The following is a 57671-nucleotide window of genomic DNA, read 5'->3' as shown; positions in this document are numbered from 1 at the left end:
CCAAAACAACTTTCCGGCTGTTCCGCGTCTGATATCCGATCTGAAGATCTTTCAACGTTACGGCATGGCCTGAATGCCTTTTATTATTTATGGCTTCAGTTGACATGAACGAGCCTCTTATTGTATAAAATTACCCAGATAATAATTGGGATACCCAGTAATGCAGTGACGCTATTAACCGGAAGAATGACACCTGAACCCGGAAGCTGTGATATCAGGTCGGCAACAAGCATCAATAGGGCACCAAGCATCAAGGATGCTGGTATCAGAATAAAATGGTTGGCGGTTGAAAAGATGAGCCTTGCCAGGTGTGGTACAGCTATTCCAATAAAAGCCAATGGTCCGCAAAAAGCAGTTATGCTTCCGGATAAAATGCTGGTTGACAGAAAAATCAATGTACGGGCAACCTTAACGTTGATTCCCATGGATGTCGAATACCGTTCGCCAAGCATAATGGCATTCATCATTTTTAACGTGAAAAGCGTAAACAGGAATCCTATCAACAGGCTGGCAGCAAGTACTTTAATTTGAGTTGCCGTTAAATTGCCCAGGTTACCCATTGACCATATCACAAATGATTTTAAAACTGATTGCTGGCTGAAATACTGCATAAGATTCACTATGGCAGAAGTAGCACTTCCGAAAAGTATACCAAGAATAAGGATTGTCATAATGTCTCCTACCCTAACCGAAACGATCATAATGAGAGTAAGAACGATACCCGCACCAATCCATGCTGCAATAATCTGCATCCAGCTCCCTGCATAACCCAGGTGTCTTGAAACGAAAAAATTCCCGAATCCCATCACCACAATGGCAACACCCAGGCTTGCACCTGAAGTAACTCCTAATACATCCGGTCCGGCAAGGGGGTTTCTGAAAACTGTCTGCATTTGCAAACCGCTTACTGCAAGAGCCGCCCCGGCTAATACAGCAACAATGGTTTTCGGAATCCTGAATTCAAAAAGAATCGAGCTCCATACGCGGTTTTCCGGTGAAGATCCTGACAATATTCCTAAGATATCCCTGGCCGGAATGTGAACCGTTCCGCTCATAATATCAAGCATGCCAAAGAATAACAGAACCAATCCGAGGATTAAAAACAGGAATGCCGTTCTTTTATCAAATCCGGACTTTTTCGGATGTTCAAAATCCATTGCAGAGTTTTATTGAAGCTTCCTGTAATATTTCAGGTTATGCGAAGGTAATAAATGCGGATGCAAAATATAAATAAGATCAGAAAGTATTATGTCGGGTTCAGTTACGCCCGATTCATAAAATCCATTTCCTCCGGAAGCGCTCATGTACCGGTCATTATTGAAAACTTTCCCACTGGTTAGGGCCGGAAGTAGTTTAAACCGTTCATCCACCGAAATCACATCAATTATTGAACGTGCCTCACCGGGATTAATCCAGTACTCGGCAGTCAGCGCATTTTCATATATTTTTTCAAGCGCCACCGGCACACTCTCGTTGTAATTCAGGTTTCCCCAAATATACTGTCCGCCTGCATCGCTTATAAGTCGTGCTATATAGCTTTTAGATCCCGAAACGTACCAGCTTCCCCTCCATGGCAATCCAAGAAGTACGGATGGTTTTTGCCCTTCTTTAGAAGCCAGCTCTTTAAACTGGTTATAATTGGCAGTCACTGAATCAAAACGTTCGCTTACCGTTTTACCCATGCCGTAACAGGCTCCGAATACTTTCACCCATTCCATTTTTCCCAATGGGTCCTGCTCAAGGTATTCACCAATCAGAATCACAGGGATACCCAATTCATTCAGCTTTCGTACTGTATTTGTAACAGAAACATTCACACCGTAAGCAAATACAACATCGGGTCTGAGGCGCAGGATCAGTTCATAATTCAGATTTTCATCGTAACCGACATCAAAAATCCTGTTTTCAGCAATACCGTCTCTGACCGAATCATTAACAACATAATCCTTACCTGATATACCAATGATTGAACTGGCTTTATGAAAAAACTGAATAAAGCCAATATGAGTGGTTGAAAGGCAAATAATCCTTGTTACAGGCGTTTTAACTATTGTAAAGTTTTCACTTTTTATTTCTGATTTCTGAACCCTGTTTGACAGCAGGTAACGGTATTCGACCCCGGTTGAATGTTGCCATGGATTTCTCACAGTGAGCAGGATCCCGGTATCGACGTCAGTCATTTCAAAACCACCGGCGTAATGCACCGCAAGAAGCTGGGGAGAATCAGACTGCTTAAGGTTATCGGGACTTTGTACGGGAGGCCTGCAGGAACCCAATAAAATTATCAAAACAATTAAAATACCAATCTGCCTCATTACATTTCTATTTCCTTAAAGCTTTCGCCCTGTCTTACCTTAGTTTGTGAAAGAAAATACTGTTGGGTAATCGGTTTTCCATTTACCGAGAACTGCTGATCCTGGTAGGAAGTATATTTAACCTGCCTGAATTCCTGTGCTTCGTTATCACGGATGACGATATACCTGAATATTATTTTATATTGTTGTTTATATTTTTCAAGCGTTATGCCTTCAGGATATTTGTTCTTCAATTCATTCAAATATAGCTGTCTTTCTGATTCGTTTTTAAAATTCAGTTCAGCTAATTGAGCACCCTGCCCCGTTTTTTGTGTGACGGCTGCTGCCTGTGTATTTGTTTTTGGTGGTGCCTGGCTCAGCATTTTATTGATCTCATCAATTCGGGCAATGCGCTGTTTAGCATAGGCACTTGAAGGATCAATAGCAAGTGCCTTCTGATAATTCTCCTTTGCCATGGCATAACGGGCGCCATCGAATGCCTGATCCGCTGTGCCGATGAGCGATTCAAAGGCAGCTTTCTTTGCTTCGGCAGCCTGTCTGATTTTCTCAGCTTCAGCCATGACATAATCCGTCTTCTTTATCTGGTCGAGTGCCAGGGCATCTCCCGGAATTTGTTTTAACGCTTCGGTATAAGAAGCTTTTGCAGTAACATAATCCTTTTTTGTAAAGGCATCATTACCGGTATTCATGGCTGCAGTATAGGCAGCAGTCCTTGCTTTGGCGTCAGCCTGCTCTTTTTGCCTCTGTGCAATCAGCTTTTCTATCTCGGCCAGTTTGGTCTTCGGCTGTGCAGCGTCAGGCTTAATTCCTGATGCACGGGTATATTCATTTTTGGCCTGATCATAGTCTTTGGCAAGGTAGAATTTATCTCCTGATGCCATGGCCAGGCTGAAAGCGTTTTCACGGGCTGCATTTTCAGCCATGATGCGGTTTTGTTCATCCACCGTTTTCTTTATCTCATCAAGCTTCTGTCGCGGGTAGCTTTCTGCAGGATATAAAGCAAGGGCCTGTTCATAAGTTGTTTTGGCTCCGTTCCAGTTTTTCTGGTTAAACAGCTGATCGGCAGCTTTAACAGTTTCATCGAATTTCTTCTTTTTGTTCTGCTCAGCCAACACCCTTTCCTGCTCCTGTTTAATCAGTGCCAGCGTTTCATTTAGCTTTTGCCGGGCATTATTATCAGCAGGTTTTAAGGCAAGAGCTTTCTGGAATGCTTCCTGAGCTGCAGGATAATTTTTTGCCAGAGTTGCAGCACTTCCCTGGCTCATAGCCTGTGTGAAATCCGATTCAAGTTTCTGTTGTTTAGATAATGCTTCGGCAGCAACAAGGTTATCAATTTCAGTGATTTTTTGATTTGCGTAGGCATCACCGGGCTTTATAGCAAGTGCAGCTGTATAACCTGACCTGGCGGCAGGATAATCTTTACTTCCAAAAAGTTTGTCAGCAGAGGATATCTTGTCATTATACTGTTGCGCCAACAGCTTATCCTGTTCCTCTTTCTTTTTCTGATCGGCAATCAGTCTGTCGATTTCAGCAGATTTTGCCGTAGCATATGCATCTCCCGGCTTCACAGCAAGTGCTTTCTGTATGAACTCTTTTGCCTGGGTATATGTCTTTTGCGTTATTGCAGTTTGAGCAGCACCTACGGCAGCCTTGTAACTATCCTCAACCGATTTCAGCCTGGCAGCATTCTCAGCAGCTATCGAGTTATCTATTGATGCTATTTTGCTTTGTGCATATGAATCTTCCGGTTTAAGGGCAAGGGCCTGCTGGTATGAATTCCTGGCATCCTCAAGTTTCTTTGATGCCATGTAACCATCTGCTGTAGCAATTACCTTAGCATACTGATCATTCAATTCCTTTTGTTTCTGGTAGGCAGCAGCAAGACGATCGGTTTCCGTTATTTTATCTTTGGCTGCCTGTTCGTCAGGTTTAATAGAAAGAGCCTTTTGATAAGCCGCTTTCGCTTCGGTAAACTGATTTTTGCTTAGGGCTACATTACCGGCTGCCATGGCTGTATTAAAACCATCGTTTTTTGTCTTCAAAAGTGCAGCCTGTTCGGCGGCAACTGAATTATCTACGGCAGTGATCCTTGACAATGCGGTTTTATCATCCGGTCTGATGGCAAGGGCTTTATTATATGATTCCCTTGCAGAATTCCAGTTTTTCTGCGCCATAAATGCGTCACCCGCCTGGATAGCGCTATTATACTGCTCTCCGGCGGCTTTGCGCTTACTGAATTCATCCGACAGCCAGTCTGTTTCAGCAAGTTTACTTTTTGCATCGGCATCATCCGGCTTTACTGCCAAGGCCTTCTGAAAGGCATCCTTTGCCATTGCGAACTGCTCTTTTGCAAGAGCATTATTACCGGATGTCATTGCATTATCATAGCTGTCATTTTTAACTTTATCTGCGGCAGCTTTTTCAGATGCAATGGCTGTGTTGGCCGACTTGATTCTTTGGGCAGGATAGGATTCGGAAGGTTTCATCTCACAGGCCTTTACATAAGCTGTTTTGGCTTCTTCAAATTTCTTTGCCTTAAAGAGTGCATCAGCCTGTTCAACCAGGCCAATATATTCTTTTTCAAAAGCTTCTTTTTTCTGGGCTTCTGCATTCCTGGCGGCTAATTCAGCAGCCTGCTTAGCCTGAATCGTTTCAATTTCCTGGACCCTGCTTTTCGGCAGAGCTTCAGAAGGCTTCACAGTGAGAGCTTCCTGGTAAAACTGTTTTGCAGCAGTATAATCTTTCTTTGTGTAGGCAACACTTGCCTTTGCCATTGCCTGGTTATATTTGTCATCTACAGATTGCTGTGCCTGCCTGGCAGCCTGCTGTTGAGCAAGGGTGTTCTGCAATTCCGCTGCTTTTTGCTTCGGATAGGTTTCCTGCGGGTTGAATGCACTGGCCTGGTTATATTTCTGAAGCGCATCAGCAAGTTTACCCTGTGACGCCAATGCATCGGCATCCGCAATCAGTTTCTTATAGGCTTCAGCAGAACCCTGTTGCCGGTTAATTACATTATTGATTTCACCTATTCGTTTCACCGGGTATTCTTCAGTGGGATAAATGCTCTGTGCTTCACGATATAAATTCAGGGCTTCTGTAAGGTTATTTGCCTTTGCAGCCTGGTCCGCTTTTTTAACCACATTTTCATATTCCGAAAGCTGGCACTGATCGGTTTTTACCATGAGGTCCTCAATTTTCGGCCGCATACTGTTTACATAATTTTTGTCCGAAATGAATTCACGTCTGCGTGAATCAAAGGCTACCTTATCCACCGGCTCTTTTAATATCGAATAGTCAATGCCCTTGCAGGGTTTAACGAGATTTACCGAAAATTCATTCATCCAGGTACCTTTTTCATCGTCAGGAAGCTGGGTATTAAAGCTGATTTTCTTGCCCACCAATCCGTCTTTCTCCACTTCAATCACGTATTGCTTATTCATTTCAAGGTCTAATGAAAAGCTTCCGTCAGAACCGCTTTGAATGGTTTTAATTTTATTGCTTCCTTCATACAGGTTAATATTGGCCCTTGAAAGCGGCTCCATCTGGTATTCTGAAATTCCCCGGACTACCAGTTTTCTTGGGGTTTCTGATTGTTGCTGAGCATGCAGATTCCCGATAAGGAAAATACCCAGCAGAATGATGATGTAATTTCTCAGCATAACAAGGCTATAAGTTCCTGTTTTTACTGAGTTTTAAGGGAAAAGTTACCTTTTTGTGTACTAAAAAGTTAACATAATTCCATAACTTATTTTACAATGCTGACTTTCAAAAAACTTGTTTTGTTCTCCTGCAGTATTTTCACTATGTACGCACCGTCCGATAACGGTTTCAATGAAACCGGAATAATATGCTGGTAGGCCTGGAATTCTTTTTCATAAACAAGCTGGCCCTGAAAATTGTATAAACTGATTGTTACAGGGGCTGTGGTGATATGACTAAACTGTATCCTGAGAAAAGAGGTGGCCGGATTCGGATACACAATAATATCCGGGTCCTGCAGGTTTTCAGCGGGAATAGCACCCGAATTGAAAACTACGGGAAAAATGGCAAAAGAAGAATTTACAGATGTATAACCGGTCATCGTCAACCAGGATATTCCATCATACACAAAAGCTGTATTTTGTCCGGATGGCCTGTCATTAACCATGTAAGTGGCAAAAGTGTCGGCAGGTTCATCGGGGAACAGTTCATACCCTGCAAAAAACGATTTACCCGCTGATACCACGGAATCAAATGAAATAAAATTTCTTCCTTCCCCCGAAAGGTCAGCCAGGAATACTGTCTGTTCATAAACCACATTTCCGGGTTTGTCACCTCCACTCCAAATTTTCACTTTAATATACCGGTCTTCAGCTGCAGCATAGCTTTTCGCAACATCCAATATAAGCCCGGAAATCATTTTACTTTCTGATTCGCTGAATTGCTCGGCGAATTGAGTAAGGTCGCGGCCGGAAGGAGCAGAAACAAGCGTTTCATCTTTACTGATGTGATTCAGTGTATCTCCGGTTGCCCAGAAGTCAGAATAGGGATCATACCCGTCAAGAATAGAAGGTTGTGTATTTTGTGGATCGAGCCAAACGGCAAGCTGGTTTTCAGGAGCCGGGTAATCAATCCAGTCATGACTGAACATTTCAAAATAATCTTCCACCGGGCTTTCACAGGTGGCTAGTCCCCCGGTAAGCGTTCCCCTGATCCGCCCCGACTGATCAAAGAAAGGAGCCCCGGATGACCCGGGCTCAGTGGTGCCTGATTCCCAATGCCTTATCATCCAGTGCTTGTCAGGATCATATTGTCCCCCGAAAGTTGACTTAACAAGAGGATTTTCCTCGGCAGACACCTTTTTTACATCGCCGAGCGGATGGTGAATCGTGATACCTGATTGAGGAATATTTCCAGTTTTGTCCCATCCGGCATAATAAGGATGAAACGACAAAGGAATGGGCTCCAGAAGTTCTACAAGTGCGAAATCAACCTTGCTGCTTCGGGCTCTTATTGTGGCTCCGGATATTGATTTCCCGGTATATCCGTCGGGACCATTGCAATACGGACTTTCATACTGAAAATAAAACACCGCAGTATTGGCATTTTCCTCCTTTGTAAGGCAATGCCCTGCGGTAAGAACATAATTGACGCCGTCCTGTCCTGTATTGTTTATAAGTACGCCTGTGCACCGTTCATGACCCTTATATACAATTCGAACAACCGAATTTTTTAATTTCTGAACCAGGGCGTTCGAAGTACAATTTATATCCACATTGCAAAGGCCGGCCCAACCGTACCAGCCATCTTTTTCGGTTGTGAGCGAATTACTTCTTTTGAAATCGCAGCCCATGCCTGAAATGCCAAATGATCCGTAATTTTTACACCACACGGGAACCTGCATTTCAACAACGATTACATCACCGGTTATCTCCGATGTGGCAAGCATATTAATCCGCTTGTTATTCAAATCGGTGTAGGCCCCGTGGATCTGTTCGCGGTTCCTGTCGCTCGTGAAAACCTTTACGCCTTTTTCAATCGTCCATGGCGTGAAGATCAGGTTCAATACCGCTGCACCCTCCACATGAAAGGCTATTCTCCAGATTTTCATGCCATCATTGAGAGTATCCCAAGTGCCGGAGTTTTCAGGTGAATAGTCTAGATCGATCAGCAAGCCTGAAGAAGCCATTTTTAGATAGGAAGTATCCCGGGATTGCATGGCTTCCTTAACAAGGGCTGTTGAAACAGGAATACTAATAACCTGTAATTCAGAAAGTTCACTGGAACTTGCCGGAATCGGACTTCCGGGCCTTGTTAATTGCGCCTTCAACCCACTCCCGATACAAAAAAGAATCAAAATCAATACTATTGTATGGCGGATTTTCAGGCAGTTAATCATTCGGTAAAGGTACCAAAAAAAAGACTATAGACTATAGACTATAGGCTATAGGTTATAATTTACCGCCTGCTGTCTACAGCCTACAGCCTACAGCCTGAATATGGCACTGCTCGGACCTATGCCTACAGAGACTTCTTTAATTATATTGCCTGTGGAATCAACTATTTTCATGGTTCCGCTTCCTGAAAATACGGATTCAAAAACGTATACATGCCCGTTTTCAGGATTAACATCGACACCATAAAAATTGCCTGTCAGGAAAGGAGCACCGGCAATCACCGGCGATGCCGGATTGAGTTTATAAATGCCGTCAGGACGTAAATAATACATACTGTTTCCGTCATCCGAAATGGCTAATTTGGCAGGTGTGGAAGAGTAATCGAGCGCCGTACCCACCTGTTGTTGCCACAATACATTCCCCGTAGAAGCGTCGATTTTCTGAAGAAACGATCCTGTTTCAATATCCGTGTAGTTAGTATATCCCTTGCAATATACCCAAATGTTCCCTTCATTGTCAAGGGCCATATCAACCGGGCATTTTTCGGTATAAAACGTATCGGTGATTGCGTCTGAGACGGGATCAACAACATAGACAGTAGAATCGGATGCCCAACCCCCGCTGTTTGCCACCAATACATCATTACCCGATTTTACCATAATTTCCGGCCCGTAGCCCACTTTAATGCTATCGGTTTCAGTTAAGGTTGACAGGTTGATCACATGTAGATATCCCTGCATTCTTCCGGCTGAAACATATCCTTTACCGGCATCTGCCTGGATAAAATACCTTGGATATTCGATTGGCAAAGGTTCTTTAATTACAGCAAAAGTTTTCAGGTTAACGATCTCAATCTTTGCCGAATTATTTACAACTAAAATGCCCAGGGTGTCATTCGCCACTGAAAAGGATTGCAGTATATCCCCAGCGGAACGCCCGTTGACCGCATCAAAAATGTAATTTTCAACTTCGCTGGTTTCATTCTTCATATGGCTTATTGAGCCATTGTTCGCATTATATGAACCTTCGTTAACAATAAAAATTCCTTTGGAATATCCCGTGTCGGTATTTGTTGGATCATCTTTTTCGCACGACACAAAAATACAGAACAATGGAAGCAACATTAAAATCAAGTATTTCATAAGACAGGTATTTATTTCGATTGATTGTGTGAAAAGCCTACCGAGGCGGTAATGTGATAGCTTCTGCCAGGCATCGGGTATGACCGGATTACTTCATACGATTGATCGAGTATATTCTCAACCCGGAAAAAAAGCGCTATAGGGATTTGATTGATCTGCTTTTCTATTCCTGTTGTCAGGTCAATAGTCCAATAAGAGGGCAATTGAACGGCACGATCAGCTGTTTCAACTGTTTCTCTTTTTCCTGTATAGGATGTAAATACACCGGCCATGATTCCTTTGCGATGAATCTCGGTGTTCATCCTGAACGTGTGTCGTGGCGTGTATATTAATTGTTTGCCCCTGTAAATTTCTTTATCGTCAAAAGTTCGTGCAATGACCGAATGGTGAAAATTATAATTTAAAGAACCATTGATAGAATAGTCACCGCTTGTTACTCCGAAATCAATCCAGCTTTCAATTCCACCGGCTTTGACTTTTTTATATTCAACCGGGGTTATTGAATCGCGCATGATCCACTGTATCCAGTTATCCACGGTTTGGTAATAACCTGTGATCCTGGCATTGATGAATGATGATCGAGATGCAGCCGTAGAGACGCGATTTATCGCGTCTGTCTGATGCATCGCGTCTCTGCAAGTATATTCAAAAGATATGTCAACTCCCCTTCCCTTTTCAGGGTTCAATTCGGGATTACCACCCGGACGCCAGTATTTTTCATTGAAACCCGGCCTTCTGAATTTGGTTGAATAAGCAGATCGTACATTGAAACGGTCACTTACCTGGTAACGAATTCCGGCAGAGAATTGGGGATCAGGATTTAAGCCTTCATAAAATGTTTTTCTAACAGCTGTGTTCAGAATGATCTTTTTCAAAATGTACTTCAACCCGCCGTAAAGGGCATATTCATTTTCTTTTACCAAACCGCCGTAATTATTTGAACGGCCGGCCAGGTAGTTATAGTTAATTCCACCTCCGGCCACCAGGTTGGATGTAATGAAAATCCTGTAATCCGCCTCACTGATGAACCGGCTTGTTGCGATTTTTGAGTCAAGGGTCCATGTTGAATCAGTTTCTGATTTATCCCTGTAGTTGAGAAAATCTGAAAGATAAGCGGTACGGATGGTTAAAGCTGACTTGTCCCATTTTTTGCTATAATTCACGAAGGTTCTGAAAACACTGTCCTTTTGATCAGCCTGACTTGATTTATAGGAACCCATAAGTGCCGGAAGTTGTAGCGATTTTAGCTGGTACCAGATTCCTGCTTCTATGGTTCCTGCCTTTTCAAGGTTAATCCATGCATTCTGGAGTAAACCGAACGACCTGTATGCATTATGGCTGTTAGTAATATACGGATCTTCAAAACGGTAATGGTCCCTGTATCTGAAATCATTTTTTGCCACGGCCTGCATGGCAGACAACTGATATTGGAGGTGTCGGTTGCCGGCCTTAAGAAAAAGATGATTTCCGAAAGAGCCGAAGCTGCCCGCATTGAAAATATACTGTGCGGATGCCCTGTTATTCCAATCGGGTTGATTATCCAGGTTCACTGTTCCTCCGAAAGTGCCACTTCCGAAAAGACTGCCCGATGCACCGTTAATCACATCAACGCTTTGAACAAATGCTGTGGGTATCAGCGAAAGATCCGCCTGACCTGTCGTGGGTGAATTAAGCGGAATTCCGTTCCACGTTACAAGGGTATGGTTGCTTCCTGTTCCCTGCATGGATATCGATGCAAGTGAACCTGCAGCACCGTAATTCCGGATATTCACCGAGCTTGTTTTCCCGAGCATTTCAGCAAGTCCCGTGTATTGTTCGGCAAGTGCCGGCTTTACAATCACATTTCTTATAATCTGATCATCGGTAAAAAACTTACGGTTGGATTCAACAATAACCGGGTTAACTTCCTTTACAGGCATATCCTGCGAAAGCAAAAATGAATGCAGTGAAACAAAACCGAAGAAAAAAAATAAAAAGCAATGAAGCCGTCCCATGATTATGTTGTTTATTCCCGAACAATACTGATCATGGCAGGTCTTCTGACTTTCTCTTTGCTGACGCCTTCCCATCCCTTTTTTGGAACAGTGGCAGGGTATTGTCAGCAATCACACAGAGATTACAGCAGCGGGAACTGTTCAGGATTCTCACCTGATTCCCTATTATCCAATCCCGGAATCCGGGATCGAAACCATAACCGTGAACAAAGATAGAAAAAATAAGACAGGAAAGGCCCGATAATTATAAACACTTGATAACTGACGGTATATTTGTACTTTTGATACCATTATCAACAAATAATACTCCATGAGGCACCGGTTATTTTTAACTCTCTCCGGACTTTTTTTTCTGATTCCATTAATCGGACAGCAAACGATGCTGTTTTCAGTCGATTACATGACCAACAACAATGTGGTTCAGAATATCAATTCAACGGTTAAACAGCCTGCATTGTCGCCTGCCGTGTCATTCATGAGCAGCTGGGGAATTGATGCAACCGCTATGAGCAGTTTTATTGCCAATTCAGATGATTCGCTGAAGAATTTTTCAACTGAAACCGATTTTGTACTGGGATACACATGGAAGATCTCAGAACATTTCAGTATTTATCCGTCTTACACCAGATTTGTTTTCAGCAGGAATTCAAATGCATTCAATACCATGTTCCGGCGCGACTGGCGTGTGGATGCGGATTATCATAATCGTATTGTAAGTGCAGGACTTACATCAGGATACCTGAGCGGTCAGCAGCATACGTTATATGCCATGGCAAGGAATTATTACATGATTACGCTGAACAAGTTTTTATTCAGGAATGCTGTATTATCGATAATGCCGGAGGCCGATCTCAATTTCGGTAACTATGAATACCTGAATCTTTATTATATTGAACAGTTAGAGAACTATTCCGGCTTTTATAATTACATGCTGGTTTATTCAAAGTCATTACGACGTTATGTAATCAGTGAAATGATCAGGCATCCCGGGAAAAACGGTAAGGAGATCATCAATGAATACCTTGAAAATAAAGCCCAGGATTCATTTAAGCTCACAGGGCTCTCACTCAGCCTGCCGGTAACCTATACAATCGGAAATTTCGGTATCAACGCAGGATTGTATATCATGTTGCCGATGAACCAGCCGGATTATTTATCCGGCGATCCGTTGGTTTATTTTGATGCGGGGGTGTCGTATTCGTTTGATTTCTGATGACAGATATGAGAGCGTTTCTATTTAACCGCAAAGAAATAGTTTGCTATAAGGAATATTGTTGTATTAGTGCTTCTAATGCCAGGCGAAGTCTCTGACTTCGTCTGAACGGTATCTGGTGATTCTTTTAAATATTTGATTAAGCTGTGATGCGTATAAGAGCTGCAAGACGAAGTCGGAGACTTCGCCTAGCATCTGACGAAGTCGGAGACTTCGCCTGGCATCCTTTCAAGGCTTCGCCGTTTGTGCGCTTCATAATTCTAACTTCTTCTTCAAACTTCAAACCTCAAACTTCTTTCAAACCTATTTACACAATTCCTTCGCATATTCCTTAGCCTGGTCGTCCCCTAATTCAGACGCTTTTTGCAGATCTTTACAGGCTTTGTCGTTCATTTCAAGTGAAAAATAGGCCAATGCCCTGTTGAAATAGAAATCAAAGGTTTCATCCTGTAACGAAATGGCCTTTGTGTAATCGCTTACGGCAGCGTCGAACATCCCGAGATTATAGTAAGTATTCGCCCTGTCGTAGTATCCGTCGGGATCGCTGGCGTTGAGTTCAAGACCTTTTGTGAAGTCATTCAGCGCCTGTTTGTATTCCCCTGTCTTATAATAGCAGTTTCCTCTTGTAAAAAAGGCATCCGCAGATTCCGGATCTTCTTTGATTAACCGGGTCAAATCGTCAATGGCAGAGGTAAATTTTCCCAGTTCATACCATGAATTGGCCCTGTTAAACAAAGCATCCTTATAGTCGGGTTTCAGTTTCAGCGCAGTTGAAAAATCCTCGGCTGCCTCGTTGTATTTCTCCAGCGCGAAATAGGAGTTCCCGCGAAAATAATAGGCATCAGCGTTTTTGCCGTCGAGTTCAATAGCTTTGGAGTAGTCCTTAATTGCTGCCTCAGGAGCACCTTTTTCATGTTTCTTTTTACCCGATTCAAGCAAATCATTCACAGCAGTCTGGGTTTTGCCGGTGATTGAAATCGTTAACAGAAAGCAGGTAAATGCCAGGTATTTTATCATATTCATTGTAGCGTTAAGTTAACGAAGCCTGTGCCTTCTTTGAACCATTCTCTGGTGCACATTCTGCTGACGCATCAATTGCTGCTGGATAATTAGCCTTCGCCGTTCCATGGCCATTTTGCGGTTCATCAAAGCCTGCCTGTTCCGGATCATAGCCTGTGAACGCAGAATGATAACCCTCTGATGATTGTTTCCTTTATTTACAATATTGTAATCCCGGCTGTTTGGCCTTAAAGTGAGGTTCTCGCGGGTGACAGTTTTTCCAACCGTCACATCCTGAGCTTTGGCCATAAACGGCAGACAGATCACAAATCCTATGAGTAATAACTTTTTCATTAAGATGATGTTTGTCTATTTAGACTTAAAAAGTGCTCCGGGGTTTAAACCAATTTGTAAAATAAATAATTTTGATCCGTACACATCAAATTGCTTAAATTACAGCGAAATTAATAAAAAATGACAGCAAGGGAAAGGATATTGCAGCTCAGGTCAGAAATTGACCATCACAATTATTTATACTATGTTTTAGCCCAACCTTCGATTGATGATGAAACTTATGATCGTCTATTAAAGGAATTGCAGGAACTTGAAAAACAAAATCCTGATCTTTACGACCCAAACTCGCCCACCCAGCGCGTGGGTAGTGATTCCGACAGTGAATTCAGGCAAATAGCGCATACCTGGCCCATGTTATCACTTGATAATACCTATTCACAGCAGGAAATTGAGGATTTCGACGAACGGGTCAGAAAAGACATTCCGGGTGCAGTGGAATATGTTTGCGAGTTAAAATATGACGGAGTATCCATTAATCTTCACTATGAAAAAGGCCGTCTTGTTTATGCAGTAACACGCGGGGACGGTGTTAAGGGAGATGATGTAACGGCCAATGTGAAAACCATCCGGAGCGTTCCTCTTACTCTCAAGAATACCGGTTATCCGGATGTATTTGATATACGTGGTGAAATCTATATGCCTCATGCGGGTTTTGAAAAGATGAACAGGGACAGGGCTGAAAACGGGGAAGCTTTATTTGCGAATCCCCGGAATGCCACTTCGGGTACTCTGAAGACAAAGAACTCTTCGATGGTGGCAAAACGGCCGCTGGATTGCTGGATTTACTATCTGCCCGGGATGGAGTCGGTTTACAAAACCCATTATGAAAGCATTACTGCAGCCAGAGAGTGGGGTTTCAAAGTTCCGACCTATATAACAAAATGCGATACACTCAACGGGGTATTTGATTTCATTAACTTGTGGGAAAACAAGAGGGATAGTCTTCCTTTTGATATTGACGGGATTGTTATCAAGGTAAATTCATACAGGCATCAGCAGATTCTTGGTTTTACGGCTAAATCGCCCCGTTGGGCGATAGCATATAAATACAAAGCGCGGGAAGCCATCACCAGCCTTCTTTCAATTGATTTCCAGGTAGGGAGAACCGGGGCGGTTACACCAGTTGCTAATCTTAAACCGGTGTTACTTGCCGGCACCACTGTAAAAAGGGCTTCTCTGCATAATGCTGACCAGATTGAATTATTGGATATCCGGATTGGAGATAAAGTGAAAATTGAAAAGGGCGGCGAGGTTATACCGAAGATTACAGGTGTTGTATTGGCTGAACGCTCTCCTGAACGTCAGAAAGTGGAGTTCATTACCCATTGCCCTGAATGCGGCACCGAACTGAAAAGGATACCCGGAGAAGCGCGCCATTTTTGTCCGAATGATACCGGCTGTCCTCCGCAGATAAAGGGACGCCTTGCCCATTTCGCCGGACGGCGGGCGATGGATATCGGCTGTGCCGAGGCCACTATAGAGCAATTGAATAATAAAGGTCTTTTAAACGATCCGTCTGATTTCTACCAGCTGACAGCGGAGAAGCTGCGTCAGCTTGACCGTTTCGGAAAGAAATCAGCCGAAAACCTAATTAAAAGTATTGAAGAATCGAAGCAGGTCCCGTTTGAACGGGTAATGTATGCCATAGGTATCCGCTACGTAGGTGAAACCGTCGCCAAAAAGCTTGCTTCGCATTTTAATTCCATGGACACCATTATGAATTCGGACGTTGATGCGTTGATCCAGGTAGGAGAAATTGGTGATGTCATTGCCGGAAGTGTGAAGGAGTATTTTTCGAACCGTTTGAACCGGGAAATGGTAGAACGGTTAAAAGCGGCGGGTGTTCAGATGACCGGAGTTCCGAAGAAAATTGAAAAAGCTTCCGAAAAATTATCCGGTAAGAATTTTGTGATATCCGGAGTTTTTCAGAATCATTCACGTGAGGAAATGCAGAAGTTGATTGAAGAAAACGGTGGCAAGCTGCTCTCATCAGTGAGTTCCAATACGCACTATGTTGTTGCAGGCGAAGGTATGGGACCAGCGAAGAAAGAAAAGGCGGTGAAACTGGGGGTGAAAATTATCTCGGAAGAAGAGATTGTGGCGATGATAAGGGAGTGATGCTGGATGCCCAGTTGTCCAACACCGAACAAGGAACACCGATTTACAATTTAAGAAGTTTTAAAACTAAAAAGCCCGGTCCGAAGACCAGGCTTTTTGTTTTTATGCTGTGACAAGCTTTACTGAAGCTGGAAAATAACCGGCATAACGAACTGTTGTTTTACAGCACGTCCGCCTTGTTTAGCAGGTCCCCATTTCGGTGACGATAAGATCACACGGATGGTTTCCTTATCAAGTGACGGGTCAACGCCACGGAGGATTTTCACATCAGTAACTTCACCACGTGAATTAACGGCAAACTGAACCGTAACCCTTCCGAAGATACCGTTTTCAACGGCAACCGGAGGATAAACGAGGTTTTTCTGAACCCAATCGCGGAAAGTTTCAAGGCTACCGCCCTGGAATGTAGCTTGTTCTTCAACAAATACAAAGGCGGGTTCGTCTTCAACAATCACCTGTTCTTCGGGTGCAGCAACCACTTCAATGGTTTCAGGAGGAGGCTCGTTACTAGTGCTCTCCTTGACGTCATCCACAATGGCAAGCTGTACATTCTCATCAGCCTCTTCCACAACAACGGGAGCGGTATACCTTACCTGCTGTTCCATTGCAGCGGGAGGAGGAGGAGGAGGAGGAGGAGGAGGTGCATCCTGGTCGGTTTTCACGTTCTGTAACTCAGCAACGGTTTCCTTTACCAGAACCACGTTCGTTTTGTCAGCATTCAGTGCCTTGATGAAAGGCACGGCTACCCCTGTTGCAACAGCAAAGAAGGCAATAAGGAAAGCTACTAGAAGATAGCGCGGAAATCTTTTCCGCAGAAAGTAGGATCCGTATTCCTTATTTCTGTTTTCAAATACAAGATCTGTAAGGGTAAGTGATCTGTTTTCTTTTTTATCAGCCATTTTCGATAAATTTTAATTATTTACCACTAGCACCACTACCCTGGGCTGCAAGATAGTCATTTACCATCTTCTTTTCCACATCGTTAATATCGATCAACGCGTAAAGTGCAATATTGGTTATTGACATTTCGTCGAGAATATCCACGATATTTTTATACTTCACATTTTCATGTGCTTTGATCAGAACAACCGGGCCGGCTTTATCCTGACGCATGAAGCGTTTCCGCTGTGCATCGACTGAATCTCTCGGCATTTCAATTTTTCCGGTTACCACATCTTCCTTCATCGTTTCGATTTTGGTAAACAAGTCTTTATTACGCTGTAATAAAATCCTGCGTATACCATCATCGCTGAAGTTAGTCTCGTGCAGACGTGGCAGAGGAGGTTTTGCAGGATTTGCAAGACCATTATACCACAGAACCTTGTCATCACCTATAAGAATGATATTCAAAGCCCTGCTGCTGTCAACCTCAGGTTTCTGCTCCGGTTTCTCATCTTTAGGTTTCTCCGGAAGCACAATTTCCATAACCTTTGCTTTGGCAAAAGCAGTGGTAAGCATAAAGAATGTAAGCAGCAGACAGGCCAGGTCAACCATCGGCGTCATGTCGATGTGCGTACTGTGCCTTTTCGCCCGGCGCTTACCTTTTTGTTTACCGCCTTCGTTTTGAATTATTTCAGCCATTTCTTAAAATCTCCTATTAAAGGTTATCCATTTTTACCTCAACATCTTCCAGACTGGTGGTCAGGTTGAATTTGTTGATATTATTATCCTGCAAAATGTCGATCACCTTTTTTATCGTTTCATAACTGGCTTCCCTGTCGCCCTTAAGTGCTACTTCCAGTTGACTGTTGTAGTTACGGGCAAACCTTATCCAGTACAGAAGCTGATTATCCGTTGAGTCCATGGGAACCGTTGTATTCATGGCGTCACGTTCCTCGGTGTTCTTGGCATTGATGTAATCTTTCATTTTAGCCATGGGAACAGCAAATGATGCCAGACCTTCGAACTTTTTCACTTCAGCTGGAGTGAATTTCATCTGGTACTGGTATGCCATTGCCTTGAGGATGTTGCCACGAAGGTGTTCCGAAGTGTCAATACCATTGTCCACATTAAAGAACACCTTGTTATCAGGTGATACCATAATGGTAATGATATGTTGCTCCGGAGTGGTTGTATTTGAAACTGAACTCGGCGTATCAATCTGTACAGCTTCCGGTTGACGGAAAGTCGCTGTCAAAATAAAAAAGATGAGAAGCAGGAAAAAGAGGTCTACCATCGGCGTCATATCGATGCGCGGTGGTTTTTTATGCATTTTTAATTTTCCCATTTTCTCAGAATTTAGAATTTACATCTTCACTATTCATCAACAACATTAAGCTTTCCTTAATGAAGAAGCAAATGTCTGTGTTAAGCTGAAACCAGCTTCGTCAATTTTAAAAGTCATGTTGTCAACCCTTGTCTGATAGTAGTTATAGAATATCAGTGAGAGGGTGGAACCGGTGATACCGAAAGCGGTATTAACAAGAGCTTCGGAAATACCTGTTGCAAGAGCCAGGGCGTCAGGAGCACCAGCAGTAGCAAGAGCACCGAATGCACGGATCATACCAAGTACTGTACCGATAAGACCGATAAGCACGGAGATCGAAGCAATGGTCGACAGGATAACCAGGTTCTGTGAAAGAACAGGTAATTCAAGAGCTGTAGCTTCTTCGAGTTCCTTCTGGAGTGCAAGAACTTTCTGGTCGTTCATCAGGGTCTTGTCAGCCTGAAGATCTCTGTACCTGTGGAGACCTGCTTTCAATACGTTTGCAAGCGAACCTCTCTGTTTGTCACAAAGTTTTGAAGCTTCTTCAATTTTGTCCTGATTCAGAAGATCACGAATCTGGCGAACGAAGTTGCTAAGGTTACCACGGCCTTTTGCTCTCCAAAGCATGATGTACCTTTCTACAACGAAAGTCAGAAGGATCAGGTTTACTGCCATAAGCAGCGGAACGATAAAACCACCCTTATACACAATACCGAGGTAGTTACCAGGCAGTGCGGCGCCTTCGGGGTTACCACCTTCAAAGTTAGCAGGATTACCCATTATTTTCGAATAAATAAGCCATCCGGCTACAACACACAGCACCATAACCACCAACACAAATGTGGATTTTAATGCTTCAGCTAAAGATTGTCCTTTCATGTTCAATTGTTATTTTAAGTGTATTAATAATTATAATGTTTTAATTATAGTGTTACAAAGAAAAGCAATTTTTTCATACAATTATCTTCAACAGTACAAATTACTTTTATGCATCAATGCTGAGCATTAATAACCTTGGTAAGTTCAGCAACGGCTTTCTGATAGTCCTTATTATTTGGATCAAGCTGAAGAAGTTGATTGTAAATATCCCTTGCATCAACATACTTCTTTTGCTTGAAATAAACAATAGTCTTACCTGAAAGCGCTTTTGTCTGCCATGCCTTATTATTAGGATCCAGGTTATACATTTTGTCATACCAGGAAATAGCATCAGTCCAATTTTCCTTCATTAAGTTATAAGAACCAAAATAATCGTATGCTTCCTGTAATGCATTTTTGTATTTATCGGTTTCATTTCCGATTTGATTTATTACCTGTTCAAATACTGGAGCTGCTAATCCCTGGGAAAGATCAGGATCCATTGATGAAGCTGTTCTTGCCAGCCATAGTCTTGCATCGATATTTGCCGGATCATTATTCACAATGTTTGTAAAGGCTTCCTGTGCTTTCGGAAAATCCTTCATGTTATAATAAGCACGGGCTATCATAATCTTATCCGGTTTATCTTCCCAGCCTTTTTCAGCTTTCATCTGAAAAACCCTGATTGCATCCTGATACCTCTTTGAATAATAATAATCGGTTGCAATTTCAGCCAGAAGACCTCTGTCGCCCTCATCCATTGAATAAGCCTTATTCAGGTTCTCAAATGCCTGGTTGAGCATCAACGAATCGCCTTTTGCCATTTTGTACAAAATTTTACCATAGTAGGCATAGTCACGAGCGATGATGTTTTCCTGCTTTGCATTTTTGAAGAAGATGTCCATGTACATTTTAGCTTTATCCAGGTCCTGCGGTTTCATATCGTAGGCACTGTATCCGGCAATGCGGTTCAGGTAATTCCTGGAGTTATCAACTTTCAGAACTTCCTCAACAACACCCAGTGCACCTGCATAATCCTTTGAACGGAAAAGCGAGTTACCGTAACGGATCTTTGCAGGAACGGTGTTACCCGACAACTGCATGTATTTATAATAATACGTTTTGGCAAGATCATGACGTCCGCCCATGGTCCACAACTCACCGAGGCTCCTGTAAACAGGGGCGAAAGTTGAGTCGATTTCCTTTGCTTCCTCAAAATAGGGACGGGCAGCCACGAGATTCGGTACCCTCATATAAATGTTCCCGATCTTAATCTTCGGAAGGGGTGACTTCGGATCTTTATTAAGAGCCTGGTTGTAATTAACCAGGGCGTTTGACGCATCATTCATCTTAATATAGACATCGCCGAGTGTCAGGTAAATATTAGGATCATTCGGATTTAACACCTTAGCTCTATCGCAAAAACTAATCGCTTTCTGGAAACGGTTAACTTTACCATACATCTGTGCGGCAGCAAGATTGGTGAGTATGGTAGCGAATTCAGGATAAACTTCCTTTTTCTTTAATCCTTTTACAGGAACGGCTGCTTCGGCCTTTTTGAAAAATTCATCTGCTTTTGTTGTGTCACTGCTCCGTAAAAGTGTAACAGCGCCCATACCAATTTGATTCAACACGTTGGCCGGAGCTTTTTGAATGCCGGCCTGAAACATGGATTCTGCTTTCCTGGCAAACTCATCCTTCGAATTGGAGAAGGTATCAGCCAGGTAATCTTTCAATAAAGCATCACCATAATAGTAATAGAGGTTTCCGTTGGAAGGGTCTGTCTTGATAAGCTCGTCCAACATCTTCTCCGCCTCTTCAAATTGCTGGCTGTTGATCAGGTTCAGGGCCGATTTGAGGTCCTGGGCCTGGCTCAGAGCGTTCAATGAGATAAGGCAACAAAGCAAAAAAGTTATCGGTTTCATTTTAAGTACAATTATATTTGTTATTCACTTCTTGTTTGAATCAAGCGTATAGGCATCGTTGCCGGAAGCATTCCCATTTTCAGTACGATCCGCTGACCTGAATCATAGGCAACAAATTTAATAAATCCTCTGCCAAGTCCTGTTGTTGTTTCACGGGTTACTGCATAAACCTCACGGATAAACGGATACGTTTTTTGTGCAATATAGGCAGGATGCGGAGTATAATAATCACTTCCTTCTGCCTCCTGTGTAACGGCAACCACTTTAATCCTGTTCAGAAAATTATGGGTAATCGAATCATCAGGATCACTGATCCAGTTGACACTGATAATGCCAATCGAATTCGGGTGATTTTCTACATAATCAATTACAGCAGGATTTGAATTTGCCGAATAACAATATTCAGGCAAAGCGGTGATACCAAATTTGTCCATGATATATCTCACATTAGAGGAACCCTGGTTGTCAAAAACAACTTCCATATTCCCCAGGCGAGAACGATTATCGATCTGCTTCCATGTTTTGGCTTTTCCTTCAAAGATGTCCTGGATGCTGCCATAACGAAGTTCAGTGTTCGGATTTTGCTTGTTCACAACAAAAGCCACAGCATCCCAGGCTATAGGTGTAGTCCTCGGGATGATCAGTTTCTCCTTAAGGAAAGCTTCCTCATTTGAAGTAAGTTTCCGGCTTGTAATCATTGTACGGATGGAATCCGCCATAAAGAGCTTGAGTATGCTGTCTTCAGAAGCATTAATGGGAGTGATTTCAGCGTATTTATAAAGGTTTTTGAACACCTCAATCTCTGCATCAATAAGCAGCTTATATCCTTCATCCACTCCTATTTTAATATCGCCCCGGGTTGGTGTTTCCTTATTGATTTGTTTATCACTGTACCCGGTGCAGGAAGCAGCAAGCATCAAAGATAAGCCTGCCAGCAAAACCGAATATTTAATATTAGTTTTCATCATCTGCTTCCTTTCGCTCTTTACTTCTCTGATAAATAATGACCGATCTGAATATTCCATACCCTATTACAGTCACTCCAAAAATCGTGCGAAACTCTTTCGGGACATTAACCATCTGGGGTGCGAATAAAATATAGAGACCGAAAGCGACGAATAACAGGGCTACTGCATAGCCTATTAGCGTCATAAAATCCGGTATTGAATCTCTGTTTAACATTCTGTCAATTGTTTGTGGTTTTCCGTACATGACGTGCCCCGCGTAAAGAGGCGTAAATATATAAAAAAGTTACAAAAAAAATGCCGAAGCGACAAATAACTCTATATTATAGTGTTATCTTACGACAAACGGGTATTACATCACGACGAATCATATTGCTTTGCTGTTTCCATATCACCTGTTTTATCAATAGATGATCATGAGAAACAATTTCCACAATATTACCAGAAAATATTATAAAAAAACTTCAAATACCTGTCACAGAAATACTAAAACGGTGCAATTGGTTCAAATCCGTCAGGCGATTTTTCTGTATCTCCACGTGGCAAGCGCTGTTAATGATACAGCCATAACGGACATGATGGCAAAATCAATCGACAGATCGGCGAATCCCGAACCCTTTAACAGGATCATCCTGTTAATGCGAATGAAATATGCCAGCGGATTTACAAGATTTACATTTTGTGCCCAATGGGGCATACTCTCGGCCGGCGTGAAGATACCGCTCAGCATAACAAATGTAACCATGACGAAGAAATTCAGAAACTGTGCCTGCTGCTGTGTTTGCGACAGAGTGGAAATGAAGAGCCCTATTCCCAGTACTGCAATCAGGTATAATGCGGCAAAGGCAAACAGTAACAATAAGCTGCCTTCCATGGGTATATTGAATAACAGTTTCCCGAGGGTCAAACCCAGGGCCAATTCAAACAAGGCTATGATCCAGAATGGAACGAGTTTCCCGATAATGAACTGGTATTTACGGATAGGCGTTACGTTAATCTGTTCAATTGTGCCGATTTCCTTTTCACGAACCAGGTTTAATGAAGTAAGAAACATTCCGATGATCGTCAGCAATAAGGCAAGGATGCCGGGAACCATATATAATTTGAAATTCAGCTGGCTGTTGTACCAGAACCTGTAATCGACATTAACCGATTTCAGTGGCATCTGTCTGATTGCATTTGGTCCCGCCGATGAAAGCTTTTCTGAGTAAAAAGAATTGATGATCTGTGCAGCATAACTGTTCATCAATCCGGCTGTCATGCCGTTAATAGCGTCCACCTGAACCTGTATGTCGCTCTTCCCCGATTTATAGAAGTCTTTTTCAAAATCACCGGGGATTACCATTATCATATCGGTATTGTTTTTCAGCATCTCTTCTTCGGCCTCTTTTTCAGAAAAACCGCGGGAGACAACGTTGAAAAACGGTGAATGGGTGAACTTTCGGATTAATTCGGCCGATAAAGACGATAAATCCTTGTCTACAAACAGGATGTCGATGTTCTTCATATCCATTGTTGCCGCATTGGCCAGGATAACAAGCTGGACAAAAGGCAGCGCAAATATCATCGGTATCATGGTCTTATTACGCATGACCTGGAGAAACTCCTTTTGAATGATAAACAGAATAGTTCTCATAGGATATCTATTGTAACCGGATCTTAAACCGGAATGAACTTACAAGTAAAAAAAACGAAGTCATGCCGATGAGGATCATTGTTTCAGACCATATTTCACCTATGCCGGTTCCCTTAAGCATCACATTTTTAATAATGGTAATGAAATATTTCGGCGGCATAATGCTGCAGAGCCATTGCAGAATCCGTGGCATATTCTCAACAGGAAAAATAAATCCTGATAAAAGCAGGGTTGGCAGCAAAAGTGCGAATGCGGCAATAAACATGGCCGTTACCTGGCTGTTGCTGATGGTTGAGATCATGATCCCAAGAGATAAGGCAAGGGTAATAAACAGTATGGTTTCGGCAAAAAGAAGCACAATGCTGCCGCGTATGGGCAGATGAAAAATGAAGTAACCCATCAGTATAATTACTGTGGCATTTATAAAAGACAATATAATATAAGGAGTGACTTTGCCGGCTATTATCTGAACAGGCTTCAGGGGTGAAACCAGCAATGCTTCCATGGTTCCCGTTTCCTTTTCACGGGTAATTGAAATAGAGGTCATCATGGCCGAAACGAGCATCAGTACAAGAGCCATTGTGCCCGGTACAAACATGAAGGCACTTTTCAGATCGGCATTGTACATCATTCTCACCGGCACATTGATTACCTGTGGCAAAGGAACATTCCGGTTGACTTCTTTTAAATAATCGGCAACGATCCCCTGGGTATACGAGACAATCATTCTTGCAGAGTTCGGGTCAGAGGCATCGGCAATTACCTGGAGCGCACTTTTGTTTTCGCGCTGCAGTTTGTCTGCAAATCCTTCTTCGAAAACAATAACTTCTCTTACTTTTCCGGATTTGAAAACCGATTCGATTTCGGTATCGGAATCCAGGTAACTGTATAACCTGAAAAATCCTGAAGACAGTATTTTCCCAGTAATATCAAATGTCACAGGATCCTTAGATTTATCGAGTATAGCGATATTCACATCCTGGATCTCATTGCGGATTACAAATCCGAAAATCAGGATCTGTGCGACAGGCAGGCCGAAAAGAACAACCAATGTCCGTACATCGCGAAAAATGTGAATGAATTCTTTTTTGACAAAACCGAGAAATTCTTTCATGCTAAAAATTATTAATCACTTCCTGGCAATTTTCAGAAATACTTCATCCATGCTAGCTGCCTGGTATTGCTTTTTGAGATTATCAGGCGTATCAAGTGCTTCAATTCTTCCTTCATTCATGATGGAAACCCTTTCACAATACTCCGCTTCATCCATATAATGGGTGGTTACAAAAATGGTTGTACCCTTTGCCGCACTGCGGTAAATATATTCCCAGAACTGCCTGCGGGTTATAGGATCCACGCCACCCGTTGGTTCATCCAGGAATACTATGGCCGGTTCATGAAATATGGCTACTGAAAAAGCTACCTTCTGCCGCCAGCCAAGCGGAATATCTTTTACAAGCAAATCGGCCGTGTTTGATAAATCCAGTTCCCCGATCAGTTCTTCGGTTTTCCTGCGGATTGCGGTAGATGACAATCCGTAAATCCCACCGTAAAACCTTATATTTTCCCTGATTGTAAGATCTTCATAAAGTGAAAATTTCTGACTCATGTAGCCGATATTCCGTTTGATCTTCTCACGCTCAGTGTAGGCATTGAACCCTGCCACCGAGATTTTTCCCGATGTAGGGTAAGATAATCCGCAAAGGATGCGTATGGCAGTTGTTTTACCGGCACCATTGGCTCCAAGGAAGCCAAATATTTCTCCCTGGTAAACATCAAATGTCAGGTTATCATTTGCCGTAAAATTTCCGAATTTCTTAACGAGATTAGAAACAGATATGATAGAATTTCCCTTGTTCATTTTGCAGAAGTATTATGACTTTCAACCGCTTCAATAAAGCAATCTTCAAAGTCGGGTTCAATACTGCATATTCTGGCCTCTGTATTCCTTGCTGAAAGCTCCTTTTCAAGCACAGTCACATCCGGGGAATCCAGGGCAACATGAATGGAATGACCGAACAGATAAGCTCTCTGAACATTCCGGATACTTCTGACCACTTCAAGTGTTTTCAAACGGTCAGCTGTATGAATTTCATAAAGAGGTGTACTGAAATCTGCCAAAATTGCGCCAGGTGTATTTTCTGTCATTACCATTCCATCCTGCATAAGGGCAACCCTGTCGCATCGTTCGGCCTCATCCATATAAGGTGTTGAAACAAGGATGGTCATGCCCGATTCTTTCAATTCATGAAGGGTTTCCCAGAATTCCTTACGAGAAACCGCATCAACCCCGGTAGTCGGTTCATCAAGTACCAACAGGGCAGGATTATGAATCAGTGCACAGCAAAGAGCGAGCTTCTGTTTCATGCCGCCGGAAAGATTTTGAGCCAACCGGTTTTTAAAAGGTTCAAGGAAAGAATATACAGGCTTAATAAGATGGTAATTGGCATCCACTGTAGTTCCGAAAATCGTGGCGTAAAAAGTAAGGTTTTCAGAAACAGTGAGATCAGGGTAAAGCGAAAACCGGCCTGGCATATAACCGGTAAATTTCCTTATGCCGGCATAACCTGTCACCGTGTCAAATCCTTTCACTGTGATTATACCTTTGTCGGGTATCAGCAAGGTGGTGATCATCCGGAATAAGGTGGTTTTGCCTGCACCGTCTGGACCAATCAACCCAAAAAGGGTGTTTGACCCGATAGATAAGGTGATGTCCTTAACCGCACCGGTTTCACCGTAGAATTTGCTGACGTTGGTTATTTCAATCATTGTTATTTCATTCAATGTTACATTTTGGAAACAGGGTTGCACCCTGTGCTGGGTTGTCGCGCCCTTTCAGGGCTCCCACTCTCCCACTCTCCCACTCTCCCAGTCTCCCACTCTCCCAGTCTCCCAGTCTCCCACTCTTTTCTCATCTCTCTCTTCTCTCCTCTAACTGCTCACCTCTCCTTACTCCTTCCTCCCTACTCCTTCCTCCCTACTTAAATCTGACCTCCCCGGGCATCCCGATCTTCAGCCTGCCATCATTGTTAACCCTCACTTTAACAGCATAAACCATATTTACTCTTTCCTGCTTTGTCTGTATAATTTTCGGAGTGAACTCAACTTGTGAAGCCACCCAGCTTACAATGCCCTTAATGGTTTGCATTTCACCGGATTCGGAATCAATAGTAACATTCACAGTATCGCCGATCGAAACAGATGAAAGTTGTGAACCGCTTATATATACCTTGAGTTCCATTTCATTCAGATTGGCCAGTTTGAAGAGGGCTTTACCGGGACTTACCAGTTCTCCTGCATCCGTGTATTTTTCAAGGATTGTTCCGTCTGCGGGACTTACAATCCTGCATTTGCTGATCTGGTTATCGACTTCCTGAAGCTGGGCTGAAAGAACCGATTGCTCGCCTGCAATGATGCTCTTTTGGCTTTTTAGGGCTTCGGTCTGCGAATCAAGAACCTTCACTTTTCCGTTGATATCATCAAGTTGCTGTTGTGTGGCAGCCTTATCATTATAAAGGTTGGTAATGCGGTTCACTTCTCTTACAAGGTTTGCCCGCTGCTCATCCTGCACCCTGAGTTGGGCATCCAGGTTTCTGATTCGTGCCAGAATTACTGAATGCTGAGCCATTAACTGGTTTTTCTTAATAGAAACATCGGTTGAATCAATCCTGCCCAGAAACTGTCCTTTATTCACTTTGTCTCCCTCATGGATTCCAAATTGAATCAATTCACCCTGCGATTCTGCTGAAACGATGACTTCATCGGTTTCGAAATTTCCATAGGCATCTGCGCTGTCTTTGTCACCTTTACAGGCATTAAATACAACAGTAATACCTGTAAGCAGCAGGATTTTAAATGAAGCGGACCGGAGAATGCTTTTCATAATCTTATTTATAAATGTTTTTAACTATAATTTTCCTTCGAGCAATGCGTAATTACAAGCCGACTGCATCCTGAGGATTTTGTGATTCTCGAACTGAAGCCTGGCCATTATCTCCGCATTCATATCGGTGAGATAATCTGTAGAAGTGATAATACCGTTATTCAGTTTGGAGAAACTTGAAACAGTGACTGACTTCCGTATACTCAGAATTTTTTCATCCGTAACAATCAGGGAATCATATTTTTCCATGTTCATCTTTTCCGTAAGCAATTGTATTGTAAGTTGATTGTTAAAATTATCCTTCTTTACATCTACAAGTTCTTTCTGTAATTCCAGCACTTTCTTTTGTCTTTTGCTGTCGCCGTAATTCAGGAAATTCCATTTCATTCCGGCACCCACAGAATAGAATGAGTGAAATTCGTTGCTTATCATGTTAAATCCCGGACGACCATAAGCAATCTGAGAAAAAGCAAAGAATTTGGGAAGGTCGCCTGCACCAATGAGTTTCTGGTTGACCGAAATCTTCTCTTTCTGGCTTTCGAAAAGGCCGAATTCTGGTCGTATTCCGGACTCATTTGGTGTTACCTGATCAGGTTGGGTAACGATTGCAGTTTCATTTATTGTGGAATCAATTAGCACTGACAGGATCCTAATGAGATTGCTCCGCATTAACCTGACTTCGGTGAGTTTTTGCTGCATAATATATACCTCTGCATCCATGGCCAGAAGATTATCAGATAATACTGCACCATTTCTGACGCCGGATTCCACCAATTTTCTTTTCGATTTTAATTCCTCCAGCGAAACGCCGAGAATTTCGCTGTTTTTCTGTGTAAGCAGCAATGAAAAATAGACCTGGTTTACCTGTTGACGGGCAGCAAGCAGATCAACCTCTGTCTGTTGAATACTTGTATTAAAATCAGCTTTTTCTGCCTGCTTAAGAGTGCGGTTAACGCCGCCGTCATAAATCTGCTGGCTGATGTCGGCCCAGACTTTGTATTGGTCCAGGGGAAGAGAAGGAACTGAAACAGGCACGGGCATTTTACTAAAGACATCAGAAAAATCAATAGTTTCGGAGTTATATAATGCCTGCGCATTGATACCGGCAGATGGAAACCAGTTGTTTGTAATATTTTTCAGCTTATCAGACAAAATCTGGGCAGAGATATTTTTCTGCCTGTAAGCAGGATTTTTAATGGAGGCGAGATTCAGGCAATTCTGAAGCTTAAGTGTATCGGATTGCTGTGCAGAAGATAATAAACAAAGAAGAATGCCGGTAAAAACAATGCTGAGCCTTTTCATGATCATATTTTTATTGCATTAATAATAAAATCGGCCACCACAACTTTTCGTTCTTCGAGAAATTGCTGGTAATCCTTTTCGTTATTATTGAAGAAAAGCCGTTGAGCCAATGGCCGGGCAACAACAGGGAATATACACAGAGAAATTATATTGACGATCAGGTGTCGTGGATCCATGGGACGGATCGTCCCTTTTCGGATTTCGTTTTCAAACTGCCGGATGAATATTTCAGGTTTTACACCGGCTTCAACCATATTCTGAAAAATATTGTCGGGATTACGATTGATCTCATGAATAACAAAAGCAGGAATGAATTTATTTTTCATGAGGAGGTCAATGTATTCGGCAGTCAGTTTCCTGATCTTTTCAAATACATCAATATCCGAATTCAGGATATCCGTTATTTGCGGCAATACGAATCTGAAGGCATATTTCAGGACCTTGCCGAAAAGTTTCTCCTTGGTCCTGTAATAATAATGGAGCAACGATTTATTGATTTTGGCCTCATCGGCTATCTGCTGCATACTGGTGCCATCAAGTCCGTTAAGCACAAACACCTTCTTTGCAGCCTCCAGTATCTTCTCCTCAGTTGATTCGGTTATCTCCGTATTCTTGACCATATAATTTAATTATTTGGTTTAACCAATTGGTCAAATTTAGATAAATTTTTCGATACTGCAAACTTTTATTCTCTTTTTTTAAACATCTCACCCTCGGAGGGTCCCTTTTCCTTCGGAAAGCTTGGAGTAGTCACATCATCCTAAGAATTTGACACCCTCGGAGGGACTATTTTCCTTCGGAAAGCTTGGAGTAGTCAAATCATCCTAAGAATTTGACACCCTCGAAGGGTCACTCTCGGAGGGTCCCTCCGAAGGGGCCCCACCCTTCGAAAGCCGGACAGTTTTTATTTGATAATATGCTGTTTTATTGCTTTAAGGAAGAAATCTTTTTTCGTTCTGGATATGGGTATAATTGAACCATCAACCATTTCGACATACCCTCCATCATTTTTGAGATATGATTTTATTAACTTCAGGTTAATCAGGTGGGAGTTATGTACCCTGAAGAAGGTTGAATTTTCAAGTAACAGCTGGTAATCATTCAAACATTTTGAAACGGTAAATTTCCTTTTTTGGGTCAGATAAAAATTGCAGTAGCTTCGGTCAGCCTCCATTCGTATTATATCATCAATTAAGATATATTCATATCCCTTTAATGTGGGGATTGACAATTTCTTATAACCCGCTGTAAGATTCTCCATAAGAACATGGATCATATTCACTTCCGTTCTAACGAATGATCTCGTGGCTTTATTAATAGCATCAATTAATTCAGATATATCAACCGGTTTCAGGATATAATCAATGGCGCTGTATCTGAATGCCCTGATGGCATGCTCATTATAGGCAGTGACAAAAATAACTTCAAATTGCCTGTCGGGTATACGATTCAGCAGCTCAAATCCATTACCGCCCGGCAGGTTAATATCAAGAAAAACTATGTTTGGCTTCTTAATAAATATTTCAGAAAGTCCATCCTCAATATTCATGGCGTAGCCAACTATCCTTGCATCCGGGCAGTATTTTGCAATGGCGCCGGATAAGAAATCAATGGTATCCTGTTCATCATCGATGAGTAAAGTATCAAACATAACAGGTTAATTAAAAATGGGCAGGATAATCTCAACCTTGGTTCCCGAAGGATGTTCATACCTGTCCTTCAGATCAATATATCTTATTCCCAGCTTATTTCCGTATAAAGATTTAAGCAGTTTCATCCGGGTCTGGGTAATTGAAGTTCCTAATGAGATATGATGCGATATAGAGTTATATTTCAATTGCCCTGCCCTGTCGCGGCCAATTCCATTGTCCTGAATAGTACAATAAATTGACCGGTCGATCAGGCTGAAATTCACATCAATTCTCCCCTTGCCTTCTTTATTCTGAATTCCATGCCAGATTGAATTTTCAACGAAAGGCTGAATCAGGAATGAAGGTATTTTAAACTGAATGGGATCGATCTTGCCGTCAATTTTAATCTGGTAATCGAATTTGTTCTTAAATCTTACTGATTCAAGGTTCAGGTATAGGTTTAGCATGTCAATCTCATCCTGGACCGAAAGATACTGTTTCTGGGAACTTTCAAGAATTTTCCGCATCAACTTTGAAAACTTTGAAAGATATTCAATTGACTTTGTTGCATCGTTGTGAAATATATAGGACTGAATTGATGTCAGGCAGTTAAATACAAAATGCGGATTCATTTGCTGATTCAGATTTTTCTGTTTCAACTCAATGATTTTATGTTTGGTGAGCAACCGCTGACGGCTAACAATAAGAAATGTTATTATAAAAATTAAAATAAAAAAACCACTGATAATCAGGAGAACGATTCTGGCTTTCGAAATTCGGATGCGCTGAATTTCATTTTCCGATTTCAGGAGACGGTTTTCCTTGTCTTTTTTGTCGGTTTCATAGGCTGTTTGTATTTCAGCAACGCGCTGCTGGAGTTTAACGTCCACGATCTTTTTTTCGAGCTCGTGAAAATGAATATAGTTTTCCAGGGCTTCATGATTCTTCCCCGCAGCCGAATCAAGTTTGAACTGGTATAAATAACATTCCTTCAAGGCTGTTAAATCATTCGACAGGCTGAATATCTCAAAACATTCTGTAAGTTCTTTTTGAGCGGCAGCATATTGTTTTGATTTAATCTTTATGCCGACAATTCTTAACAGGGTCATCGACTGAGCCAGAATATCATCCGACCTTTCAAGCATTACCATTCCTTCCTCAAGAGCAGACCTGGCTTTCTGAATGTCTTCGGTTTCAGCATAGATATCACCAAGGGTTTGATAATTTAAGCCAATGCCGTACTCGTTATCGATCTCTTTGTTAATGGCAATAGCTTTCTGACAATAGATGAGCGCCGTGTCATACACCTTAAGCTGGCTATAAGTAAGCGCAACACTGTTTAATACACAGGCCTGGTATGTTTTGTCGCCGCTTTTTTCGATATAATAAAGAGCCCTTTTGTAATTTGTCAATGCTTCATTATAGTTACCGACTTTCTGGTTGATCTGACCAATATTCGAATAAAAGTATGATTGTACCCAGTAGGCAGATTTATTTCCAAATTGCCTGATTACAGGCGGTAAGGTTTTATTCCGGTTCATGATTTCAAGCAATCTTGCACCTTCATGGGCATTCTGCAAAGAAAGATCAAGGCTGCCGGTAAGTAAATAAAGATAATTCAGGTTATTATAAACCCTGATTTGTTCAATGGTGTCCTTTCTTGACTGATCAAGCTGGAGCGCTTTCTTGTAATAATACAGTGCTTCATTGAGTTCACCATTTAATGTGCTTGCATTTCCATAAACCGTATAGTATTCCTGTAAATTGCTGCTGTCGCTGTTTTTTGATATCAGAATGAGCTTATGTAGTAAATTCTTGCTTAAAACCGGATCTATCCGTGAATAGTATTTGGCTGAATCGAATAATGTTTTTAACCGGGAAGAATCCTGCCAGATTTCAGGATCATCTTCCAGAATTTCAGTGCAGTTAATTCGCACATGAAATAATAGGAAAAGGGTAAGCAGAAACAGCAATCGTATTCCGGAGAATTTATACATCTGGTTTTATTCTGGTATTACATTTACCATCTCCATTATATGACCGTTTGTTAAGTGCTTACCCCATATCATGATTAATTATAAATTCGGATTGGTATCCGTTTCTTTTTTTGGCAGCGGAATGATAAGCCTGGTGGAATTCCAGGGTATATCTCCCACATTTTTCTTCCAGCGTTTGTAATCGGGTAACCGGTGTCCTTCAAATATTAATTCTTTATATCGTTCAAACCTTATATCTTCGAGATTAACAGGTTGGATTCCTGTGGTGTCAATGCCCGCACGATCCCTAATTATGGCGATATCCCGGGTAGGCGTATTACTGCCGATCAATGAGCCTCCGTTATCCAGCAGTTCCTGGTTTGCTTCGGCACGGGTCAGATACATCTCAGCCAGCCTGATAAAAGTAAGATTCGTATTATACCGGAGCCACTTGGCGCTGTAAATTCCACGGGCTCTTTGACCGAATCCCACATAAAACAAACTGTTAATATCGCCTGAACTAAATACATCGCTCTGAACCACTCCCCTGAGATCACCCGGAGCGTAGACCGAATTAATAAATGATTCGGATATCACCATTTCAGATCGGCCGACTTCTTCAGTACTTGCATAAAATGCAGTCATTCCGCCGTTGCTCTGACCTTCATTATCCAGTTCAGTTTGCTGCCACGACATTATATCCTCTTTTGTATTCGCTTTCTGGTTAAAAGCCTGAAGCGGAAATTCAATCAGGCTAAACAAACCTGATGATATGACGGTATCGGCCATTGCTGCAGCTTTGGCATAATCACCTGTTGTAAGGTAGAATCTTGAAAGCATGGCATACGCTGCGTAACGGCTTGCAAAGAAATTTTCTTCCTCGGGAAGCAGGTTAACGGCCTTCAGAAGATCCTGTTCTGCAAAATCGAAAATCTGTTGCACAGTAGACCGTGAGGGATAAGTCACCTGGCTGAACTTCGTTACTCCCTGTTCAATGAGGGGAACGGCAGGGTTTCCCATAGCACCATCACCGTAGGGAAGACTGAAGTAACGAACCAGGTCAAAATACATTATTGCCCTGAGAAATCTGGCATCGCCTTCCAGTTGCAGTTTTGTTTCCTGATCATCAACAATACTGAGGTTTTCAAGTATCAGATTGCATCCGTTTATAGTACGGTAAGCGTATCGCCAGGCATCTTCGCCCCAGGAAAAAGTATTTACAAGTGATTTATTGCTCAGGTCGTGAAGTTCTTCGAAAGTTCCCAGGAAAGTTATTTCACCGGTATCAGCAAGCATCTCCGCGAAATGATAATAATACTGTCCATATACATGCCGTGCGTTCGCGTAACAGCTGTTTTTAAGACTTACAAGACCTTCTGGGGTCGATAAAGCCTTATCCATATCATCGTAAGATGTAGGATCAATTTCAAGTTTTTCGGTGCAACTGATTACTAAAACCAGTAAAGCCAAAATATTTATAAGTCTTTTCATGATAATCCTGTTAAAATGTTACATTAATACCCGCTGTAATGCCTTTAGCCTGGGGTGTAGAATAATACTCAACACCCTGCTGAACATTGAGAGAGGTTTGACTTCTGCTGGTGCCAGTGCTCGTAACTTCAGGATCGAAACCATCATACCCGGTGATTGTAAGGAGATTAAGACCTGAGGCATAAACACGCAACTTCTGGATGGAAAGTTTGCTGCTTATTGAGGTGGGCAAAGTATAACCGAGAGTAATATCTTTCAGGCGGATGTAACTTCCTTCTTCAATAAATCTTGAAGACATCCTGTTTCCGTTGCTGTATCCTAATCTTGCCTGGGGTACATCGGTAATGTCTCCCGGCTTTTGCCATCTTTTTAACTGATCTTTTGTCTGGTTATCAAGCCAGTTTGCATTGTCTGACATATATATTCCATGAAAACGGTACAGGTCGACATCAAAAACATACTGAAAGAAAACATTCAGATCAAAGTTCTTAAAAGTGAAATTATTGGATATTCCACCGAAATACTTCGGATTCGGATTGCCGACATCACGAAATTCTGCCTGTGCATAATCATTTGTTTTCTCACCGTTACTTGTATAATATAATGCATCCCCGTTGTCAGGATCTACACCTGCGTATTTTGGCATATAAAAGAATCCCAATGGTTTTCCTTCTTCTACACGACTCTGGCTAAAATTCATAGCCTCAACCAGTTTTGTTACCTTGTTTTCATTATAAGTAAAATTTATACTGATACTCCAAACAAGTGATTTTGAAACAGGGGTAGCATTCAGTATTACTTCAAGACCACTGTTTTTCATCTCCCCGACGTTTTCAAGAATATCGTTGTAGCCACTTGACATGGGGATGGAACGATTTAGAAGCATATTGCTCGTTTTTTTAATATAATAGTCTATTTCACCTGAAAGGCGGTTATTGAAAAACCCGTAATCAACTCCAACGTCAAGTTGAGTGGTTTTTTCCCAGCGCAGTTTAGGGTTACCTATCTGGAAAGCATAAAACCCGGTCTTTCCTGCATAGGGCTTTGTGTTGACGAGGCTCATATAACCATAATCGGGAATGCCCGCATTTCCTGTTTCGCCATATGAAATCCTGGGTTTCAGGAACGACAGCCATTTTACACCGGCCAGGAAAGGTTCCTGGGTTACAATCCAGCCTGCACTTACTGAATAGAAATTCCCGAAACGGGCATCTTCCCCGAAACGGCTTGAACCATCTCGTCTGAAACTAAGTGACAGCAGGTACCTGTCGAAATACTTATAGTTGGCTCGTGAAAAATAAGAAAGAAAGGTGGTTCTTGAGTTTGCACTGCCAAAGTAGGTGTTTTCAGCTGCCGCATCCAGATCAAGAAAATCATCCCCGGGGTATGTTTTACCACCCATGGTTCCCCTTGTATATTTCTCATCCTGGTATGATATTCCTGCTACAACATTGAGATTATGTTTATCTGAGAACGTTTTATCCAGGGTAAGGTAATTATCTACCATCAGATTGAGGTTTTGCACTATCCTGAATGAACCATATCCCGCAGGTTGACCGTCATCCGTTTTCGGGCTCAATCTTTCTTCCTCACGCTGATTGAAATTGTCAACACCAAAAAGAGAGGTATAGGTGAGCAGTCCTGGCAAAATGTGCAGGTTCGCTGAAAAATTGCCAAGTGTCCGGTTGCTGTTGTTTGTACTTGTATTGTATCGTGCTGCAAGTAATCCGTTAAAATAAATGGTATTAGGATTTGGTTCACCGTTAGTAAGATATGGAGCTGATAAAGGAGATTGGGCAATCAGCTGCATGGGTGTTGAGTAGGCATTGTCATTGGAGACCCTTTCAAGAGCCGTTTGCGAATAACTCAGCTTTGCAGAGATATCGAGGTACTTGCTAATATTCTGATCAAAATTCAGCCTGGCATTCAACCGTCTGAAATCGTTTTTAATTAGAATACCTTGCTGATCGGAATACGAAACTCCGGCAAAAAAACTGCTTTTGTCATTACCACCCGTAACATTCAGGAAAACATCCTGCGATATGGCATGCTTTCGGAACATATAATCCTGCCAGTCGGTATTGGCTGTATCTTCCGGCTGATAAAAATAATCTCTCAGGAATTTTTCACCATCACCGGGCCCGTATGCCGGATCGCCCCAGAACTCAGCATTTTCGCAAGCTTCACTGAAAAGTTCAATGTATTCCTTTGAATTAAGCATGTCAATTCTGTGTGTCTCATGGTTTGAGGAAACCGAATAACCCAGGTTTACATTGGACTTTGAATTCTTTTTTCCTGACTTGGTGGAAATCAGAACAACACCGTTTGAAGCCCTTGAACCATAAATAGCCGAGGCAGAAGCATCTTTAAGTACTTCTATTGAAGCTATATCATTGGGATCGATTGAAACAAGCGGATTCAATGGCTGATTGGAGGGATCGCCGAAATCCTGTGTAGTGATGATCATACCATCCACAACATACAATGGCTGACTGGTGGCACTTATTGATGATGTGCCCCTTACACGGATATTGAATGCCTCACCCAGTTTTCCAGAAGAATTTGTCATTAAAACACCGGGAGTTTTGCCCTGTAAAGTTGATTCAAAAGTAGGGGTCGGAATTTTTTGCAGATCATTACTGCTGATCTTGTCAATTGAACCTGTAAGTTCAGTTTTGAGCGATTTTCCATAACCGGTCACTATGACTTCACCCACTTCCTTAACATCGGGTTCCAAAATAACATCTATCGTCCGTCTTCCTGAAACGGGGATTTCAGATTTCAGGAATCCGATATAACTGAATACCAGGATTGCATCACTGTTTGCATTAACAGTGTATTTTCCGTTATTGTCAGTGCTGACTCCGTTGTTTGTCCCTTTCACAAGGATATTCACCCCCGGAAGAGTAGTCCCATCTTCGGAACTTGTAACAGTTCCGCTTACGGCAAATTGCTGGGCAAATGCCAGCTGAAACTGTGCTATTGCCAACAACACAGTTATAGTAATTAATTTATTCATAAATATATAGGGTTAAAAATTGCCATTAAAACCAGTAAAAATGGCTTACCCGGAAAAAGCTTGCCGGTTGGATTTTATGTCAGATTGGACCTAACTAACCTATTATAAACCCAAAATTTCTTTGATCCGGCAGAACTTTTTCCTGATTGTGAGTAAATTAAATACTTTTTCATATTGAATTCAAGAGTGGTTTGCCCGTTTCAGGGTTTCACCTTTCCGTTAACATAAACTGATTTTCAATTGACTTTCCGAATCGTCAAATTATCTTAATGTTTCCTGCCAGTAAGGTTCGGTGTTTAATATTTTTAACTAAATTTTTAAAACAATTCTGCAGAATAACCGTAACTTAGAGCGCTGATCACAATCAAAAATTTATAATAATATGAAAGCTAATAGAGTTTTTTCAATACTGTTTGCACTAATTGTAATGACAGCGGTTTCATTAAAAGCACAGGATGCTGCTCCGGCTGCCACTTCAAGTATTTCATGGAAAAATACAACCATCGACCTTGGCAAAATTGAAAAGGGCAAACCGGTATCTGTTGTTTTTGAATTTACAAATCCCAGTATGGTTCCGCTGGTACTTAACTCGGTAAGGCCTACATGCGGATGCACCGTGGCCGATTATACAAAAGAACCGGTTGCTCCCGGCAAAGCCGGTAAGATTACTCTTACTTATAATGCCGCATCTGTTGGTCCTTTCACTAAAAGCACTGTTGTAAGTTCAAACAGCGCTGACGGAAATGCCACTCTTATAATTAAAGGTGAAGTAGTGGAGAAAAACTAACCCTTCGACAAGCTCAGGGACCGAATTTGATCACGGACCGAATTTGGTCATGGTGACAAAAGAACCCGGCAGATAAACTGCCGGGTTTTTTATTTTATCTTTGACAAATGACTTCAATAAAAAGCATAGCTGTATTTTGCGGTTCTTCAACCGGCCATGATCCGGTTCTTATCAAAGACTCCCTGGATCTGGCAGCAGCATTTTGCGCCCATGATATTACCCTTGTATACGGAGGCGGCAATGTCGGTTTAATGGGCGTTCTTGCAGATGAAATGCTCCGTCTCGGAGGAAGGGTGATTGGTGTAATTCCTGAAAGACTGGTTGAAATTGAAGTGGCTCATAAAGGTCTGACCCAACTGCATGTGGTTAAAGGAATGCATGAGCGAAAGGCACTCATGACAAGTCATTCCGATGCATTCATGGTGCTGCCCGGCGGTATAGGCACTATGGAAGAATTCTTCGAAATATATACCTGGCAACAGCTTGGCTATCATCAGAAGCCAATTGCCATTTCCAATATAAACGGTTTTTACGATATCCTGATCAGCTTCCTGAAGACACTTGCGAGCCGTGATTTTGTAAAGCCAAGTCAGATTGACAGGTTGATCATTGCTGGTGATTCGGTGCAGGTACTAAATGCCCTTCTCAATAAATAAAAATGCCGCAATGCTTTATTGCGGCATTCTCACTGTATCGTAAATATTAACAAAGACGCGATAAATTGCGTCTCTACCTTTTCACTACCCTTAATGCTGATTTACCCTGTAATGGATTTGAAATCAGTTTGCCCGACTGATCAAAATTCAACTGATGAAGCACATTGTCTGAAGGTAGACAAATCAATCCCGAAGGCTTAACCTTTCCTCCCGAATATACATTCAGGTCAATTTTAGTCCAATCCATATCCATTGTGGATTGTGCCAGTTGTATTGTCGGAATCACAGCACCGTCCCTGACGAGGATAACGGCCTGTATTTCACCTGCAGTTATAGTATGCCATCCGGCTGAATAAGATTTACCCGTCTGAAAATCTATCCAGTTGCCACCCGGCAGGTACACATCCCTTGAAGTGGTGCTTTCGAAAAGCGGGGCCACAAGTATGTCGGAACCAAACAGGTATTCGTTTTCTATCTGCCATGCACCCGGGTCATCGGGATACTCAACAAAGAGCGCACGAACCATCGGAAGTCCTTTCTCTGTGCAGTTCTTTGCCTGGGCATAGATATATGGCATCAGTTTGTACTTCATTTCATCCACAACACGGAAATAATCATTGAAATTCTGACCGTATTCCCAGGGTTCTTTCGGAGGAGTTCCATGGCAACGACTGTGTGAAGTCAGCATACCAAATGGCAGCCACCTGCGGTAAAGATCATCCGGAGTTCTTTCCTGGAATCCGCCGATATCATGGCTCCAAAAAGCAAATCCGCTCAGACCGAATGAAAGCCCACCGCGTAATTCAGATTCCATGGCATTATTTGTAACCTCTGCGTCGCCACCCCAGTGAAGCGGGTAACGCTGGCTCCCTGCCCATGCGCTGCGGGCCCAAATAATATTTTCACCGTTGATTTCCTTTGTAATTTCTGCCACTGTTTTATTATAACGGAGAGGATAAAGATTATGCTCGTAGAAGCCGGTTTTTCCTGAGGCATAAATACCTTTCTGCGGTGCGGCTTCACCAAAATCCACCTTAATCGCACCAACTCCCATCTTCAACAATCCTCCAATTTTCTCTTGGTACCATGAAACGGTGGCCGGGTTTGAAAAGTCGAGAATAGCATCCTCATAAGGCGGATTTCCCTTGTCGTTTTTCACATACAGACCTTTATCAATTATTTCACTGAAAAGGCTGTTTTTCGGAACAAAATACGGGATCTGCCATAGTGATACATGAAATCCCTGGTTCTTCAGATCAGATAACATCTTTCCGGCATCGGTAAACCTTGAAGGAGCAAATTTGTAGTCGCATTGCCAGTCGGTTTCAAACCATCCCGTATCAAAGTGGATAACATCCGAAGGTATCCTGTTTTGCCTCAGCATGGCTGCCACCCGCCGGCCGTCAGCCTCTGAAAAATAGGTTATGCGGCTCATCCACAGCCCGAATGACCATAAAGGCGGCATTGACGGTTTACCGGTCAGGTTTGTATATTCATCAAGTATATCTTTAGGATCGCCCAGGAATACAAAAAGGTCAAGCTGGTCGTCACCAATCATGAGCGAGTTCACATTGCCGAAATATTTGCCAAAATCACACGTAATGGGTGATGACGTATGCATGAACATACCATATCCCCTGCTGCTCATGAAAAAGGGAATAGGTTTGTACATGGCCTCGTTTTCCACCCCATTGGCATCGTCGGTCCAGAGCACCACTTTCTGTCCCCTCTTATCAAGCCGTGTGAATGATTCTCCGCATCCGAAGATCTTTTCATCAGGAGAAAGTAAAAATGCCGCATTTACACTCCTTGAGTAATCGCCCGCCCTGCGGACAAATGAAAACGGCAGCTCAGGAATATATGCTGACGCCGAAAGATCACTTATATGAACGGTTCTTGTAAGAAAGTAACCGTTTTTATCACGGAATTCTATCGTCCAGGGGTTACTGCGGATCAGAACAGTTCCGTATTCGCCCGAATACAGGTATCCGTCTTTGGTACGCGTATATTTCCAGCTTTTTGTATCTACATTCGCCTGGCCATTTACAAGCATCAATGAAGGCTCCTGCTTTTTTGCCTCAAAACCGGTGGACGCTTTAATACGGATTGTCTTGGGAGAAACAAATTCAATTGAAAAGGGCAAAGCCGGTGATGCTGCATATTCGTTAGTCGGGAATTCATTTGCATTTACTTTTTTCAGCACTCCCATCATATTGTTGAAAGCCAACCGGGTAGAGTTTTCATAGCGCTCATATACAACTGTTCCCGAACCCTTTTGGGGATCAAAATCGGTAAGACTGTCGGCAACATAATAGGTATTGGTAAAATCATAAAAATCGCCGCTTATGTCATACGGTTCATTTAGGATATATTGGGGATGGCCGGGTTGTACAGGTACCTGTGCCTGCATTACAGCGCCGGTTGCAAACAGGCTGCAGGCAATAAAAAATCTGGTTATTGACATAGAATAAAAGTTTAAAGTGAATATATCAGGATTTTAAAGTGATCTCAAAAACTACATCAGGCATCGAAGGAAGGCCTTCGGGTATTTGAATAATTGTTCCCAGTTTGGTCTCAATAAAACTTACCTTTTGCTGGTTGTGAAACAGTTTAACCGATTGAATTTTTCCAATTGAAGGAATGAGCAATGTATTACCTTCAGAATTCAGAAGGTGAACGAAAATACGGCCTTCTTTCTCTGTTGTAACACCCCATGTTTTTGGTGTAACCGGTCCCTGCCGGGTTCCGTAGATGGTTTCACCAAACTGGTTCATCCAGTTACCAATTTTTTTCAGAGTGTCAACGAATTCAGGCTGGATTTTTCCGTTAGGCATAGGACCAACATTCAGCAAAAAATTACTGTTATATCCTGCTGCGCGAACAAGATACTGAATCAATGCACGTGAAGATTTAAAATTCTTATCCTGCAGGTTAAAACCCCATGAATAGTTCATGGTTTCGCAGGTTTCAAGGGGTAACGAACCAACCTTTGATTCGCCGCTGAAACCGGTTGTATTAAATCCGGGAAGGTCTTTTTCGAACATCTGGAAATCTTCCCCGGGTTTCGGGGCCTGGTGATGGTTGCTGCCGATCATACATCCGGGCTGGAGCCGGTGTATGAGACTGTAAGTTTCATCGAGCTGCCAGTCGGCATCTTTTTTATCCCACCATCCGTCAAACCATATTCCGCCAATTTGTCCATAGTTTGTCAGTAATTCTGTCAATTGGGCATTCATGAACTTCAGGTAATTATTCCAGTTACCGGATTCGGGTCTTCCTGCTGTTGAGCCGGTGTTACCGCGCGGATAATAGTCGTTCTGGTACCAGTCGAGTTGCGAATGATAGAAAAAAAGACGGATACCCTGCTTCTGACATTCATCTGCCAGCATTTTCAGAACATCTTTTTTATAGGGCGTTCTGTCCATGATATCCCAATCGGTTTGCTTTGAATCAAACATGGCAAATCCATCATGGTGCTTGCTTGTGATTACTATATACTTCATTCCGGCCTGTCTGGCAAGGGCCACCCATTCAGCGGGGTTATAGTCGATCGGATTAAAAAAGGCCGGCAATTTTTCGTAAGTTTTTTTATCAATTTGTTGTGTATTCATTACCCATTCGCCATCGCCAAGAACCGAGTATACACCCCAGTGAATGAACATACCAAATTTGGCGTCCTGGAACCATTTGCGGTTTGCAAGATTCTCTTCAGCAGGCGTATAGCCAGTCTGTGCATAAAATGAGGATAATATCCCTGCAAATAAAAACACAAAAAGTATTCTTTTCATATTTAAAGATTTTTAATAGAATTTATATGTTGTTGGGATGGTGTTAGTTAAATATTGTTAAACACGATTCAGGCAGTAACAAATGTCATAATTTTGATGTGAATAAACGAAACAAAAGGTATATTTTTTGTTTCATTTGTGTCGAGTTGATATAAAAATAAAGATAAAGAATAAAACATTTTGAAAATGAAAAGCAAACAAGTATTACTGGTTTTAATTGCCGCAATTATCGGTGGTTTGGTTTCAGTGTTTGGTTACTCGGCCCTTATTGATAATAAGGAAAAAACGATTATCCAGGAGAGAGAGCCTGTGAGTATGGTAAGTTTAAAAGCCGGAATTGACAGTTCTACTGACTTTACTTTTGCCGCTGAGAAAACTGTAAATGCAGTTGTCAATGTCAAAACACAGTCCACTGTGGAATACCGGAACCCGATTTATGAATTTTTCTACGGTGATAAATACCCGGGTGAGCAGGAGCCCGTTACAGGTATCGGATCAGGCGTAATTATTACGGCTGACGGTTACATTGTTACGAATAACCATGTGATTGAAAACTCTGAAAAGGTTACAGTTACCCTGAATGACAAAAGAGAATTTGAAGCCAAGGTGGTGGGTACCGATCATTCAACCGACCTGGCTTTGCTGAAAATTGATACCGAAGGCCTGCCGTTTATTACCTTCGGGAATTCCGACAACCTGAGGATCGGTGAATGGGTTCTTGCCGTCGGAAACCCGTTTAACATTTCATCCACAGTCACTGCAGGTATTGTAAGTGCCAAGGGAAGGAGCATGCAAATCATTGAAGACAATTACAGGATAGAGTCATTTATTCAGACTGATGCGTCTGTCAACAGGGGAAACAGCGGAGGTGCACTTGTTAACCTGAAAGGTGAAATGGTGGGTATCAATACAGCCATTCTTTCTCCAACCGGTGGAAATGTGGGTATTTCGTTTGCTATTCCTTCCAGCATAGTGGAGAAGGTTGTAAAAGACCTGATTGAATTCGGAACCGTCCAGCGCGGGATCATGGGTGTACAAATCCAGGATATCAGCGCCGAACTGGCAAAGAAGGAGAATCTAAGTGAACTCAACGGTGTATATGTTTCCGACGTAAATGAGAACAGCGCTGCACAGGAAGCAGGAATTGAAGCTGGTGATGTGATTACCGAAATTGAAGGTATTAAAGTAAAAAGTCCTTCAGAACTACAGGAGCTTGTAAGCCGCCACAGGCCGGGAGACAAGATTTCGGTAACGGTAAAAAGAAAAGACAAAACGAAACAATTTGAAGTGAAATTGCGTAATCTTCAGGGTGACACAAGTGTCGTTAAAGCAGGCACGTTCGAAACCATACTTGGAGCAAAGGTTGTTAATCTCACTGACCAGGAAAAGCAGAAACTTGGCATCAAAAACGGTGTTAAAGTTACCGATCTTCAGGAGGGCAAACTGAAGCAGGAAGGTGTAAAACCAGGCTTTATCATCACGCAGGTTAACAACACGCCTATTCAGTCAGTTGCTGAATTGGAGAAACTTGTAAATAATTTAAAAGGTGGTGTATACATAGAAGGGGTATATCCAAACGGTATGGTGGCGTATTACGCATTTGGACTGTGATAGCTTAGGAATAAATATTATTATAAAGGCTTGCAGTTCGCAAGCCTTTTTTTTTGAAAAATTTTTTTGATATTTTAAAAACCATTGAAATTGATAATAAATAACATAAATTCGCACAAATTTTCTAGGGAATGAGACAACTAAAAATTACAAAATCAATTACCAACAGGGAAAGTGCTTCTCTCGATAAATACTTACAGGAAATCGGCAAAGAAGAGCTTATCACAGTTGAAGAGGAAGTGGAGTTGGCGCAACGGATAAAGAAAGGAGATAAAAGTGCTCTCGAAAAACTCACCAGGGCAAATCTCCGGTTCGTTGTTTCTGTGGCTAAGCAATACCAGAATCAGGGTTTAAGTTTACCTGACCTGATCAATGAAGGAAATTTAGGACTTATTAAAGCTGCAGAAAAATTTGATGAGACAAGAGGTTTTAAATTCATCTCTTATGCAGTATGGTGGATCAGGCAATCAATCCTTCAGGCTCTCGCTGAACAATCAAGGATTGTGAGATTACCCCTGAACCAGGTCGGCTCTCTTAATAAAATTAACAAGGCATTTTCGAAATTCGAGCAGGAATATGAAAGGACTCCTACCCCCGAAGAACTTGCTGATGCACTTGAATTACCTAAGGAAAAAGTTTCTGATACACTTAAGGTTTCAGGCCGTCATGTATCAGTTGACGCTCCCTTTGCTGAAGGTGAAGACAACAGCCTTCTTGATATACTTATCAATCACGATTCACCAAAAGCCGACAAGAAGCTTATCAGTGAATCGCTCATGAAAGAAATTAACCGTGCCCTTGCCACTCTTACTGAAAGAGAAAGAGATATTATCAAATTCTTCTTTGGTATCGGTGTTCAGGAAATGACCCTCGAGGAAATCGGCGAAAAATTTGATCTCACCCGCGAAAGGGTTCGTCAGATCAAGGAAAAAGCCATCCGCAGGTTACGGCATACATCACGAAGCAAATTATTGAAATCCTACTTAGGATAACAAAAAACCCCGCAAACAGCGGGGTTTTTTGTTGCAATTTCCCTTTTCTTATTTCTCCTCTTTCTCAAGTTCCTCCTTAATGAGAGCCAGGGTTTCCTTTGCCACCTTGAGTGATGACCGGTACTGCTCCACCCTGCCGGCATTCTGTACATAAAATCCCGCAACCAGGTTCCGGTAGAATAAGCTTTTATAATAACCCGGCGTAACAATTTTCTGATCGATCAGATCAAAATTCGACATAAAAGATTTCATTATATCATCCTGAATATACTTCAGATACATGTCTTCATGAAGCCTTAACCCGGTATAGACTTCATTTAATTCTGCCAGTTTATTCCGTACCTTAATATTCTCTATAAGTTTAATGTCGCCGCTCACTACCATTGTGTTATAGGACAGCATTGACGATGTATAGAAAAGCATGTTGAACGCCAATCCACGATACATTGACAGCAAGGAATCATCCATTGAAGGTTCGTATTTTCTTAACATTCCTAATTGCACCCGGGTTACGCGAAGATGCTTTTCGGCATTCATCAGTGCACTGTCGAGTGATGCAGTATCCAGCGCAATTTCCGCTGCAAGGTTATTGTAATAATACAGCATCTTTTTATGCTCAGATCTTTTTTCTGACCAGCCTTCAATGCTTAAAGCAAGATAAATACTGACTATGATGGAGATTAATTCAAATAACTTTTCAAGGATCTTTTTGCCGGTACTCCGTTCGCCGGCAATTGTTTTTTTTACGGATGGCTTAAGCATCTCTGGAAAGGCTAGCATGGGTTAGCAGTTTTAGGGGTTTAGGGGTTTAGGGGTTTAGGGATTTAGGGGTTTGATATTCTTAAATCTTAAATCAGTGTTCGGTGTTGGTTTCATCCAGTATCCAGCATCCAGTATCCAGTATCAAGTATCCAGTATCAAGCATCCAGTATCAGTCACACTCCCTTCATACTCAGCTGAATTCGTTTTCTTTGTACATCCACTTCCAGCACTTTTACTTTCACATGCTGGTGCAGCTTAACCACCTCGGCCGGATTGGTAATAAATTTATCTGCCATTTGCGATATATGCACCAATCCATCCTGTTTAACTCCAATATCGACAAAAGCTCCGAAATTGGTTATATTGGTTACAATGCCCGGCAAAACCATGCCGATTCTGACATCTTCAATGCTATGTATTTCATCTGAGAATTCAAAAACCTTTATTGAGGATCTCGGATCCCGTCCCGGTTTGGCGAGCTCATTCAGTATATCTGTAAGTGTTGGTATTCCGACCTTATCATCCACATATTTTTTTATATCAATTTTCTTTCTCAGGCCTTCGTCTGCCAGCAGGTCAGTAACCGGATGGCTCAGATCAGTCGCCATCTTTTCAACAATATAATAACTCTCGGGGTGAACGGCGCTGTTGTCGAGTGGGTTTTTTCCCTCACGTATCCTGAGGAATCCTGCCGCCTGTTCAAAAGCTTTAGGGCCCATCCTGGGAACTTTTTTAAGATCTTCACGCGAATGGAATGTTCCCTGTTCTTTCCTGTACTCAACAATATTTTTAGCAAGCTGTGGTCCGAGTCCTGATATATAGGTAAGCAGATGCATGCTCGCCGTATTCAGGTCAACTCCCACGGCATTTACGCAACTTTCTACAACCTGGTCAAGTGAATCTTTTAAACGTCCCTGGTCTACATCATGCTGGTACTGTCCCACCCCGATTGATTTAGGATCGATCTTCACGAGTTCTGCAAGCGGATCCATCAACCGGCGACCGATTGAAACAGCTCCCCTAACCGTTACATCATAATCAGGAAATTCATCTCTTGCAGTTTTTGAAGCAGAATATACTGAAGCTCCTGCTTCACTTACAACGAATACTTTAAGATCACGCTCAAATTTTATATTCCTGATAAACGATTCCGTTTCGCGACTGGCTGTACCGTTACCAATGGCAATTGCCTCGATTTTATAAGAATTTACAAGCGTATTTATTTTTTTGGAGGCAATGGATGTTTCCTGTACCGGCGGATGGGGATATATCGTTTCATTGTGGAGAAGGTTACCCTGTGCATCCAGGCACGTCACCTTGCAACCTGTCCGGAATCCGGGATCTATGGCTAGTACTCTTTTCTGTCCAAGAGGTGGCGCCATAAGCAATTGTTTGAGATTTTCAGCGAATACTTTGATAGCCTGTTCATCAGCTTTTTCTTTTGCAAGCGAACGGAATTCCGTTTCAATGGACGGTTCAAGCAATCTTTTATAGGAATCCTTAATGGCGATGGCAAGCTGTTCGGCACAATCACCGGTGGATTTGATATATTGTTTCTCCAGTCGGCTTATCGTCTTCTCCTGTTCAGGCTCCACACCAACTCGCAGAAATCCTTCCTCCTCACCCCTCATCATGGCCAGTAAGCGGTGCGATGGACATTTGGCAAGAGGTTCAGCAAAATCAAAATAGTCACGGTATTTAATACCCTCTGCCTCTTTACCTTTCACCAGTTTTGAAGAAATCACTGCTCCCTGTGAAAATGCATTTCTCACAAGAACTCTCGATTGCTGATTTTCATTCACCCATTCAGCTATAATATCCCTGGCGCCCTGCAACGCTTCTTCTTCATCAGCAACTTTTTCGCCAATAAAATCGCGTGCAGCCAGTGAAAGATTTCTTTCAGCCTGTTTCACTATTTTATGGGCCAGCGGCTCAAGACCTTTTTCACGTGCCACCGATGCTCTTGTCTTCTTTTTAGGTTTATAGGGAAGATAAATATCCTCGAGTTCGGCAAGTGAAAAAGCAGCATCCAGCTTCTTCCTGATCTCATCAGTCATGAGTCCTTGTTCTTCAATGCTGCTGATAATGGATTCCCGCCTTTTATCAATATCGAGAAACCTGTTGTATTGATCACGAATATCAGTTATCTGAACTTCATCAAGACTTCCGGTGGCTTCTTTGCGATACCTGCTGATGAACGGAATGGTGGCTTTTGATTCAAGCAGTTTAAGGGTATTCTCTACCTGCCATGGTGCCAGATTATGATCAATAGCAAGTAAATGAACATATTTATTCTCCATAAAAGTTATCTACTGAAATAATATAATGCAATAAAGGTATAAAGTTCCTTTCAAACTTCATACCCCTGTTGTGGTAAGTATTGGTGTTCGGTGTTCGGTGTTCGTTTACCGATTACCGATTACCGATTACTGATTACTGATTACCGGATTTAATCCTTTTTATTGACTGATCCGGCGCTCGATGTATTGATTTCTTTTATGCTGGGATTGCCTTTATAACTGATATTTCCGGCACTACTCGATCTGAATCTCGCTTCATCGGTAACAAAAACACGAGCGCTTCCGGCACTTGAAACAGAGACATCGGCTATTTTGGCTTCCAGTTCATATGCATTCAGATCTCCAGCACTGCTGAGTTCAGCATTGAAGACCCGGGTATTACCTTTTAAATCGGCATTACCGGCACTTGAAATTGAGATACGGACTTCATCGGCTTCGACTTCAAATTTCAAGTCCCCTGCACTTGTCATGTCAATATCCAGTTTATCGGTTTTAAACCGGCTAAGTCCGGTAATATCTCCGGCACTCGATATTTCAATCTTTTCAAGGGTTTTACATACTATTTTAACCTTTTTAGTGCGTGCCAGCCGAATCGATTTATCCGAATAAATATTGAGCTCGTTGCCATTGACGTCGGTTTTTATCCATTGCTGCAGGTTTTCATCTGCTTCCACTTCAACCCGTTGAGGTTCGCCCTGGGTCAGGTATACATCGATTCCTGAGCTAACCTTTATAGCTGAGAATTCAGATAAATCGCGCGTTTGTGTAACTACATTGCCGTTCCCCGAAATTGAGTCAGGAAAATCAATAACACAGCTCTGAATGATTGAAAATGCAATGATGCAAAACAGAAGGAAAACTATTTTTTTCATGTTGTCAGGTTTATTAATACAAGTGATAAACTGGATCTTCATTTTGAGTAATATAGCATTAAATATACCATTAAATTCCTATTTTCCCAAGATTTTCGGGAAGCATGAAATTAAATACCGAACCCTTTCCGGGCTTACTTTCCACCCAAATTTCACCTTTCAGAAGTGTGATAAGTTCTTTGCAAATGGTGAGACCAAGACCTACTCCGCTGAACTGACGCGTAAAAGATTCATCGCCCCGCCTGAATATATCAAAAATGTACATCAGCTTATCCGGTTCAATGCCAATGCCTGTGTCGGTTACATAAAAATGCCATATGCCCGGATGGTTTTTCTGGCAACCCAAAGTCACCGATCCGTTGAACGTAAATTTAAAGGCATTATTCAACAGGTTTTTAAGTATCTGGAACAATTTTTCCCTGTCGGTTTCAATCATGTCATTCTCTGACCTGAGTGAAGCTATATCGAGATTAAATTGAATGCCCTGCCTGATTTTTGCGTCCTCAAGCACCTGAAAACTCAGAAACAAATCCTGCAATAACCCTGTAATTGAAAATGTTGTTTGGTTGATATTTGATTTACCGGAAACCAGTTGGGAGATCTCGAGCATCTCTTTTATTATTTCAAGCAATTGGTTGCTGCTAAGCAGGATAATATCAATGTAGCCGGATAACTGTTCATCATCGGAATAACCTCTCTGTATCATCTGGGCGAATCCCATGATGGCATTAAGAGGTGTCCTGATTTCGTGAGAAATATTCGCCAGAAAGGCCGATTTCAGTAAATCATATTCTTCGGCTCTTTTTCGGGCCACTTTGAGCTTTTCTTCAGCTTCTTTTCGTTCGGTAATATCATATGCTATCCCGAGCACTTTATATATTTTGCCATTTTCATCAAGCGTAGGAACAAAATAATAGATTACATAGCGAGACGCATGAGGATAGTTTATCAGACTTTCAATAACCTGGGTTTCGCGACTTGCGAAAGTTTTATAAAGTGCAGCAATATAACTTTCAGTAACCTCAGGCGGGAATATTTCCTCTTCTTTCTTCCCCACAGCATCACGAGGTTTAAGATTTGCAAGAGTCAGACCATATTCATTAATGTATTCGATTCTCCCTTCGTTGTCGTAAATCGTAAACGTAGATGGCAGATTATTGACAGCATTCCTCAGAAGAAGTTCCCTGCGGATCAACTCCTGCTGTGCCTTACGAATTTCCTTTCTTACCTGCGCATTTGAAAGTGCGCTTGATACACAGAGCGGCAATCGCCTGATATGTTCTTTAATTACATAGTCATCGGCTCCAGCCTTCATACAAAGTACAGCGGTTTCTTCGTTGGTTGATCCTGTAAGCATTATAAAAGGAATATCGGGAAAAAATTCCTTTTTTATATCCAGGGCTGTCATGCCATTGAATTCAGGCATAACATAATCTGACAGGATCAGATCGGGTTTAAATTCATTCAGTGCGGAAAGGTAGTCATCCTTGTTGTCAACCCTTTTACTGATTAGATCGGGATTTGTTTTCTGAATTTCATATAAAGCGAGTTCATAATCAGTGACCAGATCTTCAACAAATAGTATACGAAGTTTATCGGCCATATTATGAGATTTACCGGTTATCAGGCAGTGAAAAACTAAAAGTGGCCCCGTTTCCCTGCTCGCTTTGAGCCCACACTTTGCCACCGTGCTTTTCAATTATCCGCTTAACAAGAGCAAGGCCTACACCAGTTCCCTCAAATCCTTCGGCATTATTAAGCCGCCGGAAAACGCCGAACAGCTCATCTGCATATTTCATATCGAAGCCTGTGCCGTTATCCTTTATATAATAACATATTTCTTCATTATTTCTTGAACCTTTGATTTCGATCTCTGAACATTCCCTGTTCCCTGAAAATTTTACAGCGTTCGACAGAAGGTTGAGAAGCACCTGTTTCATTAATGAAAGATCTCCGTAAGCACCGGGCATTTCAGATATTGATGTTTTGATCTGCCTTTCGGGGTATAGCTGTTTTGTTTCCTCGATCATTGAATTGAACAGGGCATTCATATCAATATAAGTTATGGAAAGGGCATGCCGGCCTGTTTTGGAAAAACGCAACAAATCATCGATAAGCTGTCGCATACGGTCGGCATTGTTCCATACTTTACCAAGCATATTCTGACCTTCTGTATCCAGTTTGCTTTTATACTCATCGAGCAGAATCATAGAAAAACCGTTGATGGCACGCAGAGGAGCACGCAAATCGTGTGATACGGAATAAATAAATGCTTCAAGTTCCTTGTTTGCATTTTCAAGGCTCAGCGCATGTTCCTGCAGGCTCAGGTTCAGTTTTACAATTTCCTTTTCATGTTCTTTTATCTCGGCTGTGCGCTGCGCCACCCTGTTCTCGAGTTCATCAATATCCGTGGCGCTTCCGAACCACCTTAATATTTTACCATCACTGTTGCACGATGGCATTGCCATACAAAGATACCACCTGTAAATCCCTTCTTTCGTGAGGATCCGTAATTGAATCTGGTGTTGTCTTGCTTCATTCACAGCACTTTGCCAATATTTAGTTACTCGTTCCCTGTCGTCAGGATGAATAAAATCAATAGTAGCATTTTCACGGATGGGATAAAAACCAACAATTTCTTCAAAACGGGAATTTACAAAGTCAATATAGCCTTCTGCCGTTGCAGTCCAAACAATCAGAGGCACTGTATTTGTAATCATTTTGAGACGTTCTTCACTGGCTATCAAGGCCTTTTCGAATTGTTTCCGTTGTGTTATGTCCCTTACAACGGCCTGGAAGCAATTACTGCCCATAAGTTCCATATACCTCATGCTCACTTCTACAGGAAATCCGGTTCCTTTAGAAGTCATGTGAACGGTTTCAAACCTCAGGCCATTATCTGCTTTCACCTTTAGCAGCATTGCAGGAAAATCATCTCTTTCTTCAGGAATGCGGAGCATTTCAACCGTCATGCCCAATATATCCGACCTTGAAAAACCGTAAAGTTCAAGGGCTTTATCATTGACCTGGATTATGGTATGATCTTCGGTAAAAACTATAATGGCATCATTGGCAAACCGCGATAACATGGCAAACTGCTCGATTAACAAAAGCTTATCTTTTTCAAGTGCCGATAATTCATTTCGCTGCTTAAACCAGAAAAATGAAAAAGCAGTGTTAAAAGCCAGTATGATCAATCCGCTAAAGGCAATCATATAGGCTTTCAGTTTCACAATTTCAGCACCGGGATTCATAAGATTATCTAAAATCTGAGCTTTTTCGGTCCTGAAATATACATATGACAATGACAGAATAATGAAGTTGATTACAAGCAGGCTGAATAGGAATAGACCTGAGGACCTGAAATATCTTCCTTTTTTAAGCATGAAAAAATATCTTGAGAATAAGTTTCTACCTCAAAAAACTTTGTTTGCAGGGGCAATGGTTGGCAAATCTCTGTTAAGTCCTCTGAATTATCCCTCAATTATTAACCCCATTAAAAATAACAAATAATTCTCTACGATCATTCAATGAGTGGGATCAGTCTCAATTTTTTTTCATAATATTAGCATGATTCATTAAACACAATTACTATGGCAAAAAAGAATACCCGTATAGTTGCAGTCATCGCTGTTCTCGTTCTCCTGGTTTTTGGCGGATTGGTTATCCGCAAACCTTTGTCAACCAATATGATATTGAAGGGATCCGCGTATTTTGATCAAAAGGAATATGCGAAAGCCTATGAGCAATTCAAAAAAGCAGCCTTTCTGAATAAATCTCCGGCTGCCCTTAACGGGTTGACAAAATCTCTTTATTACCTTAACCGGTATGATGAAGCCCTGAATTATGCCAACGCATCTCTTCAAATGGATAGTGTTACTTCCGATGCAAAGTTTTACAGGGGGCTTATCGAAATCAAACAACAAAAGCCTTTATTGGCAGTAGCCGATTTCAATGCCGTGCTTAAATCCGATTCAACCAATGCACAGGCATGGTATCATCGTGGTTTGGCAAAAGCTGCTCTCCTTGATTTTGCGGGTTCGGTTTCCGATTATCGCCAAGCCATGAAACTCGATAAGGATAATATTGAGGCTTATTTGAAAAGTGTAGAAGCCAATTCGGCAATGGATGATTTCAAGGGGGCAATTGCTGATTACGATAATTTGCTTAACGTGGATCTGAATAACAAAGAGGCTTATGCCAGCAGAGGCTATCTGAAACTCAATATCAACGATTTCGATGGTGCCCTGACCGACTTTAATCATGCACTTGAACTCGGACCGGGCAACCTGGATGTAATCTTCAACCGGGGATCTGCCTATGCACGAAAAGGTATGGCAGATGCTGCACTGAAAGATTTTTCACAATGCATAAATAGTAAATTCAAGGTAACTGAGTCCCTAAATAACCGCTCTATCATATATCTCGGCCAACAAAACGCCAATGCGGCTTTAAAAGATCTGAAGGAACTTCAGAAACTTAAACCGGACGACGCCGGTGTTTATCTGAGCCTCGGTGTGGTAAGCTCAATGAAACAGGATTACAAGGGATCAATTCCTTTATATGATAAAGCAATTGCCCTGAATCCACAATACACCGAAGCATGGTTTAACAGGGGTGTTTCAAAAGGTAACCTGGGAAGACACCAGGAGGCAGTCATTGACTATACAAAGGCCATTGAACTGAATAAAAATTATGCAATCGCCTATTATCTTCGGGCTGTTTCAGAAATTAACCTGAATAAATTGACTGAGGGCTGCGAGGATTTACAAAGGGCAAAATCACTGGGGTATAAAGCCGCAGATGAGCTGATTGCCATCCATTGTACCGGTAATAAGAAATAACTTAACTGTCACATTTATGGTACACAAGTTGAAATTTTATTTACCTGCTGCCTTACTGATCCTTTCTGTATTTAAGGGCATGGCAGCTGACACCATCAGAATCAACATCACCAATAAGCATATTTTAAATGCCGAAGGTAAGACTACCGGCTATACAACTATTAAACAACAGTTCATTTCTCCGGATGATGTTTTTTTCAGGGAGGTTAACTATGATGATAAAACCGGACAAATTTCGAATTACGTTTTCCGCTTTTTCAAGGATCATAAGCTATTTAGTGAGGAATGCTATAATTCACACGATAGCCTGCTTTATATAATAAAACACAGCTATAGTCCGGATGGAAATGAGATTTTGCTCGAGAAGCTGATTCCGGGTAAAAATCATTCTCTGGTTCTTCAGGAGAAAACGGTTACCGGTTTTGATAAAAACAAAAGGATCATTTCCGAGAAAAAATACTTTGGTACAAGTGCCGGTTCACTCAGCCGGTATAACTATGACGCCAACGGTTTGTTGATCAAACGCAAAGATACCTATAAACCGGCAGCGAATGCATCTGTAAAACAAGAATCGAAGCAGTATTCTTATAATGATGATCACACCATCAAGCAGGTGATCATATCCGGAACAGACAATGCAGGTAAAAAATATTCAGCTCATGAAGACTATACTTATTTAAATAACGTGCAGTCAACAGTGAAGAATATCGGCGCTGATGGCAAAGCAACAGGCGAAAAGACATACAAATACCTTGAATCAGGCGCCCCTAGTGTTTATGAAGAACGAGATGCCACAGGCAAAGTTGTATTGTTATTAGAGTATGATTACAGAAAACATTACATGGAAACAGGAACTCAGAAAAGTTTCTATGAAAGTTTTTAGTACAAAGGAAATACACGAAATAGACTCATATACCATTCAACATGAGCCGGTGTCTTCAGTTGACCTGATGGAAAGAGCTGCTCTGGGTTGTGCCGAATGGATCATTAATCGTTTAAAAATTGAAACGCCCCTGCACATATTCACCGGTCCGGGCAATAACGGAGGAGATGGATGGGCTCTGGCCCGGATTCTGAGTGAGAAGGGCTTTGGAAACATAGTTCTTTATCCTGTATATATTACTGATACCCTTTCGCCGGATTCACAGGTTAACCGGGAGCGTTTGATAAAACAAGGGAAAGTTATTATTCATGAAATCAGGACCAGGGAAGAATTGCCTGTGATTTATCCGGATTATGTAGTTATAGATGGGCTCTTTGGCTCGGGTTTATCAAGACCTTCCGAAGGATTTGCATGTGAAGTCATTCAACATATTAATCATTCGGATGCCAAAATAATTTCAATTGACATTCCCAGTGGTTTGTTTGGAGAAGATAACCGAAATAACGGCTCATGCATAATTCATGCAAGCCATACGCTATCTTTTGAATTTCCTAAAAGAGCTTTTTTCTTTGCTGAAAATGAAATTTACACTGGCAAATGGGAAATTATACCACTGGGACTTCATAAGGATATCATCAATGAAAAGTTAACACCCTGGTTTTATATCCGGGAAGAGGATTTAAGGGGAACCATACGAAAACGAAAAGTATTTACTCATAAAGGAACCCAGGGACATGCACTGCTTGTGGCCGGTTCATATGGGATGATGGGTGCTGCCATTCTTGCATCCAGGGCCTGTATGAGAACCGGTACAGGACTGGTCACCTGTCATGTTCCGAGGCAAGTTTATCCTGTTATTCAGACAGCAGTGCCGGAATCCATCTTCAGTATAGATGACGATGAAATGTACTTCAGCAAGGCTCCGTCGGTTGGAAAGTATTCTGCGATCGGAGCCGGACCAGGCATCGGAACAAATAAGGTTACTATTGCCGCCCTGGCGGATCTTATAAACAGCTCAAAACCACTGGTTCTTGATGCCGATGCACTCAATATTGTGGCATCGGAATTCTGGATTGGCCGTCTGCCCGAAAATACAATTATTACTCCTCATCCGGGTGAATTTGACCGGTTGACAGGTAAATCACAAAGCGGATTTGAAAGGAATGAAAAACAAATTGAACTTTCGGTAAAACATAGAATTATTATTGTTTTAAAAGGTGCCTATTCATCAGTATCTTTGCCTGACGGCAGGTGTTTTTATAATAGTACCGGAAATCCTGCCATGGCAACAGCAGGTGCCGGTGATGTACTAACCGGTGTAATTCTGTCGTTATTAGCTCAGGGCTACAAACCTGAAGATGCTGCCATTGCAGGAACATTTTTACATGGTTTGGCCGGTGATATTGCGGTTTCATCCATGGGAAGTGAAACCATAATTGCATCGGATATTGTTGAACAACTTGGCCGTGTATTTAAATTAATATTGAAAGATGAAAAGTTTTAGGATTGTTTTTGTGACCATAATTTCAGCGGGATTAGTGTGGGCCTGCGCAACTGTAAGCAACCTGTCGGTTACTAATATGAATAACGGAGAAACGGCACAGGCCGGCTCCTTCGTTTACTCCTTACCTGTTACGGTAATCGATGTATCGGTTCAGGCCGAAGAGATCATTATTAATCCCGGACCTTATGCCCGTTTTGCCCAAAAATACCTGGGAATAAAGGATGCTCCCATGAAAAACGAAAAAATATTCAATATCAGGTCCGTATCTATTGGAAATCACCTTGAGGCAGATCCCGATTTCATTTATTCGCTTTCAGGACTTGAAAATCCTTATTCTTTCACACAAATTTCAAATTTGTTAAAGGACAGCCTGATCCTGTCAGTTCCGCGGTTCTCTGCCAATGTTAACAAGTCGTATTCTTACCCGGGAAACCAGGGTGATGTATTATTTAAAGATCTTTCCATCAGGAGAAATTTTGAAGCTGAAAAAGATGTGGATGTGAGTACCGTTATGCCTGATTCAGGCGCCCGGCCTCAGACCCGCATCACAATGAAAGAAAAGACTGTTGAGCAAAAGGCAGAGGAAGCCGCTGATTTTCTGATTAAACTTAAGAAAAGGCGCTTCAAGCTGGTTGCCGGTCAGTATACCTATATGCCTAACGGAGAAGCGATGGCTTCGGCATTGGCTGAACTGTCACGCCTTGAGCAGGAGTATCTTTCGCTTTTCACCGGTAAAAAAACAGTGATTCCAATGAGCCGTACCTTTTATTATATGCCGGACCCGGGAAAAACATCTGACCGTCCGGTCCTGTTCAGGTTTTCACAAACCGAGGGATTCCTCGATTCAAGGGAAACAGCAGGTATTCCGGTTATTCTTGAACTGGAAGCCTCTCATAAACTAAAAGAGATGGAGTCTTTCAAAATAACTTCTAAAATACAACCCAATACGATTCCATACCGGATACCGGATCAGGCCCGTATAAGACTTATGGCAGGAGAACAATTGTGGGCAGAAGCCATTTCGCCTGTGTACCAATACGGAGTGCCCGTTTCACTTACAGTAAATCGTTAGTATGATGGAACAATTTTCTAATTTTGACGTTATAATTTTGTGTCATCCATTGATTATATGAGAACATATTTCATCATTTTCGTCCTGGCCGTTTCTTCATTTGTTGCATCCGCACAATCTCCGGTAAAATGGTATTCGATTGAAGAAGCATTTGAACTCACCAAAAAGGAGCCCAGGAAGATAATGATTGATGTATACACCGATTGGTGCGGATGGTGCAAAGTTATGGACAGCAAAACATTCAGCAACAATACAATAGCTGATTACATCAATTCTAATTTTTATGCAGTTAAGTTCAATGCCGAACAAAAGACCGATGTTGTACTTAATGGTAAAAGTTATAAATATGTTGCCAGTGGAAACCGGGGTTATAATGAACTGGCCGCTGCTCTTCTGAACGGTCAGCTCGGTTATCCTTCAGTTGTATTCCTGGATGAACAAACCAATATGATACAGCCAGTTCAGGGGTACATAGAGGCAAAACCCTTCGACCAGATTATTAAATTCATTGGCGGGAATGCTTATAAAACCACTAAGTGGGAGGATTTCCAGGCAAGTTATGTAAGTCCGATTCAATAACACTTCGCTGTTTGATCGCTTCGCTGTTTGATCGCTTCGCTGTTTGATCGCTTCGCTGTTTGAAGGCTTCGCCGTTTGAAGGCTTCGCCGTTTGAAGGCTTCGCCGTTTGAACTAATT

General features: G+C 42.0%; 45 protein-coding genes and 1 riboswitch (1 of these 46 running past the window's edge). Of the genes, 11 read left to right on the top strand and 34 right to left on the bottom strand.

Translation table 11 applies throughout. From position 1 onward, the window contains the following. The 7 genes from VK179_06235 to VK179_06205 form a co-directional block, all read right to left on the bottom strand. A protein-coding gene (locus VK179_06235; GenBank protein ID HLO58320.1) for an ABC transporter ATP-binding protein crosses the window boundary here: on the bottom strand, positions 1-106 show its 5' portion. 932 nt of this gene lie to the left of the window's left edge; the window shows 106 of its 1038 coding nt (coding positions 1-106); it begins with the start codon at positions 104-106; its stop codon lies beyond the left edge, outside the window. Beyond that, positions 96-1157, bottom strand: a complete 1062-nt coding sequence (locus tag VK179_06230; protein HLO58319.1) for an iron ABC transporter permease — start codon at positions 1155-1157, stop codon at positions 96-98. Before VK179_06230 ends, VK179_06235 begins: the two co-directional genes overlap by 11 nt. A gap of 9 nt (positions 1158-1166) precedes the next feature. Then, complete coding sequence (locus VK179_06225; protein HLO58318.1) at positions 1167-2288, bottom strand: ABC transporter substrate-binding protein; 1122 nt, start codon at positions 2286-2288, stop codon at positions 1167-1169. A gap of 26 nt (positions 2289-2314) precedes the next feature. Then, entirely contained in the window at positions 2315-5974 is a 3660-nt protein-coding gene (locus VK179_06220) for a hypothetical protein (GenBank protein ID HLO58317.1), read from the bottom strand. A gap of 86 nt (positions 5975-6060) precedes the next feature. After that, positions 6061-8124, bottom strand: coding sequence for a T9SS type A sorting domain-containing protein (locus VK179_06215; GenBank protein ID HLO58316.1), 2064 nt, complete (start codon positions 8122-8124; stop codon positions 6061-6063). Positions 8125-8280: 156 nt separating this feature from the next. Beyond that, positions 8281-9333: a YncE family protein gene (locus VK179_06210; protein HLO58315.1), complete on the bottom strand. Its 1053-nt coding sequence runs from the start codon at positions 9331-9333 to the stop codon at positions 8281-8283. Between the two features lie 11 nt (positions 9334-9344). Further along, the gene (locus VK179_06205) at positions 9345-11327 is read right to left on the bottom strand and encodes a TonB-dependent receptor (protein HLO58314.1); all 1983 of its coding nucleotides are present in this window, start codon (positions 11325-11327) and stop codon (positions 9345-9347) included. 17 nt (positions 11328-11344) lie between these two features. Further along, positions 11345-11541: riboswitch (cobalamin riboswitch) on the bottom strand. Between the two features lie 96 nt (positions 11542-11637). Here VK179_06205 and VK179_06200 point away from each other — a divergent pair. Next, positions 11638-12540 (top strand): hypothetical protein, encoded by a 903-nt coding sequence (locus VK179_06200; protein HLO58313.1) that lies wholly within the window; start codon positions 11638-11640, stop codon positions 12538-12540. A gap of 303 nt (positions 12541-12843) precedes the next feature. Here VK179_06200 and VK179_06195 read toward each other — a convergent pair whose 3' ends face one another. Both VK179_06195 and VK179_06190 read right to left on the bottom strand, forming a co-directional pair. Continuing rightward, positions 12844-13563 carry a tetratricopeptide repeat protein gene (locus VK179_06195; protein HLO58312.1) on the bottom strand — a complete coding sequence of 240 codons (720 nt, stop codon included), beginning with the start codon at positions 13561-13563 and terminating at the stop codon, positions 12844-12846. Positions 13564-13575: 12 nt separating this feature from the next. Further along, on the bottom strand, positions 13576-13893 hold the full coding sequence (locus tag VK179_06190) for a hypothetical protein (protein ID HLO58311.1): 318 nt from the start codon (positions 13891-13893) through the stop codon (positions 13576-13578). A gap of 120 nt (positions 13894-14013) precedes the next feature. On the opposite strand from VK179_06190, the gene ligA reads away from it, so the two are divergent. Next, positions 14014-16011, top strand: coding sequence for an NAD-dependent DNA ligase LigA (gene ligA, locus VK179_06185; GenBank protein HLO58310.1), 1998 nt, complete (start codon positions 14014-14016; stop codon positions 16009-16011). Positions 16012-16130: 119 nt separating this feature from the next. Here ligA and VK179_06180 read toward each other — a convergent pair whose 3' ends face one another. The 18 genes from VK179_06180 to VK179_06095 all read right to left on the bottom strand — a co-directional run bounded on the left by VK179_06180 (position 16131) and on the right by VK179_06095 (position 36903). Further along, positions 16131-16910, bottom strand: a complete 780-nt coding sequence (locus VK179_06180; protein ID HLO58309.1) for an energy transducer TonB — start codon at positions 16908-16910, stop codon at positions 16131-16133. A gap of 16 nt (positions 16911-16926) precedes the next feature. Beyond that, positions 16927-17592 (bottom strand): biopolymer transporter ExbD, encoded by a 666-nt coding sequence (locus VK179_06175; protein HLO58308.1) that lies wholly within the window; start codon positions 17590-17592, stop codon positions 16927-16929. A 16-nt stretch (positions 17593-17608) separates the two neighbouring features. Next, entirely contained in the window at positions 17609-18238 is a 630-nt protein-coding gene (locus VK179_06170; protein HLO58307.1) for a biopolymer transporter ExbD, read from the bottom strand. A gap of 45 nt (positions 18239-18283) precedes the next feature. Continuing rightward, positions 18284-19096 (bottom strand): MotA/TolQ/ExbB proton channel family protein, encoded by an 813-nt coding sequence (locus tag VK179_06165; protein HLO58306.1) that lies wholly within the window; start codon positions 19094-19096, stop codon positions 18284-18286. A 113-nt stretch (positions 19097-19209) separates the two neighbouring features. Continuing rightward, positions 19210-21000: a tetratricopeptide repeat protein gene (locus VK179_06160; protein ID HLO58305.1), complete on the bottom strand. Its 1791-nt coding sequence runs from the start codon at positions 20998-21000 to the stop codon at positions 19210-19212. A gap of 20 nt (positions 21001-21020) precedes the next feature. Beyond that, positions 21021-21968 (bottom strand): substrate-binding domain-containing protein, encoded by a 948-nt coding sequence (locus VK179_06155; GenBank protein ID HLO58304.1) that lies wholly within the window; start codon positions 21966-21968, stop codon positions 21021-21023. After that, positions 21955-22182, bottom strand: a complete 228-nt coding sequence (locus VK179_06150; GenBank protein HLO58303.1) for a hypothetical protein — start codon at positions 22180-22182, stop codon at positions 21955-21957. Before VK179_06150 ends, VK179_06155 begins: the two co-directional genes overlap by 14 nt. A gap of 297 nt (positions 22183-22479) precedes the next feature. Beyond that, positions 22480-23601: an ABC transporter permease gene (locus tag VK179_06145; GenBank protein HLO58302.1), complete on the bottom strand. Its 1122-nt coding sequence runs from the start codon at positions 23599-23601 to the stop codon at positions 22480-22482. Positions 23602-23608: 7 nt separating this feature from the next. Further along, positions 23609-24715, bottom strand: a complete 1107-nt coding sequence (locus tag VK179_06140; GenBank protein ID HLO58301.1) for an ABC transporter permease — start codon at positions 24713-24715, stop codon at positions 23609-23611. A gap of 15 nt (positions 24716-24730) precedes the next feature. Next, positions 24731-25462 carry an ABC transporter ATP-binding protein gene (locus tag VK179_06135; GenBank protein ID HLO58300.1) on the bottom strand — a complete coding sequence of 244 codons (732 nt, stop codon included), beginning with the start codon at positions 25460-25462 and terminating at the stop codon, positions 24731-24733. Next, entirely contained in the window at positions 25459-26370 is a 912-nt protein-coding gene (locus tag VK179_06130) for an ABC transporter ATP-binding protein (GenBank protein ID HLO58299.1), read from the bottom strand. The genes VK179_06135 and VK179_06130 overlap by 4 nt, the downstream gene beginning before the upstream one ends. A 208-nt stretch (positions 26371-26578) precedes the next feature. After that, positions 26579-27484 carry an HlyD family efflux transporter periplasmic adaptor subunit gene (locus tag VK179_06125; protein HLO58298.1) on the bottom strand — a complete coding sequence of 302 codons (906 nt, stop codon included), beginning with the start codon at positions 27482-27484 and terminating at the stop codon, positions 26579-26581. Between the two features lie 24 nt (positions 27485-27508). Next, the gene (locus VK179_06120; GenBank protein HLO58297.1) at positions 27509-28786 is read right to left on the bottom strand and encodes a TolC family protein; all 1278 of its coding nucleotides are present in this window, start codon (positions 28784-28786) and stop codon (positions 27509-27511) included. A gap of 2 nt (positions 28787-28788) precedes the next feature. After that, positions 28789-29406 carry a TetR family transcriptional regulator gene (locus VK179_06115; protein HLO58296.1) on the bottom strand — a complete coding sequence of 206 codons (618 nt, stop codon included), beginning with the start codon at positions 29404-29406 and terminating at the stop codon, positions 28789-28791. A gap of 284 nt (positions 29407-29690) precedes the next feature. Beyond that, entirely contained in the window at positions 29691-30437 is a 747-nt protein-coding gene (locus VK179_06110; protein HLO58295.1) for a LytTR family DNA-binding domain-containing protein, read from the bottom strand. Between the two features lie 6 nt (positions 30438-30443). Beyond that, on the bottom strand, positions 30444-32414 hold the full coding sequence (locus VK179_06105; GenBank protein HLO58294.1) for a histidine kinase: 1971 nt from the start codon (positions 32412-32414) through the stop codon (positions 30444-30446). A 78-nt stretch (positions 32415-32492) separates the two neighbouring features. Continuing rightward, complete coding sequence (locus VK179_06100; GenBank protein ID HLO58293.1) at positions 32493-33884, bottom strand: RagB/SusD family nutrient uptake outer membrane protein; 1392 nt, start codon at positions 33882-33884, stop codon at positions 32493-32495. A gap of 10 nt (positions 33885-33894) precedes the next feature. After that, complete coding sequence (locus VK179_06095) at positions 33895-36903, bottom strand: TonB-dependent receptor (GenBank protein HLO58292.1); 3009 nt, start codon at positions 36901-36903, stop codon at positions 33895-33897. 382 nt (positions 36904-37285) lie between these two features. Here VK179_06095 and VK179_06090 point away from each other — a divergent pair, with 382 nt between their 5' ends. Together VK179_06090 and VK179_06085 are read left to right on the top strand one after the other, a co-directional pair. Continuing rightward, positions 37286-37690: a DUF1573 domain-containing protein gene (locus VK179_06090; GenBank protein HLO58291.1), complete on the top strand. Its 405-nt coding sequence runs from the start codon at positions 37286-37288 to the stop codon at positions 37688-37690. Between the two features lie 107 nt (positions 37691-37797). Further along, positions 37798-38346, top strand: coding sequence for a TIGR00730 family Rossman fold protein (locus tag VK179_06085; protein ID HLO58290.1), 549 nt, complete (start codon positions 37798-37800; stop codon positions 38344-38346). A gap of 73 nt (positions 38347-38419) precedes the next feature. On the opposite strand, the gene VK179_06080 is transcribed toward VK179_06085, so the two are convergent. Further along, positions 38420-40810: a TIM-barrel domain-containing protein gene (locus tag VK179_06080; protein HLO58289.1), complete on the bottom strand. Its 2391-nt coding sequence runs from the start codon at positions 40808-40810 to the stop codon at positions 38420-38422. 25 nt (positions 40811-40835) lie between these two features. After that, the gene (locus VK179_06075; protein ID HLO58288.1) at positions 40836-42134 is read right to left on the bottom strand and encodes an alpha-L-fucosidase; all 1299 of its coding nucleotides are present in this window, start codon (positions 42132-42134) and stop codon (positions 40836-40838) included. Between the two features lie 186 nt (positions 42135-42320). On the opposite strand from VK179_06075, the gene VK179_06070 reads away from it, so the two are divergent. Then, on the top strand, positions 42321-43745 hold the full coding sequence (locus VK179_06070; GenBank protein ID HLO58287.1) for a Do family serine endopeptidase: 1425 nt from the start codon (positions 42321-42323) through the stop codon (positions 43743-43745). A 131-nt stretch (positions 43746-43876) separates the two neighbouring features. Next, positions 43877-44737 carry an RNA polymerase sigma factor RpoD/SigA gene (locus VK179_06065; GenBank protein ID HLO58286.1) on the top strand — a complete coding sequence of 287 codons (861 nt, stop codon included), beginning with the start codon at positions 43877-43879 and terminating at the stop codon, positions 44735-44737. 48 nt (positions 44738-44785) lie between these two features. Here the strand turns inward: VK179_06065 and VK179_06060 are convergent, their stop codons facing one another. From VK179_06060 to VK179_06040, 5 genes are all read right to left on the bottom strand, one after another. Further along, complete coding sequence (locus VK179_06060) at positions 44786-45517, bottom strand: DUF6090 family protein (GenBank protein ID HLO58285.1); 732 nt, start codon at positions 45515-45517, stop codon at positions 44786-44788. Between the two features lie 155 nt (positions 45518-45672). After that, a complete protein-coding gene (locus tag VK179_06055; GenBank protein HLO58284.1) occupies positions 45673-47799 on the bottom strand; it encodes a Tex family protein in 2127 nt (708 codons plus the stop codon). A 149-nt stretch (positions 47800-47948) separates the two neighbouring features. After that, positions 47949-48671 (bottom strand): head GIN domain-containing protein, encoded by a 723-nt coding sequence (locus VK179_06050; GenBank protein HLO58283.1) that lies wholly within the window; start codon positions 48669-48671, stop codon positions 47949-47951. 70 nt (positions 48672-48741) lie between these two features. Next, on the bottom strand, positions 48742-50274 hold the full coding sequence (locus VK179_06045) for an ATP-binding protein (protein ID HLO58282.1): 1533 nt from the start codon (positions 50272-50274) through the stop codon (positions 48742-48744). Positions 50275-50284: 10 nt separating this feature from the next. Beyond that, on the bottom strand, positions 50285-52057 hold the full coding sequence (locus VK179_06040) for a PAS domain S-box protein (protein HLO58281.1): 1773 nt from the start codon (positions 52055-52057) through the stop codon (positions 50285-50287). 207 nt (positions 52058-52264) lie between these two features. Here VK179_06040 and VK179_06035 point away from each other — a divergent pair, with 207 nt between their 5' ends. Genes VK179_06035 through VK179_06015 form a run of 5 tightly spaced genes read left to right on the top strand, consistent with a single transcriptional unit; the run spans position 52265 to position 57553 of the window. Then, positions 52265-53515, top strand: a complete 1251-nt coding sequence (locus tag VK179_06035; protein HLO58280.1) for a tetratricopeptide repeat protein — start codon at positions 52265-52267, stop codon at positions 53513-53515. Positions 53516-53531: 16 nt separating this feature from the next. Then, positions 53532-54398, top strand: coding sequence for a hypothetical protein (locus VK179_06030; GenBank protein ID HLO58279.1), 867 nt, complete (start codon positions 53532-53534; stop codon positions 54396-54398). Further along, complete coding sequence (locus tag VK179_06025; GenBank protein ID HLO58278.1) at positions 54337-55902, top strand: NAD(P)H-hydrate dehydratase; 1566 nt, start codon at positions 54337-54339, stop codon at positions 55900-55902. The genes VK179_06030 and VK179_06025 overlap by 62 nt, the downstream gene beginning before the upstream one ends. Continuing rightward, positions 55889-56974 (top strand): DUF4831 family protein, encoded by a 1086-nt coding sequence (locus VK179_06020; GenBank protein HLO58277.1) that lies wholly within the window; start codon positions 55889-55891, stop codon positions 56972-56974. The genes VK179_06025 and VK179_06020 overlap by 14 nt, the downstream gene beginning before the upstream one ends. Before the next feature lie 57 nt (positions 56975-57031). After that, positions 57032-57553 (top strand): DUF255 domain-containing protein, encoded by a 522-nt coding sequence (locus tag VK179_06015; GenBank protein HLO58276.1) that lies wholly within the window; start codon positions 57032-57034, stop codon positions 57551-57553. Positions 57554-57671 lie beyond the last annotated feature (118 nt).

The sequence above is a fragment of the Bacteroidales bacterium genome (assembly GCA_035299085.1).
Taxonomy (GTDB): domain Bacteria; phylum Bacteroidota; class Bacteroidia; order Bacteroidales; family UBA10428; genus UBA5072.
This window is presented reverse-complemented; position numbering and strand designations above follow the sequence as displayed.

Coding starts and splice junctions, on each gene's coding strand:
- VK179_06230 (HLO58319.1), bottom strand. CDS start 1,157: ATGGATTTTGAACATCCGAAAAAGTCCGGATTTGATAAAAGAACGGCA.
- VK179_06220 (HLO58317.1), bottom strand. CDS start 5,974: ATGCTGAGAAATTACATCATCATTCTGCTGGGTATTTTCCTTATCGGG.
- VK179_06210 (HLO58315.1), bottom strand. CDS start 9,333: ATGAAATACTTGATTTTAATGTTGCTTCCATTGTTCTGTATTTTTGTG.
- VK179_06205 (HLO58314.1), bottom strand. CDS start 11,327: ATGGGACGGCTTCATTGCTTTTTATTTTTTTTCTTCGGTTTTGTTTCA.
- VK179_06200 (HLO58313.1), top strand. CDS start 11,638: ATGAGGCACCGGTTATTTTTAACTCTCTCCGGACTTTTTTTTCTGATT.
- VK179_06195 (HLO58312.1), bottom strand. CDS start 13,563: ATGAATATGATAAAATACCTGGCATTTACCTGCTTTCTGTTAACGATT.
- VK179_06190 (HLO58311.1), bottom strand. CDS start 13,893: ATGAAAAAGTTATTACTCATAGGATTTGTGATCTGTCTGCCGTTTATG.
- ligA (HLO58310.1), top strand. CDS start 14,014: ATGACAGCAAGGGAAAGGATATTGCAGCTCAGGTCAGAAATTGACCAT.
- VK179_06180 (HLO58309.1), bottom strand. CDS start 16,910: ATGGCTGATAAAAAAGAAAACAGATCACTTACCCTTACAGATCTTGTA.
- VK179_06175 (HLO58308.1), bottom strand. CDS start 17,592: ATGGCTGAAATAATTCAAAACGAAGGCGGTAAACAAAAAGGTAAGCGC.
- VK179_06170 (HLO58307.1), bottom strand. CDS start 18,238: ATGGGAAAATTAAAAATGCATAAAAAACCACCGCGCATCGATATGACG.
- VK179_06165 (HLO58306.1), bottom strand. CDS start 19,096: ATGAAAGGACAATCTTTAGCTGAAGCATTAAAATCCACATTTGTGTTG.
- VK179_06160 (HLO58305.1), bottom strand. CDS start 21,000: ATGAAACCGATAACTTTTTTGCTTTGTTGCCTTATCTCATTGAACGCT.
- VK179_06155 (HLO58304.1), bottom strand. CDS start 21,968: ATGATGAAAACTAATATTAAATATTCGGTTTTGCTGGCAGGCTTATCT.
- VK179_06150 (HLO58303.1), bottom strand. CDS start 22,182: ATGTTAAACAGAGATTCAATACCGGATTTTATGACGCTAATAGGCTAT.
- VK179_06145 (HLO58302.1), bottom strand. CDS start 23,601: ATGAGAACTATTCTGTTTATCATTCAAAAGGAGTTTCTCCAGGTCATG.
- VK179_06140 (HLO58301.1), bottom strand. CDS start 24,715: ATGAAAGAATTTCTCGGTTTTGTCAAAAAAGAATTCATTCACATTTTT.
- VK179_06135 (HLO58300.1), bottom strand. CDS start 25,462: ATGAACAAGGGAAATTCTATCATATCTGTTTCTAATCTCGTTAAGAAA.
- VK179_06130 (HLO58299.1), bottom strand. CDS start 26,370: ATGATTGAAATAACCAACGTCAGCAAATTCTACGGTGAAACCGGTGCG.
- VK179_06125 (HLO58298.1), bottom strand. CDS start 27,484: ATGAAAAGCATTCTCCGGTCCGCTTCATTTAAAATCCTGCTGCTTACA.
- VK179_06120 (HLO58297.1), bottom strand. CDS start 28,786: ATGAAAAGGCTCAGCATTGTTTTTACCGGCATTCTTCTTTGTTTATTA.
- VK179_06115 (HLO58296.1), bottom strand. CDS start 29,406: ATGGTCAAGAATACGGAGATAACCGAATCAACTGAGGAGAAGATACTG.
- VK179_06110 (HLO58295.1), bottom strand. CDS start 30,437: ATGTTTGATACTTTACTCATCGATGATGAACAGGATACCATTGATTTC.
- VK179_06105 (HLO58294.1), bottom strand. CDS start 32,414: ATGTATAAATTCTCCGGAATACGATTGCTGTTTCTGCTTACCCTTTTC.
- VK179_06100 (HLO58293.1), bottom strand. CDS start 33,884: ATGAAAAGACTTATAAATATTTTGGCTTTACTGGTTTTAGTAATCAGT.
- VK179_06095 (HLO58292.1), bottom strand. CDS start 36,903: ATGAATAAATTAATTACTATAACTGTGTTGTTGGCAATAGCACAGTTT.
- VK179_06090 (HLO58291.1), top strand. CDS start 37,286: ATGAAAGCTAATAGAGTTTTTTCAATACTGTTTGCACTAATTGTAATG.
- VK179_06085 (HLO58290.1), top strand. CDS start 37,798: ATGACTTCAATAAAAAGCATAGCTGTATTTTGCGGTTCTTCAACCGGC.
- VK179_06080 (HLO58289.1), bottom strand. CDS start 40,810: ATGTCAATAACCAGATTTTTTATTGCCTGCAGCCTGTTTGCAACCGGC.
- VK179_06075 (HLO58288.1), bottom strand. CDS start 42,134: ATGAAAAGAATACTTTTTGTGTTTTTATTTGCAGGGATATTATCCTCA.
- VK179_06070 (HLO58287.1), top strand. CDS start 42,321: ATGAAAAGCAAACAAGTATTACTGGTTTTAATTGCCGCAATTATCGGT.
- VK179_06065 (HLO58286.1), top strand. CDS start 43,877: ATGAGACAACTAAAAATTACAAAATCAATTACCAACAGGGAAAGTGCT.
- VK179_06060 (HLO58285.1), bottom strand. CDS start 45,517: ATGCTAGCCTTTCCAGAGATGCTTAAGCCATCCGTAAAAAAAACAATT.
- VK179_06055 (HLO58284.1), bottom strand. CDS start 47,799: ATGGAGAATAAATATGTTCATTTACTTGCTATTGATCATAATCTGGCA.
- VK179_06050 (HLO58283.1), bottom strand. CDS start 48,671: ATGAAAAAAATAGTTTTCCTTCTGTTTTGCATCATTGCATTTTCAATC.
- VK179_06045 (HLO58282.1), bottom strand. CDS start 50,274: ATGGCCGATAAACTTCGTATACTATTTGTTGAAGATCTGGTCACTGAT.
- VK179_06040 (HLO58281.1), bottom strand. CDS start 52,057: ATGCTTAAAAAAGGAAGATATTTCAGGTCCTCAGGTCTATTCCTATTC.
- VK179_06035 (HLO58280.1), top strand. CDS start 52,265: ATGGCAAAAAAGAATACCCGTATAGTTGCAGTCATCGCTGTTCTCGTT.
- VK179_06030 (HLO58279.1), top strand. CDS start 53,532: ATGGTACACAAGTTGAAATTTTATTTACCTGCTGCCTTACTGATCCTT.
- VK179_06025 (HLO58278.1), top strand. CDS start 54,337: ATGATTACAGAAAACATTACATGGAAACAGGAACTCAGAAAAGTTTCT.
- VK179_06020 (HLO58277.1), top strand. CDS start 55,889: ATGAAAAGTTTTAGGATTGTTTTTGTGACCATAATTTCAGCGGGATTA.
- VK179_06015 (HLO58276.1), top strand. CDS start 57,032: ATGAGAACATATTTCATCATTTTCGTCCTGGCCGTTTCTTCATTTGTT.